Source organism: Candidatus Dormiibacterota bacterium, from assembly GCA_035544955.1.
In the GTDB taxonomy this organism is placed as follows: Bacteria; Chloroflexota; Dormibacteria; order CF-121; family CF-121; genus CF-13.
On the sequence record DASZZN010000005.1, the window covers coordinates 1 to 57,671 of the forward strand.

Sequence of the window (57,671 nt, forward strand, 5' to 3'; positions counted from 1 at the left end):
CAGGACCAGCTGCCGAGCCCAGGGCAGTAGCCCGGTGGCGATTTCGAAACCCGAATTCTGCTTTCCCACGATGAAGACCCGTCGGTCCTTGTAGGTTTCGACCGGACGGAAGTCGCCGTAGTGCGGCACCTGCTCCAGACCCGGGGTCGGCGGCCGGTAGGGTTGGGCGACGCCAACGGCGAACACGACGACCGGCGCGCGGTACTCGCCCTCGGAGGTGGTGAGTACGAATTCCGCGCCGTCCTGGCGAGTCGATTCCCAGCGGGTTCCATGGCGCACCCGGATGCCGGTGCGCTCCGCGAACGCCTCCAGGCCTTTCTGCATCTCCGGCCGGGAGGGAAAGTACGATGTCCCGTCCATCAGGGCCGGCATCACCGCGCGATGCCGCTCGTCGTCGGCCAGCAGACTGTTCCAGTCGTAGCGTTCGTAGGCGCGCGACGTGTGCTCGACGCCGGTGAAGGGCTTGGTCCAGCTCAGCATGCGCTGGAACACCGGCCAGCGCCGGAACATGCCGCCCGGCGCCGGGTCGTCCGAGAGGACCGCGTGTTCGATGCCCACGCGGCTCAACGAATAGCTCAGCTGCAAGCCACCGGGCCCGCTGCCCACCACGACCAGTCGATAGCGGCCCGGAGGAAAAGGCTTCTGCGCTAGCTCAGCCACTTGGTTGTGTTCTTGAGCTTGCGTGCCTCCCCCTGTAGCAGGCGATACATGATGCGTGGATGCCGCGTCAGAAACCCCTCGAGCTGGGCGGCCGGCAGGACAAGACACCGCAAGGGCGTTTCCGCCACGATGTCGGCAACCGGTACCTCGCCGAGTAAGCACGAGATTTCGCCGAAGTAATCGCCGGCTTTGAGCGTGCTGCGGTCGACGTTGTCGACGCGGATCCCGGCGGTTCCCTCGAGGATGACGTAGAACCCCGATCCGCTGACGCCCTGGCGGAGGATTCGCTCGCCCTGCCCGAAAAAGGACTCATCAAAAAGGTGCGCGACTTCCTCGAGCTGCGGCCCGGTCAGGTCGGCGAAGAGCGAGAAGGCCGCGATGGTGTTGACCACGTCGTCTCGGACGGCCACTAAACCCCCTCCTTCGCCGGCTGTGTCGTGCCCGGGGTGGGCTCACGCTGGGGCGCCCTGGCCGGGTCCTGAATGCCGACCGCGTTTACGATCGCTCCAAGGATAAGGAGGGCCGCACCCACCATCATCGCCAGGTGGAAGGCGGTGGTCGATGCGTCGCGGACGAGATCCGCCATCAGCGGCACGCCGGATGGGTTGAGGGGGCTCACGGCTTTGCGGAAGTTCGGAACGTTGACATTGAAGTCAGGCCGCCGCGCGGCAATGTAACTGTAGAAGCTGGCGGTGATGAACACGAAGACCAAGGCGCCGGCCAGTTGCGGTCCGACCCGCGAGATCGCGTTGTTGATCGCGGACCCGAGCCCCGCGTTGTGCGCCGGCACCGATCGCATCAGCGCGGTCGTGAGGGGAGCCACTAGCATGCAGAGCCCCAACCCGAAGATGATCCCACCGGGCAGCAGATCGACGACGTACGACAGCGGCGGCAGGAAGGTCGAGGGGTTCTGCGGTTCGAGATGCCAGGGGGTGCTGGTCGCCGGCATGCGCGCGTACCACAGGACCCCGAGGGCCATGATTGCCGGCCCGACCGCCATGAAAAGGCGCGACCCGACTCGGCCCGCAATAGCGCCGAACCGGGGGGAGAGGAAGGTCAGAAAGAGCGCGCCCGGGATGCCGGCCAGCCCGGCCGCGGCGGCGGTGTAGCCGATCGTGCCCTGCATGAAGAGCGTCAGGTAATAGAAGGTGACATAGAGCGAGCCGTAGATCACGAGCGTCGAGATGTTCGTCACTGTGAAGTTACGCGAGCGAAACAGCGAGAGGGGAATCAAGGGATGCGGAACACGCGCCATGTAGAAGGGGAGGACTATCGTCGAGAGCACGCCGAGGGCAAGCGCAACGTAACCCAGCGGATCCTGCCAGTCGCGTTGCTGGCTGTAGATCGTACCGAAGGCGAGCCCACCTACGGCCAGCGCCACGATCGCGGCCCCCAGCCAGTCGAAATGCGCCGTGGCGGTTTCGTCACGGCTTTCCGGCACGTGGGCGTAGGTCGCCCAGAGCGCAATCAGGATCAGGGGCACGTTGATCAGGAACGCCGCACGCCAGGAGATCGTGTCTACCAACAGGCCGCCGACGAACGGACCGAGGATGGTGGTTGCGCCAGAGGCGCCGGCCCAGAGGCCGAAGGCTCGGCCCTGCGCCTCCCCCTCGAAGTTGGCGGTGAGGAGCGCGAGCGACCCGGGGACCAGGACGGCTCCGGCCACACCCTGGAGAACCCGAAACAGAACGAGAAGTTCCATGTTTGGGGCAAGACCGCACAGCACCGACGTCACGCCGAAGCCGACCAGGCCATAAAGGAACATCCGCTTGCGGCCGTAGTAGTCGCTGAGCGCGCCAGCCAGGATCAGCAGGGCGCTGAGCGTCAGCAGGTAGGCGTTGTACACGTAGGACTGGCCTTCCAGGATGCCGAACCAGAGTCGCGGCAGGTCCCGGCCGATGCGGGGGAGGGCGACGTTGACCACGGTGGAGTCGAGGAACACGATGCCGGACCCGAGCACGGCGGCAACCAGGATCCAGCGGCGCCGGTCGGTCATCTGCTCCCTCCTTCGGTCATCGCAGATTCTAAAACCCCGCCACGGACCAGCGCGAATTCCGCCTGCAATCAGCTCCGGACGGTGGCCGTTGCTCTCCCTCCGGCGGCGATGTTGTCCAGCCGGACCCGTCCCCAGCCCTCGCTGAGATGCGCGTCGATCCGCAAGGTTCCGTTGAACACGTCGAGGCCAAGCGCGGTGCGAAGCGCCAGAAGTGGCGCGCCGGCGGCCCATGCCTGTGGACGAGACGCGGTTGGATACTCGACAGGCGCTCCTGTCTCCTCACGGGCAAAGCCGGCAAAGACCTCGGGCAGTCGGTATTCGAACGCCTCCGCGGCCTGGACCAGCATGAGGGCCAGGTGCGAGGCCTCTTCGCGATAGCCATAGCGGCGCAGCCCCTCGGCTACTAACGCCGTGTCGTGCGGCCAAACCGTGCCATCGTGGTACTCGATCGGGTTGTAGCCGGCGTCGTTCGCCGACATCGTCCGAATCCCCCAGCCCGTGAACATCTCGGGCGACATCAGGCGCTTCGCCATCACGGCCGCGCGCTCTTCCGGCACGATGCCCGACCAGAGCAGGTGCCCGACGTTGGAGCTCATGGAGTCGACCTGCTTCTTTTCGCCGTCGAGCGCCAGCGCATAGTGGCCGCGAGCCTCGATCCAGTAATCGCGGTTGAAGCGCTCCCGTAGCGTCACCGCGTCACGTTCGAGGCGCTCGGCAAGTTGGGCGTCGTCCCAGACATCACGCGCGAGCCGAGCCATCCGCACGCGCGCATCGTACGCATAGCCCTGGATCTCACAAGTCGCGATCGGCCCCTTCGCCACCGAGCCGTCTTTGAAGAGGATCGAATTCCACGAGTCCTTCCAGCATTGGTTGGCGAGGCCTTCTTTCGAGCGGGTCTGATATTCGAGGTAGCCGTCACCGTCGCGATCGCCAAAGCGCTCCATCCATTCAAGCGCTTTCATCGCGGCCGGCTGCAAGCTTCGAACAAAGTCGCGGTCGCCAGCCCAGCGCTGGTACTCGTCAAGCAGGATCAGGAAGAGCGGTGTCGCGTCGTGCGTGCCGTAGTAGGGACTGTGCGGCCGCTCGCCTAGCATTGTGAGCTCGCCAAGTCGCAGCTCGTGCAGGATCTTTCCCGGTTCGGCATCACGAAAGTCATCCCGCTCTTTCGCCTGCCACGCGGTCAGCGCCTCGAGGGTCGTCCGTGCCAGGTGAGGCTGGAAGGGGAGTGCCTGGTAGGCGGTGATCAGGCTGTCGCGGCCGAACAGGGCCATGAACCACGGCAGGCCCGCAGCCGGTAGCGAATAGGAGAGCGTCTTGAGCGGGCGAAAACGCAGGGCGGCCAGGTCGATCAGGCTCTGACGGTAGGTGTGGCGCAGAACATCGTTGTCGGTCTCGAGCGTTGGCGCTTGCGCCATCCATTGTTCGAAGGTGGTTGGCATGTCCGGCTTTGGGTTGCCGAACGTGCGGTCACCGTGGTCAAGCCGGTTGGGCTCTCCGTCCCTCACCGGAAAAACATCGACACAGGTTTGCCATGACCCCCGCGGCTCCAGGTGCAGCTCAAACTGTGCCCGTTGGAGTCCCACCGAAAAATTCTCGCTGAATTCGATCACGGTGTCGCGCCGATAGGTATCTCGCGTGTAAGTCAAAGTGACCCGGCTGGGGCCGAGGTCCGTGTGCAACTGCCCCCGCTTCGGGGTGCGGTCTTTGACCTCGAAGAGGTCCGCGAAATCGCTGCCGTACTCGACCTCGATCATCACGGCCTGCGGACGATCACTGTGGTTGTGGACGGTCAAGTCTTCGTGGACCCCACGCGCCACGAAGCGGTCGCGCCGGATCGAGATGGGCGGGTTCTCGCCGACGCTGACGCTCGCCAGGGTCGCAAAGATGGACGCTGAGTAGTAGTCGACCGTTCGGCTGGTCAGGACATGGACCGGTTGGCCGTTGAGCAGCAGCCGCCAGGTGGAGAGCTGTCGCATGTCGGCATGGAAGAAGCCGTTGGCATCCTCGCTCGGTTCGACGTCGCCGGCCGCGTCGGAGACAAAGAACGTGTTCCCATCGAGCACGGTCAGGGTGCCGGCCATCGACCTAGAGTACTCACCTGGCAGCATCAACGTCGTATGGGTCGAGTCAAGCCTACTCAGTCAGGCAGGCTCGCCAGGTGTGACCAACCGCGACTCGTAGGCGGCTACCACCGCCTGGACGCGGTTCTCGACATTAAGCTTGTCGAGGATGTGGGCGACATGCGTCTTGACCGTCGCCTCGCTGACGAAAAGCGTTTGACCGATCGCCTCGTTGTTGAGGCCGCGGGCCATCAGGCGCAGCACCTCAACCTCGCGTTCGGTCAGCGACGACAGGTCGGGCGTCAACGAACTTCGCGCGCCACGTGAGGCGTAGCGCTCGATCAACCGTCGGGTGATCGATGGAGCGAGGAGGGCGTCACCGGCAACCACCAGGCGGACAGCCGCGATCAGCTGCTCGGGCGTGACGTCCTTGAGGAGAAAACCGCAGGCCCCGGCACGCAAGGCCCCGTAGACATATTCATCGAGATCGAAGGTCGTCAGGATCACGATCCGGCAGCTGCTCAGCCCGTTCTCGAGGATCTGCCGCGTGGCTTCGAGGCCATCCATCCGCGGCATGCGAACATCCATCAGCACCACGTCGGGTCGGTGGCGCTGGGCCAGCCCGACCGCCTGCTCACCATCCTGAGCCTCGCCGACGACCTCGAAATCGGGCTGCGACTCCAGGATCAGCCGGAAACCGGCCCGGACGAGCGACTGGTCGTCGACGATCAGGACGCGGGTGGTCACGGCGGATCGAGGGGCAGGCGGGCAAGAACGGCGTAGCCGCCCTCGGGACGCTTGCCCGCTTCCACCGTGCCGCCGAACAGTGCTACCCGCTCCTGCATGCCCACAAGGCCGCGCCCAATCCCGTCGGCCGGTGTGGCAATCGCTCCCTCGTCGATGATCTCGATCTCGAGTCCGTCCGGCGTGTAGCGCACGACGACCGCAGTTCGTGCGCCGCCCGCGTACTTCAGCGCGTTCGTCAGAGCCTCCTGCACGATTCGGTAGGCTGCCACGTCGAGGCCGGGCGGCAATGATTCGGGGGGACCTTCCACCTGCAGTTCGACCGGCAGGCCCGCCTCACGCACGCGTGCCACCAGTGCGTCGAGGCCGGCCATCCCCGGCTGCGGGGCGAGCGGTGGCGCCTCGCTGCCGTTTTCACTCAGCACGCCGAGGAGTCGGCGCAACTCGGCCATCGCCTCATGCCCGCTTGCTTCGACGGCGAGCAAGGACTCGCGGGCCGCCTCGGGCTTGTCGTCCATCACCTTTCGCGCGGCACCGGCCTGCACGACCATGACGCTGACACTGTGAGCGACGACGTCGTGCAGTTCACGGGCGATGTGGCGACGCTCCGTCTCAGCCGCAGCGGCCACGGCTTCGGCGCGTTCCTGCTCGAGCTGATGAGCCCGCTCTCGTTGCTGGTCGGCTTGCCCCTGCCTGCTCGCGATTTCGCTGCCGAACAGGTATGAGGCTCCGAGCAGAGCTAAAGGCAGCACCTCATTCGGGATGGGCAGCGCCGAGGATCCATTGCGTCCGCTGGTGTACTCGATCGCGATCCCGCCCGCACTAAGAAAGACGAGGAAAACGGCCACGATCCGATGCCGCGTGTAGATCCCGAGTGACACGGCGGCGCTGAGTACCGCGATGAGCGCAGCGAAACCGATGTTGTTCGCGCCGAAGGCAATCCCCGCAATGCCGACCGCAAACACCGCGATTGGCCAGCGCCGGCGGACGAGCAAGGGAACGGTGCAAAGAAAGACGGCCGGCGTGAAATGGCCGGTGTTGAGACCCTCCCCGATGGCCCATGCGGTCAGGCCCAGCGCCAGGACAACGTCCCGTTGACGGATGTCGAACCGGCGGGGGAGCGTGCGTAGGTCCCGCACAAGAGGACTGTAGCGAGCGGTGGCGTCGCGTGCATCCACCGGCGGGATGATTCCCGGTAGGTCCCGGGGATGACTGGCCTTCGGAATCACTCCTGCGGGCGAGCCGAATTCGTCTTGGGAGCGGACGACGCCAGCGGCGATCCGCCATAGGCTGCGGCCATCACACGGGGGCCATCAAGCCCAAAGGAGCGTGCTCCATGAGCCAGCTCATCGAGCTAAACGGTGTTAGCAAGATTTACAACGGCGAACGCGGGCATGCGGCGCTCGATTCGGTTTCTCTCGACATCCACGCCGGCGAGGTAACCGCCGTGATGGGACCGTCGGGCAGCGGGAAGTCGACGCTCCTCAACGTCATCGGCGGGCTGGATCGGCCGACGAAGGGAACGGTGCTGGTCGACGGCGCCGACCTCGGCCGGCTCAGCGAGGCGGGCCTGGCGCGTTTCCGTCGGACGACGGTCGGGATCATCTTCCAGTTCTTCAACTTGCTCAACAACCTGACGGCGTTGGACAACGTCACGATCCCGGCCCAGCTCGCGGGAATCAAGCCATCCCAGACGAGGCGGCGTGCCCTGGAGCTCCTTGAACGCCTGGGAATCGCGTCGTTGCGCGACCAGTACCCTGCCCGCCTGAGCGGCGGCGAGCGTCAGCGAGTGGCGATCGCCCGCGCGCTGATCAACAATCCGGTGCTGCTGCTGGCGGACGAACCAACCGGCGCGCTCGATTCACAGTCTGGCGACCAGGTGATGGCCATCCTTTCTGACCTGAACCGGAGCGGCCAGACCCTCGTGCTTGTTACCCACGACGAGCGACTGGCGCGGTCGGCTGCCACCCGCGTGGTCCGCCTGATCGATGGGGCCATCCTCGACGACCGCCGCGATGCGGCTCACGGCCTGGTGCAGGTCCAATGAGCGCCGTCTTGCGAAAGACCCTCGCCGACATGCGCCGGCGCAAGGTCCAGACTGCCGTCATTGCGCTCGTTCTGTTGTTATCCAGCCTTTCAGCGACACTTGCGCTGACCCTGCTCGTTGAGTCGGACGCTCCCTTTGACCACGCGTTTCAGCAGGTGCAGGGCGCGCATCTGACCATGACTTTTGCCGCGTCGGCGGTCACCGAGGCCGAGTTGAGGACGACCGGGCGGGCGTCGGGTGTGAGCGCCTTCGCCGGACCATGGCGCGTTATCCCCTGGTCGATCGAGCAACCCGATGGGCAAACGTTCACCCTGCCCCTCGCCGGACGCGACGGCCCCGGCGGTGCGGTCGACCGTCTGACACTGGTCAGAGGGCGCTGGGCGCAACTCGCCAACGAAGTGGTCCTCTCCCAGCAGTATGCGGACAAAGGTGGGACGCAGCTTGGAGACACAGTGACGGCCGGTAGCGGCGACCAGCCCGGCGCGATGACCGTCGTCGGCATCGCCGTTGGCGTCGGCAATGAACCGGGTGCCTGGACACTTCCGGCAGGGGTGCCACTGCTCACCAGCGGGAAATTCCGGACGACCTACCTGATGGAGTACCGGTTGGTACATGCCGGCACGCAGCACGACATCAACGTCGTGGCCGATGCGATCAGCGCCTCTTTCCGGCAGGGTGCTGTGCTCGATAGCAGTAGCTACCTGACCGCCAAGCTTGACGCTGATCGGACGACCGCCGTGATGATCCCGTTTCTCCTCGCCTTCAGCGCCTTTGCACTGCTGGCATCGGCCTTCATCATCGTCAACCTCGTGAGCGGGGCCGTGATTGCCGGCACGCGCGATATCGGGATCATGAAATCCGTCGGGTTCACGCCGACCCAGGTGGTCGCGGTGCTGGCTGGCCAGATGCTCATCCCGGCGCTCGTCGGCTGCCTCGCCGGGGTGCCGCTCGGCATCCTCCTCAGCCAGCCGTTCCTGGCGGACACCGCACACGCCTTCAACCTGCCGCAGACATTCGGGTTCGCGCCCGGACACGATGCGCTTGGAGTCCTGGCGATCCTTCTGGTCGTCATCGCGACCACGGTCCTGGTCTCCTTGCGCGCCGGCCGCATGACGGCCGCGACGGCGATCGCCACCGGCAGCGCTCCAGCGGCAGGCCACGGTTACCAGCTTGCCCGGATCGCGGCGCGCCTTCCCCTGCCACGCGCCCTGACGTTTGGCGCCGGCGAGTCCCTCGCCAGGGCAGGGCGGTCGGCCATGACCGTAGGCGCCATCCTGATCGGGGTTGCGACAGTTGCGTTTAGCCTGGGGCTCAGTCGATCCCTTGCCGATGTCAAGGCTGGACTAGCGCGCGACCAGCAAGTGCAAGTCAGTGTCTTTCGCCAGGGTGGGGGAGGCGAGGGCAAAGGCCCGGTCAGCGGTCCGACCGACCAGCAGATGACAGCCCTGATCGGCGCGCAGCCGGGAACGGCGCGGTTCGTTCCTGAAACCCAGGTGGACGTCGCCGTGGCGGGCGCCGGCGAGCCGGTTCCACTGACGGCATATCGCGGCGACGCTTCATGGCTCGGCTACCCCATCATCGCGGGTCGCTGGTTCAGTTCGGCCGGCGAGGCGGTGGCGCCGACGGCGTTCTTTACCAGGACTGGACAACACGTGGGCGATACGATCACCGTAACCCTTAGTGGCCAAGACCTGCACCTGAGGCTCGTGGGTGAGATCTTCGACATCCAGGGGGACAACGTCCTCCTGCGGACGGCCTGGGGAAGCCTCTCCGGCAACCCAGAGGCGCACCAATACGAAATCCAGCTGCGGCCCGGCACCAATGCCAACGTCTATGCCGGCGCCATGGCGTCGGGCAACCCGGGGATCGGCATCGACGTCCGCGGCCGGGGCGGCGTTGACACGGCGTTCATCCTGATCAACAGCACTCTTGCCGGACTCGCGCTGATCCTGACGCTGATCGCGCTCGCCGGCGTCTTTAACACCGTGGTCCTCAACACCCGCGAGAAGGCTCGTGACATCGCCATCCTGAAGGGGATCGGGATGACGCCGTGGCAGGTGACCGCGATGGTCCTGGCATCGGTCTCGCTGCTCGGCATCGTGGGTACCCTCGTCGGCCTGCCGGCCGGCATGGTCCTCCACCGGAACATCCTGGTTTTGATGGGCCAGATCGCATCCGGGACCAACATCCCAAGCCAGTACTTCAACGTTTTCGACCTGGGCCTGTTGATTGGCCTGGCCGCCAGCGGACTCTTGATCGCCATGATCGGCGCGCTCATTCCCGCGCAATGGGCGGCCCGCTCCCGGGTGACGGAGGTGCTCCAGACCGAGTAGCGGTTAGAAGTGCACTCGAAGCTCGCCGAACGCGTGCAAGATGAGGAGGCGCCCGTCGGCATGGGTGACCTCCTCCTTTTCCAGCCGCCAGGTGTGCTCGTGTGGAATGAACACGGCGTTGAGCCCGGCCCGCAAGGCCGGGTTGATGTCGGAGCGTGGAGAATTCCCGATCATCCAGGTGCGAGTGGGGTCGAGGTCCCGCTCCCTGGCGATCGCCCGGTAGGTATCAACGGCTTTCTCATGGACGACGGCGCTCGCGGTAAAGCGTGACTCCAGTCCGGATCGCTCGATCTTGAGACGCTGCTCCTCGGGATGACCCTTGGTCACCAGCATCAGGTCATGCCGACCCGCGAGGTAGTCGATCGTTTCCGCCACTTCTGGGATGAGCGTCAGTGGCTGGCTTGCGATCCGCTGGCCCAGTTGCACCACATGCTCGATGTCTTCCGGCCGCACGTCTCGTTCGGCGAGCCGCTCGTACGTCTGCTGCAGGTTTTTCGTGAAAGCAGCTGACCCGTACCCGTGCACGGCGATATTCAGACGCTCGACCTCATCGAGCGCCGCGCGAACCTGCTCCCGGCCCATCGACGAGTGCCCGAGAAAGTCGATAAACGCCTCGATCGCCTGCTCGAAGTAGACGTTGTTCTCCCAGAGCGTGTCGTCGCCGTCGATCAGAAGGAACTGGCGGCTGATCGCAGGTGCCATCGCTTCAAGGCTACCGTTCGTCGCTTGTCCGGCTTCAGCGGCGAGCGTTTGTTAGGGTTCCCCGGTTCAGAGCGTATATACACTGTGGCCGGCTATGAGCAGCGTGCGCCTGGACAACCTGTGGAAGCCGGCGACGATCGGCCGTTAACTGCCGAGGTGCTCTGCGCCCGGTATGCGCAACGCGTCTATCGCTTTGCCGCCATGGTGGCGGCGGGCGACGTCGAGGCCGAGGACCTTGCCCAAGATGCCCTGGTGCGCGCCATCCGGAATTTGGGACGGTTCGACGCCAGTCGCGGGACGGTGGAGACCTGGCTGTGGCGGATCGTGGTCAACAGCGCGATCGATGCCGGTCGTGTTTCTGCCAGGCGTCGCCTCCTCTGGGAGCGATTTCGATCGCAGCCCACGTTGGGCGAGAACGTCGAAGACCTTGCGCTGATGCGGATCACGGCGGCCGAGCTGCTGGCGGCCGTCCGGCGGCTCCGGCCTCGGGAGCGGGGCATGATCGCATTGCGGTTTGGCGCGGGTCTCGGTTTCGCGGAGGTCGGGGCAGCATACGGTATCAGCCCAGCAGCAGCGACCATGGCGATCCGGCGAGCGCTCGACACCCTGCGCATCCTTCTGAAGGAGACGAGATGAGTACCAGCCTTGAAGATCGTTTGGCCGACCTCGATTTGCCGATGCCGGACACGCTGGTGCCGCGGGTCCTCGCCCGGGTGGCCGAGCCCGCTGCCCGGCGCACCAGTTCGGTGCAACGCCGTCCCCGGTGGGCAACCGTCGCGCTGGCGGTGGTAGTGCTCATCGTCGCGGTGAGTGGGGCCACGTTCTATGCGCCGCGATTCGCGCAGGCCTTGGCCGATGCCCCGATCGTCGGAACCGCCGTGGGTCCGGCACTGCGGTCGGCAGGGCTTGCCGGCTTGCAGGGGCGCTTCACCGCCCTGGACAGCCGCGCAACGTCGTCCGGTTACACGGTGCGGCTGGTCGCCGGTTACGCCGACAAGAACCAGACCGTCCTCGTGCTCAGCGTGGATCCGCCCGACCACATGCTTTTCGGGCGGACCGAGCTGACCGATCAGTTTGGTCGTGCGATTGCGATCAGTGGCGGGGTCTCGGACGCGCGAACCGGCGACAACGTCCTGATCTTCGATGGCCTCCCGTGGCCTGATTCGTTCCTCGGTGCGCGTCTCCGCCTGCATGCCAGCACACTCGGAGCTGCTGCGGGCGGCCAAGCGGTGGCCGGCGACTGGACGCTGCAGGGCACGATTCCGGTTGAGTCGAGTCGCCGATTGCCGCAGCCCGCCGCAGGAAGCCTGGGTGACTCGACGGTCCGCTTCACCAAGGTCGAGGCAACCAGCGCCACGGTTTCCGTCTACATGGAGATTAGCGGGCCATTGGCGGGGCAACTCGACCGGATGGTTGGGCCGACGATTCCCTACGTAGCCAAGCCGCATCTGGCCTTCTCTTATGAACTCGTCGACGCCGGCGATCGCGTCGCAACCCATATGAACGGGACGGGCTCGACTGGGATTGGACCTGCCGCCCAGGTCTGGGCTGGTTGGGTGATCACGCACCCGGGCGACTATCGGCTCCGGATCGCCTACGAGGGTGTGGGCAGTTTCGAGAGGATGATCACCGTCCCGTAATTCGGCCCGCACCCAGTGGAACCACCGGACCGGCTGGGTGGTATGAAGGGTTAGCAATCGATCCGTGGAGGGCCGGCCACTGGACGACATAGCGCTTGTCGAGCGCGCACGACACGGCGATGTCAACGCTTATGAAGCACTTGTCCAGCAGTACCAGCAGCTGGCGTTTCGGGTCGCCTACCAGGTCACCGGTGACGCCGCCGAGGCGGAGGATGCCGCGCAGGAGGCATTCGTGAACGCCTTCTACGCGCTCGGCCGTTTCCACGCCGGCGCGCCGTTCAAGCCCTGGCTGTGCCGGATCGTCGCCAACGAAGCGCGTAATCGCCGGACGTCGGCCCGTCGGCGGACCGTCATGGCCGAGCGCGCCTTGGTCGCCCAATCCTCGGGGGACTCGGCCCAGTCCCCCGAGGCCGCGGCCGAGGCGAACGAGTTTCGCTCCACCCTGGTGGCGACCTTGAAGACGCTGCGCGAAGATGATCGCCTCATCCTTGCCTACCGGCTCTTCTTCGATCTGTCCGAGGCCGAGATGGCGGAGGCGCTCGACTGCCCACGGGGTACCGTGAAGTCGCGCCTCTCCCGGGCGCTCGCGCGCCTTCGTGCCGCTCTGCCGGCCGACATCCGCATGCCCGTCGCGGGGGGAGAGACCGATGGCTGATCCGATGGGCATGACCGACGTCGAGCTGGAGCGAGCGCTCCGGGACCTCGGGCCGCGCTATCCGTACCCAGCGACCCCCAACCTGGCGAGCCGCGTGCGCCTGCGAATCACCGCCCTACCGGTTGCTCAGCCGCGCCGGCTCGAGCTCTGGCGCGATCCGCGCCGGCTCGCCCTGGTGGCCGCGGTGCTGCTCGTCCTGCTGGGCGCCGCGGCCCTGGCCAACCCCGTGACACGCGATGCCATCGCGCACTTCTTCCACGTTCGGGGGGTCATCGTGAACCGCGAGACGTCGCCGCTTCCATCGCTGTCTCCAGTAACGCCGCTGGACCTCGGGCGTCGCACCACCATCGCCGACGCCCAATCGAGGGTGAGCTTTACCATCGCCGTACCCGCCGAGGTCGGCCAACCGGAGGCGGTCTATGTCGTGAGCGGGATTCCTGGAGGCGAGGTCGCGCTAGCCTACACACCGCGCCCGGGCATCCCGTTGGTCAACCAAACCGGCTTGGGCTTGCTCATCAGCGAGTTTCGCGGCGACCTCATCCCGGGCTTCATCACCAAAAGCGTCGGGCCGGGCACGACGCTGGAGGAAGTCTCGGTCCACGGCGACACCGGCTGGTGGATCGCGGGCCAGCCTCACATGATTTACGTTCAGGTCGCGGGCCAGAGTCAGCCGGTGACGTTGCGCATGGCTGCCAACACGCTGATCTGGGAGCATGTCGGCGTCACCTACCGGATCGAATCCGGCCTCTCGAAGGCCGACGTCTTCAAGATCGCGGCCGGTCTTCCCTAGGCGCGCCCCGTTGCCGGCGGTGAATGGTCTCCGGGTCCCACCGCCGCCGGCTCCGGGCGCGTTGATGCATTGTTCCTGCCCCCCGTGACAGCTGTCTGTCGAAGCCTCCTCCGCACGCCACTCCAGATGGCTTCACAGGTGATTCACAACTCTCGCGCAGGATGGAACGCAGCGGGGAATCACAAAACCGCCGCCCTTTCCACACCGGGGGCGGCTGAAGGAGAACGACATGAACGATTACAGAACTCGAGGTAGGAGCCGGACGCTTAAGTGGCTCGGGCTTGGCCTGGGGCTGGCGCTCTTCGGTCGGCGCCGCTTGGTGCGTCGACTGTTGATGGCCCGGATGCTTACGCGCGGATTCGGCCGCTACGGCGGCGGCGGACCATGGGGCCGCTTCGGCGGCTACGGCTCCGGCGGTCCTGGTGGATATCAGCAGACCTTCACGCTCCCGCCCTTCATCGAGGCGACGCTGCGTGCCTGGCACGACCGGGCGCACGGAACGCCCCAGCCACCGACAGGTCCGTCAGGAACCGTCCAGCTCTGATTTCCCCTCCCTCCCGATTGAGGCGGAGTCCCCACTCCGCCTCAACTTTCTCAACCTTCGGCATAGGATGGCGCTGGTGAAGACGATCCTGGTGGTGGACGACGAGCCGCACATCGTCACGCTGGTACGCGACTATCTCGAGCGTGGGGGCTTCTCGGTGTTCACGGCAGCCGACGGGCCGACGGCGTTGCGGACAGCGTCCACGCAGCACCCCGACCTCGTTGTCCTCGACCTCGGCCTGCCCGGCATCGATGGCCTCGACGTGACCCGCTCCCTGCGCCGCAACGGGACGGTTCCCATCATCATGCTGACCGCGCGCACCGATGAATCCGACAAGCTGATCGGTCTCGAACTCGGTGCCGACGACTATCTCACCAAGCCCTTCAGCCCCAAGGAGCTGGTCGCGCGCGTGCGCTCGGTGCTCCGTCGCAGCGAAGCCGCCAAGGCGCCGGGCGACCTGATTCGCTCGGGGGACGTCGAGCTGATCGCGCCGAGCATGGAGCTGAGCATCGCCGGCAAGCGAATCGAGTTGACACCGACGGAATTTCAACTGCTCGCGACCATGGCACGGCAGCCGGGCCGCGTGTTCAGCCGGGCCCAACTCCTCAATGCTGTCCATGGTGATGCGGGCGAACCGTTCGAGCGCGCGATCGACGCCCACATCAAGAACCTGCGCCGCAAGATCGAGCCGGACCCACACAATCCCCGGTACCTGTTGACCGTCTTCGGCGTCGGTTATCGCTTCGCGGACGGACGGCGATGAGCCCGTCGGGTTGGCGCGGCCGAGGTTGGGGTCCCCCGGGTTCGCGTGGCCGCGGACAGCCACCCTGGTGGCCCGAGGGTCAGCCGTGGCCGCCGGCGGGACGGCCGCCGTGGCGCCGAATGGGACGCCGATTCCTCTGGCGGATTGCCGGCTTCATCGCGGCTGCCTTTCTGGTCATCGCGGTGGTCCTCACGATTGGCGTCGTGCTCGCCGGCACCGCCCTCGGTCTGATCGAGGCGCCACACGCCGTTCGCTTCGTCGCGATTGCGGCACTGGTCCTGTTGGTGCTCCTCATCGTTCGCGGCAGCCGGCGGTTTCAACGGATGGCCGTCAACCTTGGCGAGTTCGTCGATGCCGCCGGGCGGATCGAAGCCGGCGACTACGGGGTGCAGGTCGCGGAGCGCGGACCGCGCGAGCTTCGCACGCTGGCGCGCGCCTTCAACGCGATGAGTGCGCGTCTCGCTGCCGCCGACCGCAACCGGCGCGCCTTTGTCGCCGACCTGACCCATGAGCTGCGGACGCCGCTGGCCATCATCCGCGGGCAAGCCGAGGGCATCGGTGACGGTGTCTACCCCGGCGACCAGGCGCACGTGACGCCGATCCTCGACGCCGCGGCGTCGCTTGACACGCTCGTCGACGCGCTGGCCACCATGACGCTTGCCGACGTGGGCAGCCTGAGGCTCAAGCGTGAGGCCGTCGACGTGCCGGTCCTGGTCACCAGCAGCCTGGCGGCGTTTCAAAGCGCCGCGGATGCCGCCTCGGTACGGTTGGTCGCGGACCTCGAACCGGACCTGCCGGCGGTCGACGCGGATCCGGCGCGGATTCGGGGTGTCCTCGGCAACCTGCTCTCCAATGCAATTCGCTACACGCCGGCGGGCGGGACCGTCACCGCCAGTGCTCGACGAACGGGCGACAGCATCACGTTCGCGGTCCGCGACACCGGCCAGGGAATCCCGAGCGAGCTGCGACCGCGCATCTTCGAGCGCTTCGTCAAAGGTCCCGGCTCGCCGGGTTCGGGCCTCGGGCTGGCGATCGCGAAAGATGTCGTGACCGCCCACGGGGGCACCATCGAAGCAATCAGCGAACCCGGAAAAGGGACGGAGATCCGCTTCACGCTCGCGGTCGCACGATAACCTTTTACCGTGACGATCGCCGCGCGCATCGTGGTACTGCCTGGAGACGGTATTGGTCCGGAGGTGACCGCCGCCGCGCGGCGAGTCCTGGACGCCGCCGCGGGCAAGGTTGGCATCGCCCTCGACTATGTCGACGATGTCGTGGGCGGTGCGGCGGTCGATGCCTACGGCGTGGCGCTGCGACCGCAGACACTTCGTCTCTGCAAGACGGCGGACGCCATCCTTTTCGGCGCGGTTGGGGGTCCCAAATGGGACGATGCGGCACCGGACAGCAAGTTGCGGCCCGGCTCGGCGCTGCTCGGGCTTCGCAAAGGCCTGGGCCTCTTCGCCAACCTGCGTCCGGTCCGGGTCGATGCCGCCATGGTCGCCACCTCGGTCCTGCGACCGGAGCGAGTCCACGGCGTCGATCTGCTGGTGGTTCGCGAGCTGACGGGTGGCCTCTATTTCAGCCGGCCCAAGCGGCGCTACATGACCGCGCGCGGTGAAGCCGCCGTCGATACCATGCGATACAGCACTCCGGAAATCGAGCGGGTTGCGGTGCGGGCGTTCGAGCTGGCCCGCTTGCGGCGCCGCAAGCTCTTGTCGGTCGACAAGGCCAACGTGCTCGAGACCTCGCGGCTGTGGCGAGCGGTCGTCAGCCGGGTCGCGCAACACTACCCCGACGTCGCCTGCAGCCACATGCTGGTGGACGCCTTCGCGATGGAACTGCTCCGCCGGCCGCAGGCTTACGACGTCGTGCTCACGGAGAACCTCTTCGGCGACATCCTTACCGACGAGGCGTCGATGCTGGCCGGCGCGCTGGGGATGCTGCCGTCCGCGAGCCTCGGCGCCGGAACGCTGGGATTCTATGAGCCGATCCACGGGTCGGCACCGGACATCGCGGGAAAAGACATCGCAAATCCGATCGGCGCGATCCTGAGCGCCGCGCTCCTGCTGCGCTGGTCGCTCAACCGGGAGGACGCGGCGCAGGCGATCGAGCGCGCCGTCTCACACGTGCTCGCGACAGGCCTTCGCACCGCCGATACCGCCCCAGATGCTGAGACCGCGGTGGGAACCACCGCGATGGCCGACGCGATCGTGGACGCGCTGGGTTAGCCGATCGCGCGCCGCAGCGCCTTCAGCGTCGGCTCGACGGGGCGAGGCACTCGTAAGCCGCGAGTCAGGGCCTGCGGATCCTTGAGCCCGTGACCGGTGAGCACGCAAACAACCGGCTTGCCGCCCAGGGTTCGAGCGGCCGCCCTTTTCAGCAAGAGGGCGACGGCGGCTGCTGATGCCGGCTCGACCAGCAGGCCTTCCTCGCGCGCCAGCCGTCGATGCGCCGCCATGATCTCGTCGTCGCTGACGGCTTCGATCGTGCCGCCCGACTCGTCACGCGCCGCAATGGCGGCGCTCCACGAGGCGGGGTTGCCGATCCGAATCGCGGACGCGACCGTCTGCGGCCGTGCGACCGGCCGCCCGCTGACCAGCGGCGCCGCTCCCCGCGCCTGCGCGCCGTGCAGCGTCGGGAGTGACGCGCCGCTGCGGCTGGCGAGCTCGCGGAACCCTCGCCAGTAGGCGGTGATGTTGCCGGCGTTGCCGACCGGAATAAAGAGCTGTGCCGGAGGGCGACCCAGCTGTTCGACGATCTCGAAAGCCGCTGTCTTCTGGCCTTCGATGCGATAGGGGTTGACCGAGTTCACCAGGGCGACGGCCGGCTCGTCGGCCAGCTTGCGCACAAGGGTCAGCGCACGGTCGAACGATCCCTTGACCGTCACGATGATCGCGCCATAGGCGAGCGCCTGCGCCAGCTTTCCGGCGGCGACGCCTCCCGCGGGCACGACGACGACAGCGCGCAGGCGAAAGCGCGCGGCATAGGCGGACGCCGAGGCGCTCGTGTTCCCAGTCGAGGCGCACATCAGCGTTCGGGCCCCGGCCTCAATCGCCCTCGCCGTGGCGAGTGCCATCCCGCGGTCCTTGAACGATCCGCTTGGATTCAGGCCCTCGCACTTGAAATAGAGCTGGTCGAGCCCGATCGCCGGCCCGATCCTCGACGACCGCACCAGTGGCGTCGACCCCTCACCAAGCGTGATCCGGGGTGTAGACGGCGTCACTGGCAGATACGCCGCATAACGCTCGATGATGCCGGCGGTCATGGCGGTGATGGTAGCGGTCCATCACGGCCGAATTCAGGAATGTGGCCCGCGGGAGGCCCGCCCATCACGGCCGCCCCGTCGGTCTCGCGGCTTGTGTAATCGCCCGATCGTAAGATAACCCTTGTGCGCGCACTCGCCGGGGTAATCCGCTAGCTCGCCCAGTTGGAGAGAGGCGGAACTGCCCCAGCTGGAGCACGAGGGTTATCCCTTTCTCAGCTCGTTGCCACGAGGTTGACCACCCCTTGGCCGACGTCAAGCGCCATCTACTACGCCGCCGGCCTGCGCGGGCCCGAGCTGTGGTACACGTGCCGCGCGTCGACGGTCGCGCCGCCGCCGAGCTCCAAGGCGACGGGTGTGTTTAGCACGGTGAGGCCGTCGATCAGGCCGTGGGTCGGGCCCTCCATGTGGATGCCGACGCGGCAGTTGTCGATCACGCAGTCGATGATGCTGAAGTTGGGGACCCGGCGCTGCGGCATCCCCTGCCGGGGCGCCCCCGACTGGACGGCCCGCCTGCGGAACGCTTCGAAGGTGGAGAGCAGCGGTCTGAACGACGCGCCGCAGCGGCAGGCCGCGGGGACGACCTTCGGCCCGCCCGTGCGGACCAGGTCACGGGGCGTCCCGCAGTAGCAGCAGCGCATATCCATGGCTGGCACGAGCTACTTGTCCTTCGAGCGGCCCGGGCGCCGCGGCGCGCGGTGGGTGACTCGGCGAAAGATCGCGCCGATCGCGTTGCCCTCGATGAATGAGTCCGACCCGTCGGAGACGACATCGTCGAAGGTCGAGCCCGACGCGTCCCCTCGCACAAACGCGGATCGCTCGGCCCCCGGCTCGTCGCGGCCGGGCCAGGTCATCCAGATCGCAACCGCCGCGACGGCAGCGAGGCCGACGAGCAACCAGTGCGAGAAGCCGGCCCAGACAGAGAAGATCGCCAGCACGAGGCCGACGGCGAGGACAACGGATGACCCGATCCACCGGCGTATGGGGGCTGACGTCTCAAGCATCACGCGGCGCCGTGGCATCGCTTGTACTTCTTGCCGCCGCCGCAGGGACACGGCCCGCTGGGGCTCGGATCGTTGGTGGGCGGCCGCGGCGTCGCACGGCCCAGGCCACCGCCAGAGGAACTGCCGGAGGAGTACACGCCGCCCCTTACCAGCCCCATCCCGCCGCACTTTGGGCAGGTGCCGGCGGTGCTGCCGGACATTGACACGCCGCTGAGGCTGTCGCCGAGGACGATGCCGGACGAGAAGACGGCGCCGCAATTGGTGCATACGGCCGGGACGGCAGGCATGATTAGGCCTCCAGGTTGGGCCGCCGAGGGGCGGCGTGGGCTGGCGGTCGTCCCGCCAGCGGTTCCGATGGGGTCGCTTGCCAACGCGAAACACTCCTCGCTGGCTCCGGCGGGGGCGTCACAACCACCGACCTGCCAGCCGTTGCACGACATCCTAGCCCACATTTAGTGCCGGGTCAAGCGGTTGCCCACAACCTGTGGATAAGTGCGAACGGACGTGCCCTTGTGGGGGACCTAGCAGGTCGGCAGGTTGTCCAGGTTGTTCGCGGTCGTGTAGTCCGGGCGCGTCGTGATGTACGGCGACTATGCAGACGCCCGCGACGTGCTCGTGCGTCCCGTCCGAGGACCGCTCCTTCCGCACCTTCGTCACGATCGGCATGTCCGTCACCTCGCTGAGCCATCGACCCGACCACCGGCCCCTTCCCCGGGCGTGCCAGGATCAGCTTCGCACCCGTCTGCGACAGCTGCTTGTCGGACTCACACGGGCATGAGCCGCGTCGCGCGGACCTTGGTTACTTCTTCGGCTTCGGCTTGGTCGTGGTCTTCGGCTTCGCGTAGCCTTTCTTACCGCCCTTCTTAGCCATTGTCGGACCTCCTTTGTCCCTCCTGCTGCGGGGCGGGCCGCTCGCGCGGCTCTCTCGCGGGCTGCGGCTTCTCCTGCGTGAGCGGCTTGTCATAGCCCTTGCGGAGTATCTCCGCGTCCTCGTCGCCGCGGTGTCGGGCGATGGTCTCGATCACTTTGCTGCCTCCTTTGCGTCCGACGCTGCCGCCAGGACCTTCACGCTTGCGATGTTCGAGGTGACCGGCACCAGCACGCCCTTTGACTCCGTTATCTCCTTGTCGATCTGCCCGTCCTTCACCGTGTACTCCTGGGCGAGGAAGATGCCTTGGGTCTGGGGCGACATCGCGACCCACGCGGGACCATAGTAGCTGCCCGCGACCTTGGAACCGTCGTTGAAAGTGATGACGAGGAACTGCCCGTCGGCCGTGTCTTCGAGGAAGAACTTATCCCACGGCGACGGCGGAACCGGCGGGAACAGGTCCTCGAGCAGCACGCGCCTCCATCCCTCCCGTGTTCGGAGGCTCGGCGGGCTCTTGCCCCAGAACAGCGTCCCCCATGAGAGCGAGGTGAGCCGGCCGGCGTAGAGCCCGCCGATCGCCGGGACGAGCAGGAGAGCGAACAGGCCCCAGAACGCGACGCGTATGGGATGGTCGATGAGGCGGTCGTGAACGGGCCACACCCACCAAGAGGTCAGGGGTAGGAACTCCAGGAGCTGGATCACGGCGCTGACGACGATCGCGAGCAGCACGTACTTAAGGTCGGTGGGCGGCTCCTGCCACGTCTTGTTCCGCGCCCACAGGGCCAGGGCGATGTAGCCGGGGACGACGGCGACGAGGATCACGAACAGGCCTTCGAAGGTGCCGGGCCCCACCGTGCTCGAACTATAGCGAGCCGCCGCGCGACTGGCAATGTGGAGGTGTTTAGCGAAGCGAGCTAGCAGGATCGGGGACCGTGTAGTCGTCGTCCTTCCGGCCACCGCGGCGCTCGTGCGGCAACATGGATGTATCGTCCGCTGGCGCCACGGCTTGCAGGCTGTTGGTAGTCGAGCGCACCGCACTAACGCCGTTCCGCTTCGGACATCGAGGCGCTGTCAACTGGCCCGCGGCTGGCCATGCCATCGGCTGAACTCGCTGGCGTGGGAGGCCGCTGTGGCGGTGATGGTAGCGTTCCCGAATGCGTGCCCCGTATCGCGTTGGACTGCTCGGCCTTGGCCACGTCGGCGGAGCGCTGGCGCGACGGTTGGTGGAGGATGCCGATCGGATCACCCAAGCCGCCGGCCGGCCGATCCACCTGGAAGCCGTCGCCGTGGCGCACCCTGAGGGCCGGCGCGCACCGGCGCCGTTGCTCCCCGCCGCGCAATTGCTGGCACAGCCACACCTCGATGCCGTCGTCGAGGTGATGGGCGGCCTCGAACCGGCGCATACCTATATACATACGGCGCTCCAGGCGGGCCGCCAGGTGATCACGGCCAACAAGCAACTGATCGCCGCGGAGGGGCCGCAACTGGCCCGGCTCGGGACGATTCGGTTCGAGGCCTCCGTCGCCAGCGCGATCCCGATCGTCGAAACCCTGGCCGACACGCTTGGCGCGGACCGGATCCGCTCGATCATGGGCATCCTCAATGGCACGACCAACTCGATCCTCGCCGCGATGGACGGCGGGGCGACCTATACGGAAGCCCTCGCCGACGCCCAGCGCCGCGGTCTCGCCGAGGCGGATCCGAGCGCGGATGTCGACGCGCATGACCCGGCCGCCAAGCTAGCCATCCTCATGATGCTGGCCTTTCGGCGCCCCATCGACCCTTCCCAGATCGAGCGGGTCGGGATTCGCGGCGTCGATCCGGCGCAGGTCGAGGCGGCACGCGGGCGTGGCTTCGTCATCAAACTGGTAGCGGCCGCGACGAGCCGCGACGATGGCTCCATCGAGGCCGACGTCCGTCCACGACTGTTGCCCATGGATGCGCCGATGGCACGCGTCCATGGCGCGATGAATGCCATCAGCCTCGACGCCGACTACGCCGGGTCGCTCGTCTTTGAAGGACCGGGGGCGGGCCCGGACGCCGCCGCGAGCGCGGTGCTCGCCGATCTATTACGGGCAGCAAGGGACGTGCCCACCTCAGCGGGCTCTCTGCTCGCGAGCCTGGCGGACATGCCGCTGACGACGGTCGCGCCTCTCGGACCAAAGAACCCGTATCCTGCAGCCTCGTGATGACGGGGGCCACGTGTCTGTTTCGCTGACGCTCGACCAGGTCAAGGAACGCGCCCGGCAGGCGCCGATGGTGCCGATTTTTCGCGATATGCTCTCCGACGCGCTGACGCCGGTGACGGCCTACGCGGCGCTGGCGAGCGATGGTCCGGCCTACCTGCTGGAGAGCGTCGAGCGCGGCGAGCAGCTCGGCCGCTACTCGTTTGTAGCGGCCGACCCGATGGCGATCGTGACGATCGCGGGCGGTCGCGCCACGGTACAGGATGCCAGTGGCCGGCGCGAGCTCGACGGAGCGGACCCGCTTCGTGCCCTGGAAGCCTATCTGCAGACATTTGCCGCGGAACCGGCGGAGGGTCTGCCCGAAGGGTTTTGCGGCGGCGCGGTCGGATACCTGGGCTACGAAGCCGCGGGTTATCTGGAGCACCTTCCGGTGCCGGCGGCCGATCCACTGCAGGTGGCCGACGGCGTGTTCATCATCACCGACACGCTCGCCTGCTTCGACCATGTCCGACACCGGTTGAAGCTCGTCACCCACGTCCGCACGCAGCGGCCGCCGATCGAGTCGCGCTATACCGAAGCCGTGGCGCGGCTCGACGACCTGGCCCGCCGTCTGAACCGGACGGTTCGCCTGCGGGCGCTCGAGCCCGCCGACCGGCCGGCCGGTGTCAGTCTCGAAGGTCGGTTGTCGCAGCCGGAGTTCTTCAACGCCGTCGAGCAGGCGAAGTCGCACATCCTTGCGGGTGATATCTACCAGGTGCAGATTGCCCAGCGGTTCACCATGCCGCTCCTGGCCGATGCCTTTGACGTCTACCGCCTTCTACGGGCACTCAATCCCTCGCCCTACATGTATTTCCTCAAGCTGCCCGCGACCACCATCCTTGGCACATCCCCGGAAATCCTTGTGACGGTGCAGGGTCGCAATGTGCGCTACCGGCCGATCGCGGGCACCCGACGGCGAGGTCGCGATGCGGCGGCCGATCAGCGCATGGAGGACGAACTGCGTTCCAGCGAAAAAGAGCGGGCCGAGCACGTGATGCTCGTCGACCTCGGGCGCAATGACCTCGGACGGGTCTGCGAGACGGGGAGCGTGAAGGTGACGGAGTTGATGAATGTCGAACGCTACTCGCACGTGATGCACCTGGTCTCGAACATCACCGGACGGTTGCGCGCCGACTGCAGCCCGATGGATGCCTTGCGCGCCTGTTTCCCGGCTGGCACGGTGACCGGGGCGCCGAAGATCCGTGCCATGGAGATCATCGCCGAGCTCGAACGGGAGCGGCGGGGCGTTTACGCCGGGGCCATCGGTTACCTGAGCTTCACCGGCGATCTCGACACCTGCATCGCGATTCGAACCATGGTGGTGAAAGATGGCCATGCGACGGTTCAGGCCGCCGCCGGCATCGTCGCCGACTCGGTCCCCGAGGAAGAGTTCCTCGAGACGCGCAATAAGGCATCCGCGCTGCTGCAGGCGCTCGCCGCCGCGGGCTGACATGAATCTCAGGGACGTCGTGCTGGTGATCGACAACTACGACTCCTTCACTTACAACCTGGTTCAGTACCTCGGTGAGCTGGGCGAGCAGGTTGTGGTCCACCGCAACAACGAGATCACGCTCGAGCAAATCACGGATCTGCGCCCCGTTGCCGCGGTGCTCTCGCCAGGGCCCGGAACACCTGCCGATGCTGGTATCTGTAAGGATCTCCTCCTCGAGCTAGGCCCGACCCTCCCGATGCTCGGCGTTTGCCTCGGCCACCAGTGTCTCGGCGAAGCCTACGGCGGGCAGGTGCGGCGTGCCGCGCAGGTGATGCATGGAAAGGTCTCGCGCATCATGCACCGGGAGCAATCTGTCTTTCGAGGTCTTCCGAGCCCTTTCGTGGCCACGCGCTATCACTCACTGGTGGTCGAGCGCGACAACCTGCCGGACGACCTGGAGGTCACGGCATGGACGGAGGACGGCACGGTGATGGGACTGCGGCACCGGCAGCATCCGCTCGCCGGCGTGCAGTTCCATCCGGAGGCGATCCTGACCGAGCATGGCCATCAGTTGCTCACGAATTTCCTGCAGGATGCCCGTGCCTGGCGTAGTACGAGCGTCACTCAGGGTGACCGATAGGGGAATACCCGCGGCGATCGGGGTGTTCAGTAGGGGTGTGCGATCAATTCAAAGATACCGTCACACTCTTGTAGCCAGCGTCCGATGCTTTCGAAATACCGGGGACGTATGCTTTCGCACGTGAAGTTAGCTTCGAATCGTGAGCGGCCGCGTCTGGCGATCATTGCGCATGACGGCAAGAAGGCAGACCTGGTCGCCTTTGCGACATTCAACCGCAGCCGCCTGCAGGAGTACGACATCGTCGCCACGGGGGCGACCGGTGACCTGTTGCGCGACAAGGTCGGGCTCGACGTCGAGCGGGTGACGGCTGGGCCGCATGGCGGCGACGTCCAGATTGCCAGCCGCGTGGTCGAGGGCGACATCGACGCGGTCCTCTTCATGGTGGACCCACTGGACAAGCATCCTCATGATCCCGATATCCAGACGCTGCTCCGAATCTGCAACGTCTGCAACATTCCGCTGGCCACGAATATCGCTACCGCGGATGTGCTGATCAGCTCGCCGCTCCTCCTGGAGTTCCGAGCCGCCGCGAGCTGACCGCCCGACTCCGGACCCTCTCACGCAAACGGGTCGAGGGAGAGCAGATCCTGAAAGGTTCAGGTTCAGCTTGCTGAGGTTGATTGGATCGGCGCATCATGTGGCCGCTGTCGCCAAGCGCCGTTGAAGGAGGGCCTGAGCATGGCAGACCTAAAGGAAAAGACACGAAATGCGATCGAGCTATTCAATCAGCATCGCATCGACGAGTGGCTGAAGGACTTCACGGAAGACGCAGAGCTGGTCTCGCCCCTGTCCGGTCGGATCAAAGGACGTGACGCACTCAGGGCTTACTTTGCGCAGATGTATGAAACCTATCCTGACATCAAGGTGACCGCCCAGCGCATCTTCAACGAAGGAAATGTGATCGTCGTCGAGTACACAGTCACCGGAACCAACACTGGCCCGCTCCGCCTGCCGACCGGAGACGTTCTTCCGGCTACTAACAAGAAGGTCGAGATAGCGGCCGTCGACGTCGCGACCAACGACGCCAACGCCAGGGTCACATCGATTCACCAGTACTTTGATGCGGCGGGTGCTCTCCAGCAGCTGGGCTTAATGCCCGCTCCGGCCGCCGCGCGCGCCTGATCCAAGAGAGGCTGGACCCCGTCGGTGGCCCAGCCTCTTCAAATCTCGGTCGATCGATCAGGTTGTGGTTTTAGGGAACGGTCGGGCGCTGGCCCGCGTTCTCCTGCGCCTCACGTGCGGCGCTCTCGGTCGTCTCATGGGTGGCGTTTTCGTTGGGCGTGAACTTCCCGGTGCCACCACCTGGTCGCTGGCCCGAGTTCTCCTGGGCCTCGACGGTGGCGCTTTCACCGGCCTCGTGGGCCGTGGCCTCATTGGACTTGAAGGTCCCCGCGGCCGCGCTCGGACTCGCCGTTGCCGCGATCTGCTGAGTCGAATTGCCCGTGTTCGCCGCCGCGGCGGCTAGCGGACCGGCCAGTGTGGCCCCGATCGCGCCGCCCGCGATGAGCGATCCGGCGACGCCGACGATCGTAATAACGCGTTGCGTTGGAGTGATGCTTCTCACCTCCTTCTCATCTGGAATGGCAGGCATGGGACGACGCACGTCTCCACGCTGAGATCAGTGTGCCCGTGCGAACCTTTCAGAAGGGTTACAAGGTCTGGTCATTTCATGGTGGCGCCAGCCGCCGCGGCCCTCAGCGTGGCCAGGCTCCCCTTGATCCCGTGCGAGCCGGCGGCCCTGATCATCGCTTTGCCGACGGCCGCAAGGTTCCGATCCGCGATGGCGATCACACTGCCGCCCGCGCCGCTGAGCGCCGCGCCCAGCGCACCGGCCTGCTCGGCCGCCGCGATGGTGTCGTCGAGATAGGGATAGGCCAACGCCCGCCCGGGCTGATGCAGCCGGTCGTCCATCGCGCTGGCGACCAGCGAGCGATCCTTTTGTGAACAGGCGAGCACCCACTCCGCGACCCGGCCAAGATTGAATACCGCATCCTCGCGCGTCGGACGGCGCGGCACCAGGCGGCGGGCCTCGTGAGTGGGGGAGACGTCGTTCGGAACGAAGAGGACGGCGCGCCAGCGAGTTGGCCAGTCGAGGCGATGCACGCGCACCCCGCCGTTTTCGATCACGGCGATGCAGAAGCCACCGTAGAGCGCGGCCGCCAGGTTGTCACCATGGCCCTCGAGCGGGATGGCGAGCTCGAGGAGCCGCTGCGCCGGCATTCGCAGGCCGCGCAGTTTCGCCCCCAGCGTGATCCCGGCGACGATACCGGCGGCACTGCTGCCGAGGCCGCGGCCGATTGGAATGTCGTTCTTCACGCGAAGCTCGAGGCCAGTCAGCGGGCGGCTCCATCCCGCGAACGGCTCCCCGGCTGCGCGAACGATCAGGTTCTTGCGGTTGAGCGGCACTTCCCCGGCGCCCTCGCCCTTCCAGATGATCGTCGTGGTCGGCGATTCGCGCGCCTCGACCGTGAGGTGCAGATCGAGCGCCAGCGCGAGCACATCGAAGCCCGGTCCGAGGTTGGCCGACGATGCCGGGACCCGCACCGCGGCGCTTTTGGACACTACAGCTTGAACGCCTCGTGCAGAGCCGCGACGGCGTCCTTGACCTTTTTCGCGTCGATGATGCAGGTGATGCGCACCTCCGACGTGGAAATCATCTCGATGTTGATGCCGTTGACCGACAGCGTGCGGAACATAGTCGCCGCCACGCCGGGTTGCCCACGGATGCCGCTGCCGATGACCGAGACCTTGGCGAGGCCGTTTTGCGCGAGCACCGTGCGCGCGCCGATTTCTTTGGCGACGCCCTGGACGATACGCTCCGCCTGCTTGCCGTCGGCCGATGACACGGTGAACGACATGTCCGTGACACCTTCGTGGCTCGCGGTCTGCACGATCACATCGGCGGCGATGTCGGCTTCCGCCAGCGGCGCGAAGATGGCGGCGGCGATGCCGGGGCGATCTGGGACGCCGACGACGGAGAGCCGGGCGACGTGCTCTTCGTGCGCGATGCCCCGGACCCGATTCCGCTCTTCCATGATCGTTGCCTCCGAACTGATGATGGTACCCGGCCCGGCGTGAAAGCTCGAGCGGACGTGCAGCTCCATCGAGTAAGCCTCGGCGATCTCGACGGCTCGCGGGTGCATCACCCGGGCGCCAGAGCTGGCCAGCTCGAGCATCTCTGGGTAGGCGATGTGGGGCAACAATCGCGCGTTCGGAACGAATCGCGGATCGGCGGTGTAGATGCCGCGCACGTCGGTGAAGATCTCGCAGGCTTGCGCCTTGAGGGCCGCGGCGAGCGCCACGGCCGTCGTGTCCGAGCCACCTCGTCCGAGCGTGGTGACTTCCATCTCGTCGCCCATGCCCTGGAAGCCGGCAACCACGACGACCCGCCCCGCCGCCAGCTCGCGCTCGATCCGACCCGGGGTGAGGCCGACGATGCGAGCCTTCGCGTGTCGTTGGTCGGTCTGGATGCCCGCCTGGAAGCCGAGGAGAGAGACGGCGGCCACGCCCAGCTCGTTGAGGGCCATCGACATCAGCGGGGCGGAGACGCCCTCTCCGGTCGAGAGCAACAGATCGAGTTCGCGCGCGGTCGGGTCTTTGGCAACCTGTGACGCCAGGCCAAGCAGATGGTCGGTCGAGTCGCCCATGGCGCTCACGACGACGACGACGTCATAGCCCGCCCGCTGGCTGGCGGCCACGCGTTTGGCCGCCCGCTTGATGCGGGCCGGCGTGCTGAGCGACGTGCCGCCGAACTTCTGAACGAGGATCGGTCGCGTAAGGGACTCAGGAATTCGGGGCGTCGCCCCACGCGAGCGGCGCTCTAGTGCCATGCGAGCGTTTGAGACGTGATAAAGCCCTCCCGCGTCAGCCATTCAGCCGCGAGGACCGCCCCCTTGCCCGCGCCGAGCTTGGTGTTGTGCGAGACCACGACGTACTTGACGCCCTTGAGCGCCGGCTCATCGCGCACGCGGCCGACCGTGACCGTCATGCCGTCGCCCGCGTTTCGGTCGCGGCGTGGTTGCGGGCGGAAGGGGTCGCGGTTGACCTGCAGTAGCCGTTCGGGCGCCGAGGGCAGACCCTTGAGCCCGTCGACGCCGAACCGCTCCATCGCCGCGGTGGCCGTCGCCGCATCGGACGGCCGCTCGGTCCCCACGTAGACGGCTTCCAGGTGTCCGTCCTGGACATTGACCCTCGTGCAAGTGCAGGAAACCGTAAATTGCGCGGGCTCGCCCCAGTGCCCGAGGATCTTCTTCGTCTCGCGCTCGACCTTCTCCTCCTCGCCCGGGATGAAGGGTATGACGTTGTCGATCACGTCAAGCGCCAGCACCCCGCCCTGCCGGCCTGCGCCCGAAACGGCCTGGAGCGAGGTCATCATCACGGTGCGGACGCCGAAGGCATCCTGGAGCGGCTTCAGCGAGACGGCCAGCCCGGCGGTCGTACAGTTGGGGATCGGCGCGATGAAGCCGCGCCAGCCGCGTTTGCGGCGCTGATCGTGCAGCGCTTCCGCATGCGCGTCGTTGATCCCTGGGATCAAGATCGGGACATCGGGGTCATAGCGAAACGCCGACGCGGTGCTGATGACCGGCACCCGTTCCGCAAAGCGAGGCTCCCAGACTTCCGCGACCTCTTTGGAGACCGCGCTGAAGACCAGGTCGAGCGGCTGCGCGAGGAGTTGCTCATCGTTGAGGCAGCGGAGCGCCAGCAGCGACCCGTCAGGGTGGCCCTCGGCAAACCAGCGGCTCGCACCGGACGGGTCGCGGAGCGCGTCGCCCAGCGATTTTCCGGCCGAGCTCTCGGAGGCGCCCACCGCCGCAACCGTGAACCACGGGTGCTGGACCAGTGCGGCGAGCACCTGCTGGCCGGCGAGCCCGGTCGCGCCAAGGATGCCGACCCGAAGCGTTTGGGTCATGCGACGCTGGCGGGCGCTTTTTCCGCAGCGGCCAGCGCCGTCTCGAACTCCGACGCGCGGGGCTTCGCCAGGTGCAGCCGATGCCCATCGCGGACATCGAAGAGCTCAGTCGTCTTCAGGCCGTTGCCGGTGACGCAGATCACGACGGTTTCCTTCCGCTGGATGCGGCCGGTGCCGATGAGCTCCTTGAGCCCGGCGACCACGACGCCACCGGCGGGCTCGCTCAGGACGCCCTCGGTCTCGGCCAGCAGTGCCATCGCTTCCTGGACCGCGTCCTCGCGGCAGGCGGTGCCCCACCCTCCCGATGCGCGCACCGCCCGTGTAGCGTAGCGGCCGTCGGCGGGGTTGCCGATCGCCAGTGACTTCGCGATGCTATTCGGCCGCACCGGCGTGACCTGGTCGCGGCCATCCTGGATCGCGGTGCTGACCGGGGCGCAGCCTTCCGCCTGCGCGGCGTGGATCCGCGTGGCGACCCGGTCGACGAGGCCGACGCCGACGAGTTCCTGGAACGCTTTGGCGGTCTTGGCGAGCAGGGACCCCGCGGCGACGGGGACGACGATGTGATCGGGCGCCCTCCAGCCGAGCTGTTCCACCACCTCGAACGCTAGCGTCTTGCTCCCTTCGGAGTAGAAGGGCCGGAGGTTGACGTTGACGATCGCCCAGCCGTACAGATCGGCGAGCTCGACGCACAGCCGGTTGACGTCGTCGTAGGTGCCGTTGACCTCCACGACCATGGCGCCGTAGGCGCTCGCGGCGCCGACTTTGCCCGGCTCCAGATCGGCGGGGATGAAGACGAGCGCGCGCATTCCCGCGCGCGCCGCGTAGGCGGCGACCGAGCCGGCGAGGTTACCGGTGGAGGAGCAGGAGAGCGTGTCGAAGCCGTAGGAGAGCGCGAAGTTGGTGGCGACCGCCACGTTGCGATCCTTGAACGAGCCCGTCGGGTTCACCGTGTCGTTCTTCAGATAGAGATGGTCGAGGCCGAGGACCTTCCCGAGGTTGGGGGCTTTCACCAGCGGCGTGAAGCCAGTCCCCAGGTCGATGGGCTCGCCGTTCGGGGCGGGCAGCAGCTCGCGATAGCGCCAGATGGTGTTCGGTCCCTTCGCGATCGAGTCGCGGCTGACCCGCTCCCTGACGGCGTCGAGGTCGTAGGCGACCTCGAGCGGTCCGAAACAGTGCTCGCAGACGTAGGCGGGCTCGAACTCCCGCAATCGTCCGCACTCCCGACAGCGCAACTGCTTCACCGAATTCCTCCTCGACGCTTGATCACAAACAAATAAAAAGCCCCTGGGGGGAGGGGCCGTCTCGTCCGTGACTGCATCATCTTTCAGACTCTCGTCTGACGGACTTTCCACCTTGCCGGTCACCCGGTAGGTTGGCAGGCATCTCTGGGCCGGTCCCTCCGCCACTCTTGATAACCGTCGGTATTCAGTTGTCCGAAAAGCCTAACAGTCCCTGCCTCCGCCTTGCAACTTGACTACGTAATTCGGGGCATCCCCCCATAAACCGGGGTACACCATTGCCGGTAGCGCGGGTCCTGGCCCCGCACCGCGCGGAAATAGGCCTCCTGGAGTCCCATTGTGATGGTGCCGGGCCGGCCGGTGCCAACCCGGCGCCCATCCACCTCGACGATCGGCGCCACCTGGACGCCGGTGCCGCAGAGGAAGGCCTCATCGGCCTGGTAAACCTCGGTGCGGTCGATGCTTCGCTCGACGACGTCGAGCTCGAAGTCGAGGGCCAGCCGCATGACGGCGGCGCGGGTGATGCCAACCAGGATGTCATCCGTGACGGGGGGTGTGACCAGGGTTCGGCCCTGGACCATGAAGAAGTTGGCCGCGGCCCCCTCGGCGATGTGACCGTCCTCCGTGAGCATCAGGCAATCGTCGTAACCGGCGGCGTTGGCATCTTCCGTGGCCAGCGCGGTGTTGACATAGGCGCCGGTGATCTTCGCCCGGGCCGGGATGCTGTTGTCGCTGACCCGCCGCCAGGAGGAGATCGTGACTCGCAGCCCGTCGATGCGCGCGTAGGCCCCCATCGGCATGGCGAAAATCGCAACCGCATCCTCGGACGAGTGCAGATCGACCTTGATCATGGCGGAGGCCTTGTAGGCGATCGGCCGGACGTAGACGTCGGTCCGGTAGCCGTCACGGCGGACGATCTCGCGGGTCAGCTCGCACAGCTGGTCGACGTTCTCCTCGACCTTGATCTTGAGCAGCGCCGCCGACTTGAGAAACCGCTGGTAGTGCTCGGCCAATTTCAGGAGGTAGATCTCATGCTGCTCGGCGTTCCAGTACCCGCGGATCCCCTCGAAGCACGCCGTGCCATAGTTCAACGCGTGGGTGCCGATGCTGACGTTCGCCTCTCCGAAGGGCACGATCGCGCCCTTGAAGTAGGCAAAGCCACCATAGACCGCCTTCGTTGGCGGGGGTGGCGCCGTTTCCGGGTGCAGGGGCTCGATTGCCATCAGGCGATAGCCCCCACCCTGCCCTCCCCCTGAGGGGGAGGGGCCGTTGTTGCGAGCGATTGCGTGAGGCGCACGATATCCTCCAGGTCCCGATCGAGGATGTCTTTCTTGCGGTCGGCGAGCTCCAGGAAGAGCTCCCAGGCCCGGCCGAAGTCCGCCTCCGAGAGGTGGTACCCGAGCTCGCGGAGCCGGAACTGAAACGCGTGGCGCCCCGACCTGGGGGAGAGCACGATCCGGCTCTCTCCCATCCCTACCTCTTCGGGCCGCATGATCTCGTAATTCAGCTTGTCTTTGAGAATGCCGTCTTGGTGAATCCCGGAAGCGTGTGCAAAGGCATTTGCGCCGATCACCGCCTTGTTCGGCTGCACCGGGATGCCGGTGTGCTTCGAGACCAGCGCGCTGACCTCCGCCAGGCGAGTGGTGTCGATACCGGTTCGCAGCCCGAGCGACTTCTCGCGGGTCCGCAGGATCATCACGACTTCCTCAAGCGAGGCGTTGCCGGCCCGCTCGCCGATGCCATTGATCGTGCATTCGACCCGGCGGGCGCCATTCAGGACCGCGGCGACGCTGTTCGCGGTCGACAGGCCGAGGTCGTTGTGACAATGCACGCTGATCAAGGCGCGGTCGATGTTGCGGACGTTGTCGCGGATCGACGCGATCAGCGCCCCGAACTCGTTGGGGAGCGTGTAGCCCGTCGTGTCGGGGATGTTGACGACCGTGGCGCCGGCGTCGATCACGGCCTCGAGCGTTTCGAAGAGGTACGCGAGATCGGCGCGGCCGGCATCCTCGGGCGAGTACTCGACGTCATCGCAGAGCGAGCGGGCATAGGTAACGGCTTCGACGCCGCGGCGGAGCACATCGCGCCGGTTGGAGCGCAGCTTCCGCTCGATATGGATGTCGGACACCGAGAGCACCATGTGGATCTGCTTTCGCTCGGCATCCTGGACAGCCTGCCATACAGCATCGATGTCGGGACGAGCCGCCCGCGCCAGCGCGGTGATCATCGGGCCCCGAACCTGCCGGGCGATTCGCTGCACCGCCTCGAAATCGCCGGGAGAGGAGAGGGGGAAGCCGGCCTCGATTACATCAACGCCGAGGCGAGCGAGCTGCCAGGCGATCGCCAGTTTCTGATCCGGGGTCAGCGAGGCGCCGGGCGATTGCTCGCCGTCGCGCAGGGTGGTATCGAAGATGAACACGCGGTCGCCGGTCGGTGTCGGTACTCGGGCCTCCATCAGTTGCTGGCCTTCTTGTCGGCTTTCAGCCAGGGCATCATGGCGCGCAGCTCCGCCCCGACCTTCTCGATCAGCTCGCCTTTGGCGCGCTGCCGGGAGGCGTTGAAGGCGGGCCGGCCGGCCTGGTTTTCCAGGATCCAGGTGCGGGCGAAGGTGCCGTCCTGGATCTCACGGAGGATCTGGCGCATCTCCTCGCGGACGGCGGGACTGATGATCCGTGGGCCGCTGACGTAGTCGCCGAACTCGGCGGTGTCGCTGATGCTGTACCGCATGTAGCTCATGCCGCCCTGGTACATCAGGTCGACGATCAGCTTCATCTCGTGGAGGCACTCGAAGTAGGCGAGCTCCGGCTGGTAGCCGGCTTCCACCAGGGTGTCGAAGCCGGTCTTGACCAGCGAGGTCAGTCCACCACAGAGCACGGCCTGCTCGCCGAAAAGGTCCGTCTCGGTCTCCTCTTTGAACGTCGTCTCCAGCACGCCCGCCATCGTCGAGCCGATCCCGCGGGCGTAGGCGAGCGTGCGGGCGCGCGCCTTGCCGGTCGTGTCCTGGTGGACGGCGAACAGCGCGGGGACGCCGACCCGCTCTTTGAAGAGCCGGCGCACGATATGGCCCGGCCCTTTGGGCGCGACCATCGCGACGTCGATATCCGCCGGCGGGAGGATCTGGCTGAAGTGGATGTTGAAGCCGTGCGCGAACATCAGCGCGCTGCCCGGCTTGAGGTTCGGCTTGACCACCTCGTCGTAGAGCCGCTTCTGCGTCTGGTCCGGCACGAGCATCATCACCAGGTTGCCGAGTTCGACGGCCTTCTCGACCGTCTCGACGCGTAGGTCTTCCTTTTCTGCCGCCTCCCAGGACTTACTGCCCTTGTAGAGGCCGACCACGACATCGACGCCGCTGTCCTGCAGGTTCAGGGCGTGCGCGTGGCCCTGACTGCCGTAGCCGATGACCGCGACTCGCTGGCCCGCCAGCGCCGCCATGTCGGCGTCGTCGTCGTAGTAGACCTTGGCCATTAGAGGTACGTCTTGGTCGTCAGGTTGTTCAGCCGGGGGTTGAGGCCGATCACCTGGTCGGCGTCGACCGGCACGTCGATCAGGATCGACTGGCCCGAGGTCTCATAGCAGGCGTCCATGATCTCCTTGAGATTGCTCAAGTCCGGCTTCACCCGGTAGCCGTCCCAGCCATGCGCCTTCGCCGCACCGACGAAGTCGATCGTCGGCAGCGTCGAATGGTAGCGCCGCTTCTCGACGTCGGGGATGACGACTTCGAGGCCCTTGTCGACGATCCCGTAGACGCCGTTGTTGATGATGAAGAGCCGCAGGTCGAGGTTGGCGGCGTCGGCCAGCGCGCCGCCGAAGAGGCGCCAGCAGCCGTCGCCGGAGAAGACGAAGGTATGGAGGCCGGGATCGGCCATCTTTGCGCCGACGCCCAGCCCGAAACCGCCGCCCATCGCCGACCCGTCATGGGTGCTGTGGAACGGAATCCAGGGATGGGGTCGCTGTGTGACGTACTGCCGATCCTTGTAGGCGATGCAGACGTCGTCGAACCCGATGCTGTTCGGCCGCCACGATTGGTGCAGCTGCTCGTAAAAGCGGATGAAGTCGACGCTACCCTCGCGCACGTCGCGAGAGATCTGGCGGGTATTGAGGCGTTCGGGCACATCCATCGGTGGCCGCCGGCCGACGCCGCGCTTCGACAGCTGCGGAATGACCTCTCGTAGAACCGCGTCCAGGTCCCCATGCACCACGTCGTAGTTGCCGCGAACGCGATGGCGGAACTCGCCGGCGATGTGGCCGTACTGCTCCGTCCACCCCGTGAAGTTCCAAACCTGTCCGGCGGGAATCGTCGCCAGGTTGAGCGAATATTCGCCCGGATCGAAGCCGAGCGTAATGACGCAGTCGTCGGGACCGACGCTTCGCCAGAGCTTCATCGCCTCGTCGTTGCCGCCGAAGGAGATGTAGCCGAAGCCGTAGCGGTTGTCGGGCGAAACGGCATTCGCCCCGTTGACCGACCAGACGGTCGGCGCCTGCAGCAGCTCCGCCAGCTGGGTGGTCAGGGCCGGCATGCCCGGCCAGCGCGCGGCCTCGCTGCCGACATAGATCACGACCCGGCGCCCGTCGGCGATCTGCGGAAAGTCCTGCACGAAGCGCTCGACGTCCTGCGGACGAAAGCCGCGGGGGCGGAGACGTGACGGCACGTCGACCTCGATGTCCTTGGAGAGGATGTCCGGATAAAAGGCGATGGCGATCGGCTTGGATTCCATCAGGATCGCCTGGGCCCGCTCGAGCTGCTCCTCCATGGTGTCGATGTCGTCGATCACGATGCAGCCATCACCCAGCTCGGCCTGGAGTTGCGGCACGATGTTCATGCCGTGGACCGACACGTCCTGAAGTGGCGCCTGGCCGATCGACAGCGTGGAGTTAAGGGCAACCAGGTAGACCGCCGGGATGTTGTGCAGCTTAGCGTCGGTCAGGCCGCTCCCTCCCAGCTTGGTGGCGGCGCCGGTCGTGGTGATACAGCCGGCGACGCGGCCGGAGGCGAGGTAGTACCCGAGCGGAACGAAGCCGGCGACGTACTCGCCCATCGTCAGCATGCGGGGCGCGCCGTCTGTCGCTTCCGACGGGTCGGACAAGGGCTCGAGGTGCTTGGTCACGTGGATCAAGCCACCACCGTTGACGCCGGCGTAGGAGGTGATGCCCCAGCGGCGGAGCGTCTCGATCAGCCAGAAGTTGCCGCTGGTGCGCTCCAGCGGCGCCGGCCCAAACGGTGTCAGCTCCTGCTCGACGCGGTCGATCATTTCAGTACTCATCAGATCCGACGCCTCTCAACCGCTGAACATGCGATTGATCGCTTCGGTGACCTCGTGTCCGCGCCCGAACGGATGGGCCTGCGTTTGGCGCCCGGCGACGGCGGCGCTCAGCGCCTGCGTGCAGATGTCCGCCACGTCGATCTGGTGCCGTCGCTCCTGGATCTCGTGGTGCAACCCGTCAGGGATCTCGATGGTGTAGCTGGCCATTGGTACCTTCCTCCTCGTTGCAGCTGGCTTGGTCGAACGACACGTTCCTGCTGCAAGGACGAGAGGATCGCCTCCCGCGGTACCACCCTGCTTGCGGCCACGGCCGCCGCTCTTGTCGAGCCGCCCGGCTCCGGGGGTGAGTAAATCCCCATCAACGCCGGTTGACTCAACCCGAAACGCTACCAGCCTCGGCCGTGCGAGTCCATTGTGCAAACCATCCAAAAGTCATTGGTTCCTTTGGTCCTTCACGCCAGCCCCAGCTTGGGGCATACTAGTCACTCCCATGGCGCTCACAGTCCGGGAAGCGATGGCGCTGGGGGGGTTGAGGAGGGGCGAGGTGCTGGCCGGGGCCAGCGGCCTCGACCGCACGATCACCTGGGTGAAGGTGCTCGAATCCCCAGAGACGATCAGCTGGCTCGCCGAGGGCGAGCTGCTGCTGACCGTGGCGTTCGCGATCAAGGATGACCAGGCGGCCCAGAAGGACTTGATGCGCAACCTGGCAGCGGTCGGCTCCGCCGGCCTGGTCATCAAGCCGGAGCGCTACCTCCCCCAGATCCCCGAGGACATGCTGGGCCAGGCGGACGAATTCAAGATCCCCCTGATCCGGATCCCCCCGGACGTCTCCTACCTCGAGATCATGAACCCGATCCTCGAGCGCATCATCAACGCCCAGAACAGCCAGCTGCGGCGCTCGATCGAGATCCACACGCAGTTCACCCACCTCGCCCTCGACGGCCAGGGCCTGGATGCGATCGTCAAGACGCTGGGCGAGCTGGTCGAGAGCTCGGTCACGCTCGAGGACGTGAGCTTCCACCTGCTGGCCAGCCACGTGGTCCCGGGTGTCACCGACAAGCACCGGCAGCAAACGCTGGCTCACCACGGCACCCCGCTCAAGGTTCGCCAGGCGGCGGCCATCAAGAGCATGCTGCAGGAGGTCGTGCGCGGCCGCGCGCCACACAAGGTTCCACCCTTTCCGGAGCTGGGGTTGACCGCGCCCCGCATCATCACGCCCGTCCTCGCCGGTCGCGAGAACCTGGGTTACTTGTCGATCATCGATCACCCGCAGCACCTCGAGGAGCTGGCGATGGTGGCGGTTGAGCACGCGGCCACCGTGATCGCGCTCGAGATGATCAAGCAGCGCGAGGTCGCGGAAGCCGAGGATCGGGTGCGCGGCGAGCTGGTCGATGACCTGCTCAACGGCACCTTCGGCGACCAGGCGAACGTCCAGCGCCGGGCGCGACATCTTCACTACGACCTCTCGGTGCCGCACCGGCTGCTGGTGGTCGATGTGGACCACTTCGGACGGTTCATCAGAGAGCGACGCTACGAGGAGGGGCGCGTCATCGCGCTCAAGCATCAACTCTTCCAGGTCGTGACCGGCGCCGTTCGCCGTCAGCATCCGCGCCACCTGGTCAGCGCCCACAGCGATAGCGTCATCGTGCTCGTGCCACAATCCGCCGACGGCACCGACCCCGAGGCCGAGGGCCTCGCCACGCGGATCCGCGAGGCCGTCGCTGAGTCGGAGCTCGGCATCACAGTGTCGGTCTCGATAGGCCGGCTCTGCGTCAAGCCTGAAGACTTCAAGCCCGCCTTCGTCGAAGCCCAGCGCGCACTCGACCTGATGGTGCGCTTCGGCAAACGCGAGCAGGTCATCAACTACGAACGCCTCGGTGTCTACCGGCTGCTGGCGCAGGTCGAAGATCGGGCTGGCCTGGACGCCTTTGCCGGCCGCATGCTGGCGCCGCTGGTCGACTACGACCGGGCCCGCGGCACGCCACTACTGAAGACGCTCGAGGTTTACCTGCAGCGGCATGGCAACCTGCGGCAGTCGTCGCGCGATTTGCATATTCACCTCAACACACTGCATTACCGGCTACGCCGGATCAGCGAGGTCACCGGGGTCGACCTCAAGGACGCCGACGCCCGGCTGGATCTCCTGCTCGCTTTGCGCGTGCGGGCCCTCGCCGAAACGAGGTAGATTCGCGTCGTGGGTCCAACGAATCGCGCGATGGGAAAGACGATGCTGGCGAAGATCTGGGACGAGCACATCGTCGCCGCCGGCGAGGGCGAGCCCGACCTGCTCTACGTCGATCTCCACCTCGTCCACGAGGTGACGTCGCCGCAAGCCTTCGAGAGCTTGCGCCTGGCCAACCGGCGGGTCCGCCGGCCCGACCTCACCGTCGCGACCATGGACCACGATGTGCCGACCCGCGGCGGGCGGGCGGCAGCCGACGAGATCGCGGAACGCCAGATGTCGGCCCTGGAAGCCAACTGCCGGCGGGAGGGAATCGCGCTGTACGGCATGGGCCACGCCCGCCAGGGGATCGTCCATGTCATCGGGCCCGAGCTCGGCCTTACCCAGCCAGGCCTGTTGATCGTGTGCGGCGACTCGCACACCTCGACCCACGGCGCGTTCGGCGCGCTCGCCTTCGGCATCGGGACGTCCGAGGTCGAGCACGTCCTTGCCACGCAGTGCTTGCGGCAACGCCGGCCGAAGACGATGGCCGTCACCGTCGATGGCGACCTGCCCATGGGCGTCACGGCCAAGGATGTGGCGCTCGGCATCATCGCCCGGATTGGCGTCGACGGTGGCCGCGGGCATGTCATCGAATACCGCGGGTCGACGATCCGCGCGTTGTCGATGGAGGGGCGGATGACGGTCTGCAACATGACGATCGAAGGTGGCGCGCGCGCGGGGATGGTGGCGCCTGATGAGACGACCTTTACCTATTTGAAAGGGCGACCGCATGCGCCCCGCGGCCAGCAATGGGAGGAGGCGGTCGCGCGCTGGAAGGCCCTGCCGACCGAAGCGGGCGCGGAATTCGACCAGGATGTGTCGATCGACGCTGGGCGGCTCGAGCCATATGTGACCTGGGGCACCAATCCCGGGCAGTCTGTGCCGGTGACCGGCAGTGTGCCCAACCCGGCAACCGAGACCGATGAGCGGGCGCTGGCCTACATGGCGCTCGAGCCCGGAACGAAGATCGAGGCCATCGCGATCGATCGCGTCTTCATCGGCTCCTGCACGAACGCCCGCCTCGAGGACCTCCGCCTGGCGGCAACGGTCATACGCGGCCAGACGGTGCATCCCACGGTACGGGCGATGGTCGTGCCGGGCTCCGTCAGCGTAAAGCAGCAGGCGGAGGCCGAAGGACTGGATGCCGTGTTTCGCGAGGCAGGCTTCGAGTGGCGCGATGCGGGCTGCTCCATGTGTCTCGGCATGAATCCCGACATCCTCGGGCCGGGCGAGCGCTGCGCATCGACGAGCAACCGCAATTTCGAAGGCCGGCAGGGGAGCGGAGGCCGCACCCACCTGGTCAGCCCGCCGATGGCGGCCGCGGCGGCGATCGCCGGCCACCTGGTCGACGTGAGGGAATTCTCGAGGAACTGATGGAACCCTTCACCCGCGTCACCGGCGTTCTCGCCCCGCTCGACCGGGCAAACGTCGACACCGATCAGATCATCCCCAAGCAATTTCTCAAGCGGATCGAACGCTCCGGTTACGGCCCCTTCCTTTTTTACGACTGGCGCCGCGTTGGCGACTTCATCCTGGACAAACCGGAGTACCGGGGCGCGCAGGTGATGGTGACCGGCGCGAACTTCGGTTGCGGATCGTCGCGCGAGCACGCGGCCTGGTCGTTGCTCGACGCCGGGTTTCGCGTCGTGATCGCGCCGTCCTTTGGCGACATCTTTAAGAGCAACAGTTTTCGCAGCGGCCTGCTCCCGGTCGAGCTCCCGGAGCCTCAGGTTGCGGAACTCATGCGTCTCGCCACCGAGGAGCCCGGGATGGAGGTCACCGTCGACCTCGCGGCCCAGCGGATTGGCGCGGGCGGATTCGAGACGTCGTTTAAGATCGACCCGTTCTACCGCGAGTGCCTGCTCAACGGTTGGGATGAGGTTGCGCTGACGCTGCGGCGGGAGACCGATATCGCGCGCTACGAGACCGCCCGCCCGGCCTGGCTTCCGGCAGCAACCCCTTAGTCGCTCACACGAGCAGTGACTCGAGCCGGGCCGCCGCCTGTGCCGGTGGATCTGTTGCGCGCAGTCGAGCGGAATGCTTCGCGGCCTTACGGCCCATCTCCTGATCGGCGAGCGACCGTTTCACGGCGGCGCCAATAGTTTCGGCGGTTGCCTGCGCGCACGGCACGACCTCGGCGACACCGAGCGCCTCGGCCCTGGCGGCGACGCCGGGCTGATCACGGCCCCATGGAACCAGCACCATCGGCTTCCCGTGCCACAGCGCCTTCATCACGCTTCCGTGCCCTGCGTGGCTGACGAGCAGTGCCGCTTGCCCCAACACGGCCGAATGCGAAACGGTCTTCTCGACCCGCGCATTCGATGGATGCGCCGTGAGCTCTGAGGGCTCGTGTTCCGGTCCGAGCGTGACGAGAACTCGGACGCGCTCATCGGCGAGCGCGCGACCGGCCGCGTCGGCGAGCACGACGTCATCCTGACGCTGCGAGCTGATCGAAACAAGAACCCACGGATCGCCGGGTTCTTGAAGGTAGCGTGGACGTTCTCGAGGTGGCTCCCAGATGCCAAGCGGTCCGACGTAGTGGTGCCGAGACGGCAGGCGATCAAACGAGTAGTCGAAGACCTGGTCCGTGGCGTGCAACACGAGGTCCGCTGACTCGAGCAGTTCCGCGTAGCGCGTGATCAGGGGGATCGCCCGCGGGCCAAAGTCCTCCTCAACCGGGCGCGGCGGGTTGGGGCCGATGTAAAAGGTGCTGTTGACGACCGCCCATGGACACGGCGGGCAGGTGGCGTCAACCGCCTCGACGCCAAAGAGGGAGGTGACGATGGCGGTCGGTTTATGGCGCTCGATCGACAGCGCGATCGGCTCCGCCACGTCATGAGCCCAGACGGTCATAGCGCGCTGAAGCATCGGACCGGCCTTTGCCAGATCGCTCCCCGACGCCTGCATCGCCTCCTGGACCACGCTCGCCAGGCGAGGACCGAGATCGACCTCTGTCGGTAGGACCTCGACGTCCACCTGGAGTGGAAGGAGCGTGCGCTGCACCGACGCATCACCGATAAAGGTGATCTCGTGGCCCCGCTCACGCAACGCCAGGCTGGCGGCCACGAGCGGCGGCAAGTCGCCGCCGGCGCCACCCGTCGCGACGACGAGGATCTCGCCCACCGGTCAATGATGCGCCGATTCGCCCGTAGGCTTCAGTAACGCTTGGCTTTTTTACGGCGTTCACGATGTAAACGCCCTGGGTGCGCCATTCGTAGTACAGGTGAACAAGGAGAACACGCTGACCAGTGCTGATCGTCCGTGGTTCGAAGCGCACGTTCGGTTACTGGCGCGTCCCGCCTACCAGTTCAGCCTGATGCTTACCCAGAATCCCGCCATCGCCGAGGAGGTCCTGCAAGAGGCCTTGACCCAACTCTGGGCGTCGCCCGCCACGCCCTCAGAGCTGGCCGACTTCCGGCGCTACCTCTATCGAATCGTGTCGAGCCGTGCCACCGATTACCACCGGCGCCAGGCGCTCGCCCGGCGGATCCGTTTCTGGGCGCCCGAGGCGCCCGACCCAATGGCGGTGATCGAGCGGCGGGTCGGTGACCAGGAAATGGGCCGGCTGCTCCGCTCCCTGTCTCCGCGCGAACGTCAGGTCGCCTACCTCTATTACTTCGAAGACCAGCCGGCCGATGAGATCAGCCGCGCGCTCGGCATCAAGCCTGCGACGGTGCGTGTCCTGTTGCATCGCACGGTGCAGAAGCTTCGCCGCCTGGGTCCCGAACTCAACATCCAGGAGCAGTCAAACTGATGGAAAAGGATTCCGCGGGCGAAGGCCGCCTCCGCCGCTATGCGCAGGCGTTTCGGCGCGAGGCCAACCCGCCGGCCGATCTGGCGACCAGCCTCGTGACCCGCCTCACAACCCGGGGGTCGTCGAGCCGTTTTGGCGCGTTGCCGGCCTTCGCCGCGGCTGCCGGCGTCCTGGTCCTTGGATTGGTGATCGCCTTCGGCGCGATGCAGCTGCGAGCCATGGGCCGTCCATCGCACGGGCCACCCATCACCCTGACCACGGCGACACCGAGCGCAAGCCCCGACATGACGCCGACGCCCTCACCGTCGCCAACAGCAACGCCAACCCCGCCGGCGGCGCCGCCGTCCGGTGCCGTGCCTCAGGGAGTCCCCGCGCTGGCGTCGATTCAAATGGTCGGTCCGAGCCTGGGCTGGGCGGTTGGCTCGCACGCCATCTACACGACCAGCGACGGAACCCACTGGACGAAGCAGTATTCCTCAACCGAGACCTTTGTCGGCGTGGACTTCATCAGCACGACGACCGGCTGGGTTGTAGGTGGCCAGTCGTTACTCGGAACCACCGATGGTGGACGCAGCTGGCACCAGCTCGGCGAGGGCCGGCAGTGGATCCGTTCGGTGCACTTCGTCAGCCCCAGCCAGGGCTGGGGAATTGCCGGCGGCAACGAGCCGCTGATCATGCATGGCGTCCTGATGCCCAGCAGCGCCGGCAGCGTGGTCGTCTCGACTGACGGCGGCCGGTCGTGGACCGACCTCCACACCCCGCGCGACCCACAGTCGGTGTGCTTCAGTGACAGCGGCCATGGATGGCTGGCGACCCTGTCCGGGACGGTGTACCGCAGTCAGAACGGCGGCCAGACCTGGAGCCAGGCGCTGCAGATGGCGCGCAGCGATCCCGGTCTTTCGGGATGGGCGCGCGTCGAGTGCGCCGCGCCGTCGGCGCTATGGGTGCAGTGGGTTCCGGGTGGTGCGGCGGCCGGCCATGCGCCATACGTGGTCTATGCCACGACGAATGGCCAGACCTGGCGCACGGTGATGGCTGAGGCCGGTACGATCGGCAACGCAATGCCTGGTGTTCCGGCCGGTCCCGGTTCCTACCCCGGAAGCTTCAGCGTCGTCGATCCGTCCGACGCCGTCTTCGTGGGTGACACGCCGCCGGCCAACGCCGCCTCGTGCATGATCGCTACCGGCGGTGGCGCCACGCTAAAGAGCACGGGGCAAGTCAACGGTGCGTGGCAGACCTTCGATGCGGCCTTCGTGAACACCTCTACGGGCTGGGTGCTCGCCGTCGACGGCAACGGTCACGACGTCATCGTACGGACGAACGATGGTGGCTACCACTGGTCGCAGCAGCTGGCCGTCGCCGGCTAGACTTCCGGCTGGAAACGGTCGCTCGCGGACGTAGGAAGATCGGCCTCCAGCCGTTGTTCTGGCTTGGTCGCTCTGCTCGTCGGGCTTTCGGCACTTCCTTGGGTCGCCGGCGGATTGTTCTTCTATAACGCGGTGCGGGCAGCGCCTGCGGCCCACGCCTACCAGCAGGCGTCGCCGTGCGCGGCTGACCCGTCGGCTGGTAACTGCGTCCAGCTGGTCCACGGGACGATCACTGCGGTCGACACCCAGGCAGGACGGGGAACGCTGACGACCAATTTCTCCGTTGGGCTTCCGACCCGTATACAGCCTGGCCGGATGACGACCTTCCTGGTTAGGCCGCCTTCTTGGCTGGAGCGCGGCGAGGCCGTTGACGTCACGCTCTACGAGGGGAAAATCACCCAGGTCAGCGATAACGGCTCGCAAGCGGACACCGACGTCAACCCGGTGGTGCACCTGCATGACTTGCTCATCAGTGGGTCAATGTGTCTCGTCTTTTGGGCTCGTCCTCGAGGGCGGCATCCTCATCAGTGTGCTACGAGGACGGAAAGGCTCAGGCGAGCCGCCGGGCTAACGCGGGGCCGCCGACGCTACCAGTTCGTGGCGATGTACTTCGTCTCGAGAAACTCCATCAGTCCCTCGTGCGCGCCTTCCCGGCCGATGCCGCTTTGTTTGACCCCGCCGAACGGGGCGGCCGGGTCGGAGATGAAGCCGCGATTGAGCCCGACCATCCCGGACTCGATCGCCTCGGCGATCGCGAGGCCTTTGGCCAGGTCGCGCGTATAGACGTAAGAGGCGAGGCCACGGTCGGTCCGATTCGCAAACTCGATGGCTTCGTTGACATCGCGGAAGGTCACGACCGGAGCAATCGGCCCGAAGATTTCCTCCTTGAGGATGTGCTCATCGGGTGGAACCTCGCTTAGGACGGTAGGCGGGACGAAATACCCCGGGCGGCTCGGCGCCTTGCCTCCTGTGAGCACCCGGGCCCCATGCCCCGCCGCTTCCGCAACCAGTCCCAGCATCTTCTCGCGCGCCGGCTCGTTGATCACCGGTCCGACTTTGACGTCGGGATCCATGCCTGATCCGACCGCTAACGCGCCCATGGTCCGGGCCAGCATTGTCGAGAACTTCTCGGCGACCGGCGCCTCGACGTAGAACCGGTTCGCGGCGATGCACGACTGCCCCGAGTTTCGCATCTTGGCGACCATCGCACCCTCGAGCGCGGCATCCAGGTCAGCGTCCGCCAGCACGATGAACGGCGCGTTGCCGCCCAGCTCCATCGAGCAGCTGATCACGTTCTCCGCCGCCTGCGCCAGCAGGAGGCGCCCCACCTCGGTCGAGCCCGTGAAGGAGAGCTTGCGCACCCGCGGATCCTCGAGCATGGCCTTGACCACTTCCGACGACCGCTTCGACGAGATTACGTTGACGACGCCCTTTGGCACGCCGGCCTGCTCGAGGAGGTCCGCGATCGCCAGCGCCGTCAGCGGCGTTTCCGATGCCGGCTTCAACACGACGGTGCAACCGGCGGCCAGGGCGGGCCCGATCTTCCGGGTCGCCATCGCCGCCGGAAAATTCCACGGCGTGACCAGCACGGACACACCGATGGGCTGGTGCTCGACGAGGATGCGGTTGGCGCCGCTGGGCGAGATGGACACCGAGCCGATATTCCGCACGGCTTCTTCGGAGAACCAGCGGAAGAACTCGGCTGCGTAGGCAACCTCGCCGCGTGCCTCGCCCATCGGCTTGCCGTTCTCGCGGACCATCAACTCCGCGAGCCTTTCCTGGTCGCGGATCATCAGCTCGAAGCCTTTGCGCAGGATCTCGGCGCGCTGCCGTGGCGGCCTGGCGGCCCAGGACCGGAACGCGTCAGCGGCCGCCTGCACGGCGGCGAGCGCATCCTGCACCGAGGCGCTGGCGACGGTCGCGATCACCTCGCCCGTCGCCGGGTCCTGGACGTCGATCCGCTGGCCGTCGGAGGCCGGTCTCCAGGACCCATTGATATAGAGGTCGGTGTGGCGAACGGAGATCAGCTCGCTGACCGGGGTCATTTCATTGATTTTCGCACGGTCTCGACGATCCGCTCGACCGATGGCATGGCCACGGCTCAAGGTTAACGAATGTCAGGAGGCGGACCGGTCGATTGGCGCACTACCAGCTCGGGGGCGAGCCGTCGAGACGCCGGCGGCGGGCCGGGCGAGGTGAGCATTTGGACGAGAAACTGGGCGGCGGTCCGGCCGATTTCCTCGCGCTGTTGACGGATGGAGGTGAGGGGGGGCACGATGCGGTCATCGTGTGGCAAATCGTGATAGCCGATCATCGACAGGTCCCTCGGAGCCAGCAAGCCTCGTTCCTCCGCCGCGGTCAGCGCGCCGAAGGCCATCAGGTCGTGATGGGCGAAGATGCCGGTTGGCCGCGGTCCCTTGCGATCGAGGAGCTTTCCCATCAGGAAACGACCTTCTTCGGGCGATCCCGTGGGAGCCGTGGAGCGAACGACGACTTCCACCGCGCCCGCCGCCGCAACCGTCTTGCTGAAGCCGCGGGCACGCAAGATGCAGGAGTTGAGGTCCGGCGGTCCGCGCAGTTGGGCGACGCGCCGGTGCCCGAGCGAGAGGAGATGTTTAGCCGCCAGCACGCCGCCAAGGAAGTCGTCATTAGTGGCGGCCGGCAGGCGAATCCCGGGAACCTCCTGAACGACCAGCACAAGCGGGATGCCCTGACGCCGGATCCGGCGCAGCCTGGGTGCGTCGCGGATTCGCGCGCCGGTCAGGATGATGGCGTCGACCCGCCGGCTCAGGAGGTGATTGAGGATCCGATCCAGGCGTGCCGAATCGCCCTGCGTCTCCGAGATCAATGACATCAGACCGGCCCGCTCCAGCTCGTTGGCGATGCCACGGAGGACCGGGCCAATGTTGGGATTCCCCAGGTTGGCGGTGACCACCGCGACGGTATTCGTGCGACCGCGCTTCAAGCCACTGGCCACCATGTCCGGCTGGTATCCCATCCTCTTCGCGACGGCCTGGACATGCTTCCGGGTGTCGATGCTGACCCGCCGCACAGTCGCGGGATCGAGCGCGCGGGACACGGTCGAATAGTGCACCCCCGCGGCACGAGCAACCTCCTCCAGGGTCACGATCGTCCGTCCCCGGCGCGCGTTGCGCTCGCCCACCCCGTCGCCCCTCCCTGACATGCCCCAGGCGCTCGGCGCCTGGCCCAACGTTAACCCCTTGTGAAGCGATCTGCATCGGGAGCAACGCTCGGCAACCCGTTAAGGGCACGGTTAACGAATGACAAACGTTTGGCGCAAGAGAGAACTTGTCAAGCCAAACGTTTGACAGATCAAATGACATGTGGCTAGCATGACGCTCAGCGAGGGGTTCGCGACGTGCTATCCCCGAGTGCCAGGGCGGCGAAGGGGGCGGCGATATGGATACCGGCGCAGAGCGGTTGTCTGTAGCGCCGCTCCGCCTTGGTGCGATGTCGGGGATGCCGTCCGCCAGCGCCGGGTCTGCGCGAGCTTCAGGCCGCAGGCCCTGGTGGTCAGCTGCTTCAATGTGACCGGCATGCTCGCTTCCTCCAAGTGTGTGTCGATGGTTGTGTCAGGGCTGGCCCTGGTTCTGTCAGCGTGCAGCAGCTCATCGGCGAATACCACCGCATCACCCCAGGCGCCGATCTCGATCGGCGTGTCCGTATCGCTGAGTGGCGACTTTTCGGCCGACGGAAAGGCGCTGGAGCAGGGATACGACCTCTGGATGCAGGACGTCAACAGGAAGGGCGGACTGCTCGGTCACCCGGTGACGATGAAATACGTCGACGACGCCAGCAGCCAGCAGCAGGTGGTGACGAACTATACAAACCTGATCACCCAGGACAAGGTGGCGCTGGTCTTCGGACCGTTCAGCTCGCTTCTGACGATCCCGGGCTCCGCCGTCACCGATCGCTTTGGCTACGCGTTCCCAGAGCCGGCGGGCGGCGGTCCCAAGGTCTTCGACCGCGGCCTGAAATCCATCTTCTTCGTGCAGCCGGCGGCCATCGAAGACAACCTCGTGAGCTACACCAAATGGCTGCTGGCGCTCCCCAGCGACCAGCGCCCGAAGACGGCGGCCTATGCGACGCAGGATGATCCCTTCACCGAGCCGCAAGTTGACAAGGCCAAGGCCCTGCTCGAGGCCGGCGGGATCACCACGCCATCCGGCGGGTACAAGGTGTATCCGGCGGAGGCGACTGACGTCACGGCGATCGCCATGCAGATGATCCACGCGAATGCCGACGTCGTCATCCTCGGGACACAGCTGTCAGACGCTGTCGCCTTCATCAAGGTCTTCCAACAGCAGCACTACAACCCCAGGTCGCTGGTCGAAACGACCGGCCCAGACCAGGGGAAGGACTTCTCCGACAAGGTCGGCGCCGCGGCGGAGGGCGTGATGGTGCCCGCGGGCTGGACCCCCAATGCCAAGGCCTACGGCACCAGCCAGTTTGTCCGCGAGTTCGTCGCCAAATACGGCGGTCAGGCGGGAGACCTCAGCGCCGACGCCGCCGAGGCCTACAGCGTCGGCCAGGTAGTCGAGCAGGCGGCCAAAAAGGCGAACAGCATCGAAAATTCGAAGCTGATCACCGCATTGCATTCGGGAACCTACCAGACGATCCAGGGCCCTATGTCTTTCGACAGCACGGGGAAGCCGCAGGGTGGCGTGGGGGTGAACATCGAACAGTGGCAGTCGCGACTGGCGATCCTTGTTTATCCGCCCGCAGTAGCGGGTGCCAGGCCCGAGTATCCGAAGCCGAACTGGCCTTAGTTACGCTGTGGGCGGCTGACAGCTCATGCCCACTGAGCCACTTGTGCGGATGCCACGAGGCTACGGCATCCTTTTGTAGCAATCGTCCGTGGCGTGAAGCGGCTGCAACCGATAGCGTGGGTATCTCACATTGGGGTACGCGGGCTTGTACGACTCGCGCTTCGAGCACGACGCCTGCGGGATCGGTTTCGTCGCTGACGCTGGAGGGCGAGCCAGCCGAGGAATCGTCGAGTCCGCCCTCGCGGCGCTGCATCGTGTCCGCCATCGCGGAGCGGTGGCCGCGGATCACCGGTCAGGCGACGGCGCGGGCCTCCTGCTGGCCATTCCCGATGCCTTCTTTCGCGACTGGATGCAGCAGGCCGCGATCAATGTCGAGCCGGGCGTCCGGCTTGGGGTGGCCGTCGTCTTCCTCTCGAATGCCCCCGGCGCCGACGGTCACAATCAACGACGTCTGACGCGGCGGCTGTTCGACGAGGCCTGTCGCGCCGAGCAGCTCGACCTGATCGATTGGCGTCCGGTGCCGGTCGAACCGGCGGCGCTCGGCGATCTGGCCCGCTCGACCGCCCCGCAAATCGAGCAGGCCGTCGTCGCTGTCGGCGACTCAGTGTCGAGTTCCGATGCCGAGGCGCGCTGTTACCGGACGCGCAAGCGCGTCGAGCGCTCCGTTCGGGCGGCGAGCCTGGGTGTCTATGTGGCGTCGATGTCGTTTCGGACCCTGACGTATAAGGCGATGTGCGCCGCCGACCAGCTGGCCGCCTTCTACCCCGACCTTCGCGACCAGCGATTCATCGCCCCCTTCGCGATCTTCCACCAGCGCTACAGTACGAACACCGCGCCCTCGTGGGAGCGGGCTCAGCCGTTCCGGATGCTGTGCCACAACGGCGAGATCAACACCATCCAGGGCAACGTCAACCGGATGCGTGCCCGCGAGGGTCGTCTTGGTGCCAAGGTGTGGGCCGACGAGGGCTTGCTGGTGCCGGTCATCGATGAGCGCGGATCCGACTCGGCGATGCTCGACAATGCGCTCGAGCTGCTGGTCCGCGGTGGCCGCGACGTGCGCCAGGGTCTGGCCATGCTCGTGCCGGAAGCCTGGGAGGGCTTCGACGTCGATCCGGCGGTCCGCGATTTCTATCGCTACCACGCGTGCTTGATTGAACCCTGGGACGGGCCTGCTGGCCTGGTCTTCACCGACGGAATGCGGGTGGGTGCCGTCCTGGACCGCAACGGCCTGCGGCCGCTGCGTTACGCCGTCTGCGAGGACGGACTGATCGCCTGCGCCTCGGAAGCCGGCGCCGTTGATGTTGACGGACATGGCCGCGTCCGGCGCGGGAAACTGGGGCCGGGTGAGATGCTCTGCGTCGATCCCGAGCGCGGCGGGCTGGAGGAAAACGACGTCATCAAGAGCCGGCTCGCCGCCCAAGAGCCGTACGGTCGCTGGTTGGACGACAACCTGCAGTCGCTCGAGCCCGGGGAACCCGACGAAGCGATCCCGCCAGACCTGGTGGCCCGCCAGGCCGCCTTCGGCTACACGAAGGAGGAGTTCACCTACGTGCTGCGACCGATGGCGACCCAGGGCAAGGAGCCGATCTTCTCCATGGGCGACGACACGGCGCTCTCGGTGCTGGCCGGGCCGTCGCGTCTTCTCTACAGCTATTTCAAGCAGCGCTTCGCGCAAGTGACGAACCCGCCGATCGACCATCTCCGGGAGCGCCTTGTGATGTCGCTGCGCAGCTATCTGGGACCGCCGGCCCCGCTGCTCTCGACCGGACCCGCTGCCGCACGACTGGTGCAGCTCGATTCGTTCGTCCTCTATCCCTCAGGACTCGAGGCGGTGCGCGCGCTCGGCACTCCTTTTGCGTCGAGCGACCTAGATGCGACCTTCGCGGTTGCCGACGGACCGTCCGGATTGCGGGCGGCCTGCGAGCGGCTCGCGCAGGATGCCGTGCGCGCCGCGCGCTTTGGGGCGTCCATCCTGATCGTTTCGGATCGCGATGCCGGGCCCGAGCGGGCGCCGATCCCGGCGCTGCTCGCCGTCGGAACCGTGCACCACCATCTCATGCGCCAGGGTCTGCGCGGGCGGACCAGCCTGGTCATCGAGACGGATGAGGCTCGCGAGGTTCATCATGTCGTCTGCCTGCTGGGCTATGGCGCACAGGCGATCTGCCCGCGTCTCGGCATGGCATCGATCAGGGCGCTGGCCGCGGCCGGCCATCTGAAAGGGGAGGCTGCCGACGGCCGGGGCGCGCAGGAGCATTACGTCAAAGCGCTCGAGGATGGCACCCTCAAGGTGCTCGCCAAGATGGGCATCTCGACGCTCGATGGCTACCAGGGGGCGCAGATCTTCGAAATCATCGGCCTGGATGCCGACGTGGTCGACCTCGGCTTTGCCGGGACACCGTCTCCGGTGGGCGGCGCGACATTCACCGATATCGCCGAGCAGGTGCTGGCGAATCATGCCGTCGGGTTTGGGACCGCGTCGCCGGCCCTGGTGAGTCCTGGCTTCTTCAAGCATCACAAGCAGGGGACCGAATATCACGCGACGAACCCCGATGTCGTCGATGCACTCCATGACGCCGTGCCGGCAAAGGACGTGGCCGCGGCTCCGGCAGAAGAGCCGGCGCCGTTAGCGCTGGCATCGGTCAAGGCCTCCCCCAATGGCGCAGGGGAGATGCCGACGAAAGAGATGGCCGCCGCACACGCGCTGCAGCGCGCGGTGGCGACCGGACCCGACGGCAGCGGCTTCGCCTCGTACGAGAAGTTTGCCCGGCTGGTCAACGACCGACCGCCGACCTATCCAAGAGACCTGCTGGCGATGCGACCGGCCGGCCCGGCATTACCGCTCAATGAGGTCGAGCCCGCCACCGCGATCCTGCGGCGGTTCTCGACCGGCGCCATGTCGCACGGCTCCATCGCCGCGGAGGCGCACGAGACGATCGCGATCGCGATGAACCGGCTCGGCGGAAAGAGCAACACCGGCGAGGGGGGCGAGGACCCAGCGCGATATCGCACGAAGGGTCTGCCGATCGACCGCAACTCGCGGATCAAGCAGGTGGCGTCGGGGCGATTCGGGGTCACGCCCGAGTACTGCGTCTTCGCCGATGAGTTGCAGATCAAGATGGCGCAGGGATCGAAGCCCGGCGAGGGCGGCCAGCTGCCGGGCCACAAGGCGACTGCCGAGATCGCACGCCTACGCCATACCCAGCAAGGAATTGCCCTGATCTCGCCGCCGCCGCACCACGACATCTATTCCATCGAAGACCTGGCCCAGCTGATCTACGACCTCAAGCAGGTCAATCCCCTGGCGGCCGTGTCCGTCAAGCTCGTCGCCGAGGCCGGCGTTGGGACGATCGCCGCCGGCGTGGTCAAGGGCCTGGCCGACGTGGTGCATATCGCCGGCATGGACGGCGGGACGGGCGCCAGCCCGCTGTCGTCGATCAAGAACGCCGGGATGCCCTGGGAGATTGGCCTGGCAGAAACGCAACAGACGCTCCGGATCAACGACCTGCGCCATCGGGTTCGCCTGCGCGTCGATGGCGGAATCAAGTCCGGTCGGGACGTGGTCATTTCCGCACTGCTGGGCGCCGACGAGTACAGCTTTGGCACGGCGGCGCTGCTGGCCGAGGGTTGCATCATGGTGCGCACCTGCCACCTGGACACCTGCCCGGTGGGGATTGCGACCCAGCGTCCGGAACTGCGGGCCAAGTTCGCCGGGACGCCGGAGATGCTCGAGGCCTATCTGACGCACGTCGCCGAGGAGATCCGCCACATCCTGGCAGGACTCGGCCTGCGCAGACTTGACGACGCGATTGGCCGGACGGACTTGCTGTCGCAGCGCATCACGGGGGACGCGCATGCTGACCGCCTGGACCTTTCACCGCTGCTGAGCGACGAGGGCTCGGAACCACGCCGGTTCGTTGGCTCGATTCCGCTGCAGCGACCGTCGTCCGCGCTGGGCGATCGCGTTTGCCTGGACGCACTGACCGCAGTCCTTACCGGCGCCGATGTGCGCGCCAGCTACCCGATCGAAAATTCCGACCGGTCGGTCGGGGCGCGGTTGGGGGGTGCGCTGGCGCGGGAGTGCGGGGCGTCGCCGCCGGCCGGGTCGGCATCCTTCACGTTTACGGGGTCGGCCGGCCAGAGCTTCGGGGCATTCCTCACCGACGGCATCGAGTTCGTCTTGATCGGTGAGGCGAACGATTACGTGGGAAAGGGAATGGGAGGTGGGCGAATCATCCTGCGCCCGCCTGCCAACGATGCGGGCGATCCCCACCTGCTCGGCAACACCGTTCTCTACGGCGCGACCGGAGGCGAGCTCTTCTGCGCCGGGAAAGCGGGTGAGCGCTTCGCGGTTCGCAACAGCGGCGCCTCGGCGGTGGTCGAGGGCGTAGGGGAGCATGGAGCCGAATACATGACCGGCGGCACCCTGGTGGTGCTCGGCCCGGTGGGCCACAACCTCGGCGCAGGAATGACGGGCGGCGAAGTCTTCGTCTACGACGACGGGATTGGCGTGCCCGCGATGGTGAATCCCGAGCTGGTCGACGTCCATCGGCTCAGCGGGGAGCACCAGCTCCTCGCGGAGCAGGGTCTGCGGTTACGCGCGCTGATCGAGGAGCACGCGAGGTACACAGGGTCGTCGGTGGCCCGCGCCATCCTCGATGACTGGCACGCGGCGCTGCATCGGTTCTGGAGAGTCGCACCGAAGGCCGACGTCGCCCTCATCGAAAACGCCCACGAGGGCACGGTCGCCTCGCGAGCGTAGACCCTCGCCAGCGGCTGACGTCGGCGACGCCGACCCTCGCAGGCGGCTGACGTCGGCGACGCCGACTGTCGCAAGCGGCTGACGGCGGCGCACCCTCCGGACTGCTCGAGGGGCCGGCCTACTCAGTCTGAATCGGCTACAGATTAGCCGGCGTAAACGCCTCCGCCGTTCGTGCCGAGATCCCATTCCCCAAAGTGGGTCGATCATAGGTTCAGCGGCCCGACCCCTCTGCGGCGGTCCGGAGGGCGACCCGCGCCGCCTCGCCGCCTGCGGCGCCGGTCGTCGCGCCGAGGGGACCGCGTGGACCGGGCCGTAACGCTCACTGTGCAATCGCCAACAAGAGGTACCTGCGCCTTCCCGCCGTTTGCGCATCTCGCCGATGCCCAGGCGATCAATCCTGGTTCCGCTCAGGACCGAGGGATTCGTTAGGCGGCGGGGTCCGGAAGGTTGGGATCGAGGTCCGACCGCTGATTCGCCTGATGACTCGCGGCATCGTGCGCCTCCATGACCCGGGCCCACGCGGCGTCGTCGGCGGGTGCGCGTTCTCCTGGCGGCCAATCGGTTCGTAAGCGTCGAGCGACGCGCAGCTGTTCCGCGAATCGGCGAGCAGCCTCAACAGGATCGTCAACATCTGCCACGCGCGCCAGCCCGGGCGGGCGAGGGGGCACCGCCAGCACCTCACCTTCCGCGGTCCGCACCAGTTGCCAGCCACCCTCATGCGCCATCCAGTGATGTCGATGGCACAAGAGGATCATGTTCGTGAGGTCGGTCTCGCCGCCATTCGTCCAGTGGACGACGTGGTGAGCATCGCTCCAGGACGCCGGCCGATCGCAGCGCGGCCATTTGCAATGACCGTCGCGGGCGTTGAGCGCGCGACGCATGGCCCCGGCGACCACGCGACGCGCGCGTCCGACGTCGATCACAACAGACTCGGGTGCCAGCACAACGCGGGTGATCGTGCCATCGCATGCCAGGCGCTGCACGGTCGCCGACGACACGGGTAGCGAGTACTCCATGTCACCCGCCGGAGATCCGGCCAGTCCCCGCAGCGTGTCGAGCGAAGCCGTTACCTGAAGATGCGGACGCTGCGGAAGCACGCCGGTGTCTTGTGCGTGACTGCAGACTTCGACGAAGGCGTCCGCGTTGCGGTGTTCCCGGCCGCGCTCATCGTGGTCGCCATGCGGCTGGGCCAGCGGCTCGAGCGCGCTGCGAACCACGGCGCCACCAACCGCGTCGAACCAGCCCTCCAGGGCCAGTGAGCCGTCTTCGTAGGTGCTCATCTTCAACGTGCGCGCCTCGGTTGCGCGCTTTTGCTCGTCGGTAAACGCCTCGGGGTCGGTGGCGTGGCGCAGGTGATGACAGAAATACCAGAGACGGCCGACACTGGACTCGCGGGCCTTCTCGAGTAACTCGCGCTCCTCGAACGGCGCGGCGGTGGATGATCCCTGGACGGCCTGCGCCGTCCGGGCCATCAGCGCCAGATGGGCGTAACCGATCTCGGCGCTCTCGACCGCTTCGACGCTTCGCGGAAGTTCATCGAGGTGCTCACCGACCGCCAGGCTGTTCCAGACCGCACCGCTCGACATCCGGCAGTGATGGCGGATCCAATCGATCGGGCTCACCGATCCCTGCTCGTCGTACTCCTCCGTCTTGGCGAACTGGGCGGTGGTTTCCGAGAACTCCAACTCGAGAAGGTCCTGGCCATGCCGGATCCCTTTCAGCTCGGCGGCGAGCTCCGCCGGCTGGCGATTCGCTTTCGGACGCTGGCGGAAGCGGTCGATCGCACTCAGCAGCTCCGCCACGTAGGCGCCCGTCGCCAGGGTTGGCTCGGCATCTACCACAATTCTGTGTAAGTTTAGCGAACATGCGTTCGTTTGTCAACTCAGCAAAGACCCTCGCGCAGCCTCCCCAAGCTGGGGAGAGAAATCTCGGCGTTTAGCTGAATAGCGTGATGACGCCGGCGACCAGCAGCGTCACCGTCCACAGCAGGTCGACGTTGAGCCAGGCCCGGTGCAGGAAACCGACACCAAGACGTTCATAGACGACGATCGCGACCAGTCCCATCACCACGAGCAACGCCACCGTGTGCAGGGTCGCCGCCGCCAGTCCCTTCCACGGTGAGAAGGACGCGGTGTAGGCGATCAGCGTCATGTCCTGGCTGCCGCTCGCGTGGGGGGACAGCTTCAAGAGGATCGGAACCAGCATTAGGCCGGCTCCGTGGGCGGACGACATCAAAAACGACCAGCCGAAGAGTCCGCGCGGGCCGATGCGCATCCCGAATCCGCGCGGGTGCGCGTGCTTGCGCCAGAGCCGGTAGAGCGCGAACCCCAGGAGTAAAGCCGCGCCGGCGATGCGCAACGCCTGTGGGGCGATCAAGAACTGGGCTCCCGCGACCAGCACCACGATCACCGCGATGGCCGCCTCGTGGCCGATGGCGATCGGAAGAAACGATTCCCAGACGGCCGACCGTCGCCGCTCCTGCAACCCGCGGGCGACGGCGAACAGCCAGCCCATCCCCGGATTCAGGCCGTGGTAGGCCCCGAGAATGATCAAGACATCCCAGGGCCACCACCCCGTCATGCGCCTACCTCAGGAGAAGCAGTACGAATCCGATGATGCGTCGCCGCCCTCGAGATGCACCTGGTGGAAGCGTTGCTCCGACTGCACGAAAAAATTGCGGTCGAGCTCGATGCCACCGTTGTCACCCACGTCGAGCTTCGCGACCCAACCCTTCATCCCGTCCGGATAGAACTGGTCGTCCCAGGCCTTGTAGAGCCCGTTCGATACATACACCCGCTTGCCATCACGGCTTACTTCGACCATCTGCGGACCGCCGTTGAGTGCGCCGGAGTTCGGATGCGCGGCGCGCCGGACGATCCCGCCCAGGTGCGCGGAGCCGGTCTTCTTGGGGTTGAACGGATCCGAGACGTCGTACTGGAGGAATTCGCCGGTCCCCCAGCACGAGACATAGAGGAAGCGATCGTCCAGGGAGAGGTTGATGTCGCTCACCAGCGGCGCCACCGCCTTGAACCCCTTGAGGATGGGCGGGAGCTGTTCGGGATCGGCCGGCTCCGCCGGGATCTCGATCACCTTGCGGGCCTTCCAGGTGTTGCCGTCCTGGTACCAGGCCCAAACGGAAGAGCTCAGGTCCTTCAGGCTGGTGACCACACCGACGAACCCGTACGCTTTGCTGGGATCGTGCGCGGGGCGCAGCTCGAGCACCATCTGCTGCTCGGCACCGAGGTCGATCACCTGGCGATGGCGACGCTTCGGCAGGTCCCAGATGTGCAGCTGGTGGCCGTAGCCGCCTTTAAACAGGATCTCGGGAATGACGCCGTTCTCGATCATTTTCGGCGTGCCCCACTCGCTGGTGACCATTGTGTCGTAGCCGAGGTGCCACCAGAAGTCATAGGCGAGATACTGCGGCCCGCGGTCGAGCTCCCAGCGACCGCGGACATCGAAGGTGTCGTGGTCGACGATGAAGATGCCGCCCGGCCCGTCGCCGCTGGGGGAGCCAAGCGCGCTGACGTAGATCCCATCGGGTCCGCAGTGGCTCGTGTGGGGACGGCTGTAGCCGGCGCGGTTCGCGATTTCCTCCGGCTCGATGGTCTTGACGATGCGCGGCGCGCGCGGATCCGGCTTGGTGTCGATGACATAGATCCGCGACGAGCGGATACCGGGCGCCAGCAAGTAGCGGCGCTCGACATGCGGATGCGCGGCATACGGGCAAAGGGAAGAGCTGCACGCGTTCCAGCCGAAGTGGTGGAGCTCGTCACCCGCGTGCGTCGTCGTCAGGGTGTTGAGCACCGTGCCGTACGTCTTGGAGCTGCGATCGGCGTCCAGCGTGGCCAGCCCGTCGGGGCCGTCGCCGGGGTTGACGACGACGACGTAAGCCAGCGTTTCGGGCGGCGCCTGGGCGGCCAGGCGAGGCGAGGCATAGAAGGTCGGATCGGCCCGCAACAAGGTTGCCATCGAGTTGCTCCCTCCCAGATTGTTGACTAGTTAGATCGAAATAGTCAGGAACTTAGGCGCCTACTCTATCGAATTGTCCGAGGGAGGTCAAATACGGAGTGGATTTCAGGGCGTCTTCGGCCTACTGTCACCCGGTAGATCGAGCTTTCACGGGTCGCGTCCCTCGTGGACGACAGGAGGGTAAGGATGAACCAACTCGCCGACAAACGTGCAAGGGGGCGCCGGCGGCGGAGCGGCATTCACCGGCACCCGCACTCAAGCAGGAACGCTGAGTCGGTCAGCCCGATTTGACGGGATGACCGAGCTTCGTACAATCCGACGATGAGTCCTCTCCGAGGATCGACGCTCAGCGTCGTCGGAGCCGGCGTGATGGCCGAGGCGATCATCGCCGGCGTCCTCGAGCGCAAGCTGGTCGCCGCCGGGTCCATCGTTGCCAGCCATCCTCGCGCCGACCGCCGGCACGCGCTTAGCGAAAAGTATGGAATCCACGTGACGGCCGAGAATGCCGAGGCGGCGAAGCGGGGTGACGTCGTAGTGCTGGGGATCAAGCCGCAGGTGATGCCGGGTGTTCTGGCCGAGATTCGTGGCAGCCTCGCGCCCGAGAAGCTGGTGATCTCGATCATCGCCGGGGCAACGACCGAGACGCTGCGCAAGGGTCTCAACCACAATGCGCTCGTCCGGGTCATGCCCAACACGCCGGCCCAGATCGGCGAGGGCGTGAACATCTGGTACGCCACGCCGGAGGCGACCGAGGCGCATCGCGAGCAAGCCCGCGCGTTGCTCGGCGCGCTCGGACACGAGCTGCAGGTGGGCGACGAGCGCTTCGTGGCGATGGCGACGGCGGTCAGCGGCACCGGTCCGACCTATGTCTTCCTGGTCATGGAGGCGCTGATCGACAGTGCGGTGCACCTCGGATTTCCCCGCCACCTGGCGCATGACCTCGTCCTCGAAACGATCAAGGGATCGGTCGCGTTCGCCGAGCGGACGCAAAAACATCCCGCGCAGCTTCGCGACATGGTGACCTCCCCGGGC

The 57,671-nt window shown here is 66.6% G+C and carries 52 protein-coding genes and 1 riboswitch (1 of these 53 running past the window's edge); of the genes, 23 read left to right on the forward strand and 29 right to left on the reverse strand.

What is annotated here, in order from left to right:
• From VHK65_00525 to VHK65_00550, 6 genes are all read right to left on the reverse strand, one after another.
• A partial coding sequence (locus tag VHK65_00525) for an NAD(P)-binding domain-containing protein (GenBank protein ID HVS04636.1) occupies positions 1 to 660 on the reverse strand: 660 nt, incomplete at its 3' end.
• Entirely contained in the window at positions 648 to 1,070 is a 423-nt protein-coding gene (locus VHK65_00530) for a cyclic nucleotide-binding domain-containing protein (GenBank protein HVS04637.1), read from the reverse strand. The genes VHK65_00525 and VHK65_00530, both read right to left, overlap by 13 nt.
• Positions 1,070 to 2,656 carry an MFS transporter gene (locus VHK65_00535; GenBank protein HVS04638.1) on the reverse strand — a complete coding sequence of 529 codons (1,587 nt, stop codon included), beginning with the start codon at positions 2,654 to 2,656 and terminating at the stop codon, positions 1,070 to 1,072. The genes VHK65_00530 and VHK65_00535 overlap by 1 nt, the downstream gene beginning before the upstream one ends.
• Before the next feature lie 68 nt (positions 2,657 to 2,724).
• A complete protein-coding gene (locus VHK65_00540; protein HVS04639.1) occupies positions 2,725 to 4,737 on the reverse strand; it encodes a glycogen debranching N-terminal domain-containing protein in 2,013 nt (670 codons plus the stop codon).
• A 60-nt stretch (positions 4,738 to 4,797) separates the two neighbouring features.
• Positions 4,798 to 5,463: a response regulator transcription factor gene (locus VHK65_00545; GenBank protein HVS04640.1), complete on the reverse strand. Its 666-nt coding sequence runs from the start codon at positions 5,461 to 5,463 to the stop codon at positions 4,798 to 4,800.
• Positions 5,460 to 6,599: a histidine kinase gene (locus VHK65_00550; GenBank protein ID HVS04641.1), complete on the reverse strand. Its 1,140-nt coding sequence runs from the start codon at positions 6,597 to 6,599 to the stop codon at positions 5,460 to 5,462. The genes VHK65_00545 and VHK65_00550 overlap by 4 nt, the downstream gene beginning before the upstream one ends.
• 197 nt (positions 6,600 to 6,796) lie before the next feature.
• Here VHK65_00550 and VHK65_00555 point away from each other — a divergent pair, with 197 nt between their 5' ends.
• Complete coding sequence (locus VHK65_00555) at positions 6,797 to 7,507, forward strand: ABC transporter ATP-binding protein (GenBank protein ID HVS04642.1); 711 nt, start codon at positions 6,797 to 6,799, stop codon at positions 7,505 to 7,507.
• The gene (locus tag VHK65_00560; protein ID HVS04643.1) at positions 7,504 to 9,840 is read left to right on the forward strand and encodes an FtsX-like permease family protein; all 2,337 of its coding nucleotides are present in this window, start codon (positions 7,504 to 7,506) and stop codon (positions 9,838 to 9,840) included. The genes VHK65_00555 and VHK65_00560 overlap by 4 nt, the downstream gene beginning before the upstream one ends.
• Positions 9,841 to 9,843: 3 nt before the next feature.
• Here VHK65_00560 and VHK65_00565 read toward each other — a convergent pair whose 3' ends face one another.
• On the reverse strand, positions 9,844 to 10,542 hold the full coding sequence (locus VHK65_00565; protein HVS04644.1) for an HAD family hydrolase: 699 nt from the start codon (positions 10,540 to 10,542) through the stop codon (positions 9,844 to 9,846).
• A gap of 120 nt (positions 10,543 to 10,662) precedes the next feature.
• On the opposite strand from VHK65_00565, the gene VHK65_00570 reads away from it, so the two are divergent.
• The 8 genes from VHK65_00570 (at position 10,663) to leuB (ending at position 17,162) form a co-directional block, all read left to right on the forward strand.
• Positions 10,663 to 11,178: a sigma-70 family RNA polymerase sigma factor gene (locus tag VHK65_00570; protein ID HVS04645.1), complete on the forward strand. Its 516-nt coding sequence runs from the start codon at positions 10,663 to 10,665 to the stop codon at positions 11,176 to 11,178.
• Entirely contained in the window at positions 11,175 to 12,182 is a 1,008-nt protein-coding gene (locus VHK65_00575) for a DUF4179 domain-containing protein (GenBank protein ID HVS04646.1), read from the forward strand. The genes VHK65_00570 and VHK65_00575 overlap by 4 nt, the downstream gene beginning before the upstream one ends.
• Before the next feature lie 64 nt (positions 12,183 to 12,246).
• Positions 12,247 to 12,837, forward strand: coding sequence for a sigma-70 family RNA polymerase sigma factor (locus tag VHK65_00580; protein HVS04647.1), 591 nt, complete (start codon positions 12,247 to 12,249; stop codon positions 12,835 to 12,837).
• Positions 12,830 to 13,627: a hypothetical protein gene (locus VHK65_00585; protein HVS04648.1), complete on the forward strand. Its 798-nt coding sequence runs from the start codon at positions 12,830 to 12,832 to the stop codon at positions 13,625 to 13,627. Before VHK65_00580 ends, VHK65_00585 begins: the two co-directional genes overlap by 8 nt.
• Before the next feature lie 229 nt (positions 13,628 to 13,856).
• Positions 13,857 to 14,171, forward strand: a complete 315-nt coding sequence (locus VHK65_00590) for a hypothetical protein (GenBank protein ID HVS04649.1) — start codon at positions 13,857 to 13,859, stop codon at positions 14,169 to 14,171.
• A 67-nt stretch (positions 14,172 to 14,238) separates the two neighbouring features.
• On the forward strand, positions 14,239 to 14,934 hold the full coding sequence (locus VHK65_00595) for a response regulator transcription factor (GenBank protein HVS04650.1): 696 nt from the start codon (positions 14,239 to 14,241) through the stop codon (positions 14,932 to 14,934).
• Positions 14,935 to 15,053: 119 nt separating this feature from the next.
• A complete protein-coding gene (locus tag VHK65_00600) occupies positions 15,054 to 16,067 on the forward strand; it encodes an ATP-binding protein (protein HVS04651.1) in 1,014 nt (337 codons plus the stop codon).
• Positions 16,068 to 16,082: 15 nt separating this feature from the next.
• On the forward strand, positions 16,083 to 17,162 hold the full coding sequence (gene leuB, locus VHK65_00605; GenBank protein ID HVS04652.1) for a 3-isopropylmalate dehydrogenase: 1,080 nt from the start codon (positions 16,083 to 16,085) through the stop codon (positions 17,160 to 17,162).
• Here leuB and thrC (VHK65_00610) read toward each other — a convergent pair.
• The 6 genes from thrC (VHK65_00610) to VHK65_00635 form a co-directional block, all read right to left on the reverse strand.
• A complete protein-coding gene (gene thrC, locus VHK65_00610; GenBank protein ID HVS04653.1) occupies positions 17,159 to 18,199 on the reverse strand; it encodes a threonine synthase in 1,041 nt (346 codons plus the stop codon). The two genes, leuB and thrC (VHK65_00610), sit on opposite strands and share 4 nt — an antisense overlap.
• Positions 18,200 to 18,465: 266 nt before the next feature.
• Complete coding sequence (locus tag VHK65_00615; GenBank protein ID HVS04654.1) at positions 18,466 to 18,852, reverse strand: hypothetical protein; 387 nt, start codon at positions 18,850 to 18,852, stop codon at positions 18,466 to 18,468.
• A 3-nt stretch (positions 18,853 to 18,855) separates the two neighbouring features.
• Positions 18,856 to 19,218 carry a hypothetical protein gene (locus tag VHK65_00620; protein ID HVS04655.1) on the reverse strand — a complete coding sequence of 121 codons (363 nt, stop codon included), beginning with the start codon at positions 19,216 to 19,218 and terminating at the stop codon, positions 18,856 to 18,858.
• Positions 19,200 to 19,487 carry an SEC-C metal-binding domain-containing protein gene (locus VHK65_00625; protein HVS04656.1) on the reverse strand — a complete coding sequence of 96 codons (288 nt, stop codon included), beginning with the start codon at positions 19,485 to 19,487 and terminating at the stop codon, positions 19,200 to 19,202. The genes VHK65_00620 and VHK65_00625 overlap by 19 nt, the downstream gene beginning before the upstream one ends.
• Positions 19,488 to 20,063: 576 nt before the next feature.
• The gene (locus VHK65_00630) at positions 20,064 to 20,225 is read right to left on the reverse strand and encodes a hypothetical protein (protein HVS04657.1); all 162 of its coding nucleotides are present in this window, start codon (positions 20,223 to 20,225) and stop codon (positions 20,064 to 20,066) included.
• Complete coding sequence (locus tag VHK65_00635; GenBank protein ID HVS04658.1) at positions 20,222 to 20,920, reverse strand: DUF6338 family protein; 699 nt, start codon at positions 20,918 to 20,920, stop codon at positions 20,222 to 20,224. The genes VHK65_00630 and VHK65_00635 overlap by 4 nt, the downstream gene beginning before the upstream one ends.
• Before the next feature lie 302 nt (positions 20,921 to 21,222).
• Here VHK65_00635 and VHK65_00640 point away from each other — a divergent pair, with 302 nt between their 5' ends.
• The 5 genes from VHK65_00640 (at position 21,223) to VHK65_00660 (ending at position 25,487) form a co-directional block, all read left to right on the forward strand.
• A complete protein-coding gene (locus tag VHK65_00640) occupies positions 21,223 to 22,257 on the forward strand; it encodes a homoserine dehydrogenase (protein HVS04659.1) in 1,035 nt (344 codons plus the stop codon).
• 13 nt (positions 22,258 to 22,270) lie between these two features.
• On the forward strand, positions 22,271 to 23,743 hold the full coding sequence (trpE, locus tag VHK65_00645; GenBank protein ID HVS04660.1) for an anthranilate synthase component I: 1,473 nt from the start codon (positions 22,271 to 22,273) through the stop codon (positions 23,741 to 23,743).
• Between the two features lies 1 nt (position 23,744).
• Positions 23,745 to 24,365 (forward strand): aminodeoxychorismate/anthranilate synthase component II, encoded by a 621-nt coding sequence (locus tag VHK65_00650; GenBank protein ID HVS04661.1) that lies wholly within the window; start codon positions 23,745 to 23,747, stop codon positions 24,363 to 24,365.
• Between the two features lie 120 nt (positions 24,366 to 24,485).
• A complete protein-coding gene (locus tag VHK65_00655; protein HVS04662.1) occupies positions 24,486 to 24,902 on the forward strand; it encodes a methylglyoxal synthase in 417 nt (138 codons plus the stop codon).
• A 123-nt stretch (positions 24,903 to 25,025) separates the two neighbouring features.
• Positions 25,026 to 25,487, forward strand: a complete 462-nt coding sequence (locus VHK65_00660) for a nuclear transport factor 2 family protein (GenBank protein HVS04663.1) — start codon at positions 25,026 to 25,028, stop codon at positions 25,485 to 25,487.
• A gap of 70 nt (positions 25,488 to 25,557) precedes the next feature.
• Here VHK65_00660 and VHK65_00665 read toward each other — a convergent pair whose 3' ends face one another.
• The 10 genes from VHK65_00665 to VHK65_00710 all read right to left on the reverse strand — a co-directional run bounded on the left by VHK65_00665 (position 25,558) and on the right by VHK65_00710 (position 35,980).
• Positions 25,558 to 25,929 carry a hypothetical protein gene (locus VHK65_00665; GenBank protein HVS04664.1) on the reverse strand — a complete coding sequence of 124 codons (372 nt, stop codon included), beginning with the start codon at positions 25,927 to 25,929 and terminating at the stop codon, positions 25,558 to 25,560.
• A 98-nt stretch (positions 25,930 to 26,027) separates the two neighbouring features.
• Positions 26,028 to 26,927 (reverse strand): homoserine kinase, encoded by a 900-nt coding sequence (thrB, locus tag VHK65_00670; protein HVS04665.1) that lies wholly within the window; start codon positions 26,925 to 26,927, stop codon positions 26,028 to 26,030.
• A complete protein-coding gene (locus tag VHK65_00675; GenBank protein HVS04666.1) occupies positions 26,927 to 28,195 on the reverse strand; it encodes an aspartate kinase in 1,269 nt (422 codons plus the stop codon). Before VHK65_00675 ends, thrB begins: the two co-directional genes overlap by 1 nt.
• Positions 28,186 to 29,274, reverse strand: a complete 1,089-nt coding sequence (gene asd, locus VHK65_00680; GenBank protein ID HVS04667.1) for an aspartate-semialdehyde dehydrogenase — start codon at positions 29,272 to 29,274, stop codon at positions 28,186 to 28,188. The genes VHK65_00675 and asd overlap by 10 nt, the downstream gene beginning before the upstream one ends.
• A complete protein-coding gene (gene thrC, locus VHK65_00685; protein ID HVS04668.1) occupies positions 29,271 to 30,515 on the reverse strand; it encodes a threonine synthase in 1,245 nt (414 codons plus the stop codon). Before thrC (VHK65_00685) ends, asd begins: the two co-directional genes overlap by 4 nt.
• 73 nt (positions 30,516 to 30,588) lie before the next feature.
• A riboswitch (SAM riboswitch) is annotated at positions 30,589 to 30,692 on the reverse strand.
• Between the two features lie 56 nt (positions 30,693 to 30,748).
• Positions 30,749 to 31,735, reverse strand: a complete 987-nt coding sequence (locus VHK65_00690) for a branched-chain amino acid transaminase (protein ID HVS04669.1) — start codon at positions 31,733 to 31,735, stop codon at positions 30,749 to 30,751.
• Positions 31,735 to 32,967 carry a 2-isopropylmalate synthase gene (locus VHK65_00695; protein ID HVS04670.1) on the reverse strand — a complete coding sequence of 411 codons (1,233 nt, stop codon included), beginning with the start codon at positions 32,965 to 32,967 and terminating at the stop codon, positions 31,735 to 31,737. Before VHK65_00695 ends, VHK65_00690 begins: the two co-directional genes overlap by 1 nt.
• Positions 32,967 to 33,977, reverse strand: a complete 1,011-nt coding sequence (gene ilvC / locus VHK65_00700) for a ketol-acid reductoisomerase (protein HVS04671.1) — start codon at positions 33,975 to 33,977, stop codon at positions 32,967 to 32,969. The genes VHK65_00695 and ilvC overlap by 1 nt, the downstream gene beginning before the upstream one ends.
• Positions 33,977 to 35,773, reverse strand: a complete 1,797-nt coding sequence (locus tag VHK65_00705) for a thiamine pyrophosphate-dependent enzyme (GenBank protein HVS04672.1) — start codon at positions 35,771 to 35,773, stop codon at positions 33,977 to 33,979. The genes ilvC and VHK65_00705 overlap by 1 nt, the downstream gene beginning before the upstream one ends.
• A 15-nt stretch (positions 35,774 to 35,788) precedes the next feature.
• Positions 35,789 to 35,980, reverse strand: coding sequence for a hypothetical protein (locus tag VHK65_00710; GenBank protein HVS04673.1), 192 nt, complete (start codon positions 35,978 to 35,980; stop codon positions 35,789 to 35,791).
• A 283-nt stretch (positions 35,981 to 36,263) separates the two neighbouring features.
• Here VHK65_00710 and VHK65_00715 point away from each other — a divergent pair, with 283 nt between their 5' ends.
• From VHK65_00715 to leuD, 3 genes are read left to right on the forward strand one after another with little or no spacing between them, the layout of a single operon-like run.
• Entirely contained in the window at positions 36,264 to 37,958 is a 1,695-nt protein-coding gene (locus VHK65_00715) for a PucR family transcriptional regulator ligand-binding domain-containing protein (protein HVS04674.1), read from the forward strand.
• A gap of 30 nt (positions 37,959 to 37,988) precedes the next feature.
• Entirely contained in the window at positions 37,989 to 39,371 is a 1,383-nt protein-coding gene (gene leuC, locus VHK65_00720) for a 3-isopropylmalate dehydratase large subunit (GenBank protein ID HVS04675.1), read from the forward strand.
• Complete coding sequence (gene leuD, locus VHK65_00725; protein HVS04676.1) at positions 39,371 to 39,961, forward strand: 3-isopropylmalate dehydratase small subunit; 591 nt, start codon at positions 39,371 to 39,373, stop codon at positions 39,959 to 39,961. The genes leuC and leuD overlap by 1 nt, the downstream gene beginning before the upstream one ends.
• 4 nt (positions 39,962 to 39,965) lie before the next feature.
• Here the strand turns inward: leuD and VHK65_00730 are convergent, their stop codons facing one another.
• Positions 39,966 to 41,120 carry a nucleotide disphospho-sugar-binding domain-containing protein gene (locus VHK65_00730; protein HVS04677.1) on the reverse strand — a complete coding sequence of 385 codons (1,155 nt, stop codon included), beginning with the start codon at positions 41,118 to 41,120 and terminating at the stop codon, positions 39,966 to 39,968.
• Positions 41,121 to 41,220: 100 nt separating this feature from the next.
• Here VHK65_00730 and VHK65_00735 point away from each other — a divergent pair, with 100 nt between their 5' ends.
• Positions 41,221 to 41,751, forward strand: a complete 531-nt coding sequence (locus tag VHK65_00735) for a sigma-70 family RNA polymerase sigma factor (GenBank protein HVS04678.1) — start codon at positions 41,221 to 41,223, stop codon at positions 41,749 to 41,751.
• Positions 41,751 to 43,118: a YCF48-related protein gene (locus tag VHK65_00740; GenBank protein HVS04679.1), complete on the forward strand. Its 1,368-nt coding sequence runs from the start codon at positions 41,751 to 41,753 to the stop codon at positions 43,116 to 43,118. The genes VHK65_00735 and VHK65_00740 overlap by 1 nt, the downstream gene beginning before the upstream one ends.
• Positions 43,119 to 43,705: 587 nt before the next feature.
• Here VHK65_00740 and VHK65_00745 read toward each other — a convergent pair.
• Both VHK65_00745 and VHK65_00750 read right to left on the reverse strand, forming a co-directional pair.
• A complete protein-coding gene (locus tag VHK65_00745) occupies positions 43,706 to 45,163 on the reverse strand; it encodes an NAD-dependent succinate-semialdehyde dehydrogenase (GenBank protein HVS04680.1) in 1,458 nt (485 codons plus the stop codon).
• A 62-nt stretch (positions 45,164 to 45,225) separates the two neighbouring features.
• Positions 45,226 to 46,329 (reverse strand): LacI family DNA-binding transcriptional regulator, encoded by a 1,104-nt coding sequence (locus VHK65_00750; protein ID HVS04681.1) that lies wholly within the window; start codon positions 46,327 to 46,329, stop codon positions 45,226 to 45,228.
• Positions 46,330 to 46,702: 373 nt separating this feature from the next.
• Between VHK65_00750 and VHK65_00755 the strand changes: the two genes are divergently transcribed.
• Together VHK65_00755 and VHK65_00760 are read left to right on the forward strand one after the other, a co-directional pair.
• Complete coding sequence (locus VHK65_00755) at positions 46,703 to 47,908, forward strand: amino acid ABC transporter substrate-binding protein (protein HVS04682.1); 1,206 nt, start codon at positions 46,703 to 46,705, stop codon at positions 47,906 to 47,908.
• Positions 47,909 to 48,053: 145 nt separating this feature from the next.
• Positions 48,054 to 52,667: a glutamate synthase-related protein gene (locus tag VHK65_00760; protein ID HVS04683.1), complete on the forward strand. Its 4,614-nt coding sequence runs from the start codon at positions 48,054 to 48,056 to the stop codon at positions 52,665 to 52,667.
• Between the two features lie 425 nt (positions 52,668 to 53,092).
• Here the strand turns inward: VHK65_00760 and VHK65_00765 are convergent, their stop codons facing one another.
• The 3 genes from VHK65_00765 to VHK65_00775 form a co-directional block, all read right to left on the reverse strand.
• Entirely contained in the window at positions 53,093 to 54,508 is a 1,416-nt protein-coding gene (locus VHK65_00765) for a DUF222 domain-containing protein (GenBank protein HVS04684.1), read from the reverse strand.
• A 94-nt stretch (positions 54,509 to 54,602) separates the two neighbouring features.
• Positions 54,603 to 55,247 carry a hypothetical protein gene (locus VHK65_00770; protein ID HVS04685.1) on the reverse strand — a complete coding sequence of 215 codons (645 nt, stop codon included), beginning with the start codon at positions 55,245 to 55,247 and terminating at the stop codon, positions 54,603 to 54,605.
• 9 nt (positions 55,248 to 55,256) lie between these two features.
• On the reverse strand, positions 55,257 to 56,639 hold the full coding sequence (locus tag VHK65_00775) for a selenium-binding protein SBP56-related protein (GenBank protein HVS04686.1): 1,383 nt from the start codon (positions 56,637 to 56,639) through the stop codon (positions 55,257 to 55,259).
• Positions 56,640 to 56,960: 321 nt separating this feature from the next.
• Between VHK65_00775 and proC the strand changes: the two genes are divergently transcribed.
• Positions 56,961 to 57,671, forward strand: the 5' portion of a protein-coding gene (gene proC / locus VHK65_00780) for a pyrroline-5-carboxylate reductase (protein HVS04687.1). 159 nt of this gene lie beyond the right edge of the window; 711 of the gene's 870 nt are visible here — the first part of the coding sequence; the start codon lies at positions 56,961 to 56,963; its stop codon lies off the right edge, out of view.

Coding starts and splice junctions, on each gene's coding strand:
- VHK65_00695 (HVS04670.1), bottom strand. CDS start 32,967: ATGGAGGCCCGAGTACCGACACCGACCGGCGACCGCGTGTTCATCTTC.
- thrC (HVS04653.1), bottom strand. CDS start 18,199: ATGACCGCCGGCATCATCGAGCGTTATGCGGCGTATCTGCCAGTGACG.
- VHK65_00535 (HVS04638.1), bottom strand. CDS start 2,656: ATGACCGACCGGCGCCGCTGGATCCTGGTTGCCGCCGTGCTCGGGTCC.
- VHK65_00745 (HVS04680.1), bottom strand. CDS start 45,163: ATGACCCCGGTCAGCGAGCTGATCTCCGTTCGCCACACCGACCTCTAT.
- VHK65_00775 (HVS04686.1), bottom strand. CDS start 56,639: ATGGCAACCTTGTTGCGGGCCGATCCGACCTTCTATGCCTCGCCTCGC.
- VHK65_00560 (HVS04643.1), top strand. CDS start 7,504: ATGAGCGCCGTCTTGCGAAAGACCCTCGCCGACATGCGCCGGCGCAAG.
- VHK65_00600 (HVS04651.1), top strand. CDS start 15,054: ATGGGACGCCGATTCCTCTGGCGGATTGCCGGCTTCATCGCGGCTGCC.
- VHK65_00590 (HVS04649.1), top strand. CDS start 13,857: ATGAACGATTACAGAACTCGAGGTAGGAGCCGGACGCTTAAGTGGCTC.
- VHK65_00770 (HVS04685.1), bottom strand. CDS start 55,247: ATGACGGGGTGGTGGCCCTGGGATGTCTTGATCATTCTCGGGGCCTAC.
- VHK65_00625 (HVS04656.1), bottom strand. CDS start 19,487: ATGCCTGCCGTCCCGGCCGTATGCACCAATTGCGGCGCCGTCTTCTCG.
- VHK65_00585 (HVS04648.1), top strand. CDS start 12,830: ATGGCTGATCCGATGGGCATGACCGACGTCGAGCTGGAGCGAGCGCTC.
- VHK65_00710 (HVS04673.1), bottom strand. CDS start 35,980: ATGGCCAGCTACACCATCGAGATCCCTGACGGGTTGCACCACGAGATC.
- VHK65_00740 (HVS04679.1), top strand. CDS start 41,751: ATGGAAAAGGATTCCGCGGGCGAAGGCCGCCTCCGCCGCTATGCGCAG.
- VHK65_00555 (HVS04642.1), top strand. CDS start 6,797: ATGAGCCAGCTCATCGAGCTAAACGGTGTTAGCAAGATTTACAACGGC.
- leuC (HVS04675.1), top strand. CDS start 37,989: ATGGGAAAGACGATGCTGGCGAAGATCTGGGACGAGCACATCGTCGCC.
- ilvC (HVS04671.1), bottom strand. CDS start 33,977: ATGGCCAAGGTCTACTACGACGACGACGCCGACATGGCGGCGCTGGCG.
- VHK65_00705 (HVS04672.1), bottom strand. CDS start 35,773: ATGAGTACTGAAATGATCGACCGCGTCGAGCAGGAGCTGACACCGTTT.
- VHK65_00650 (HVS04661.1), top strand. CDS start 23,745: ATGAATCTCAGGGACGTCGTGCTGGTGATCGACAACTACGACTCCTTC.
- leuD (HVS04676.1), top strand. CDS start 39,371: ATGGAACCCTTCACCCGCGTCACCGGCGTTCTCGCCCCGCTCGACCGG.
- VHK65_00575 (HVS04646.1), top strand. CDS start 11,175: ATGAGTACCAGCCTTGAAGATCGTTTGGCCGACCTCGATTTGCCGATG.
- VHK65_00640 (HVS04659.1), top strand. CDS start 21,223: ATGCGTGCCCCGTATCGCGTTGGACTGCTCGGCCTTGGCCACGTCGGC.
- VHK65_00690 (HVS04669.1), bottom strand. CDS start 31,735: ATGGCAATCGAGCCCCTGCACCCGGAAACGGCGCCACCCCCGCCAACG.
- VHK65_00595 (HVS04650.1), top strand. CDS start 14,239: ATGGCGCTGGTGAAGACGATCCTGGTGGTGGACGACGAGCCGCACATC.
- VHK65_00620 (HVS04655.1), bottom strand. CDS start 19,218: ATGCCACGGCGCCGCGTGATGCTTGAGACGTCAGCCCCCATACGCCGG.
- VHK65_00540 (HVS04639.1), bottom strand. CDS start 4,737: ATGGCCGGCACCCTGACCGTGCTCGATGGGAACACGTTCTTTGTCTCC.
- VHK65_00565 (HVS04644.1), bottom strand. CDS start 10,542: ATGGCACCTGCGATCAGCCGCCAGTTCCTTCTGATCGACGGCGACGAC.
- VHK65_00675 (HVS04666.1), bottom strand. CDS start 28,195: ATGGCACTAGAGCGCCGCTCGCGTGGGGCGACGCCCCGAATTCCTGAG.
- asd (HVS04667.1), bottom strand. CDS start 29,274: ATGACCCAAACGCTTCGGGTCGGCATCCTTGGCGCGACCGGGCTCGCC.
- VHK65_00715 (HVS04674.1), top strand. CDS start 36,264: ATGGCGCTCACAGTCCGGGAAGCGATGGCGCTGGGGGGGTTGAGGAGG.
- VHK65_00755 (HVS04682.1), top strand. CDS start 46,703: ATGGTTGTGTCAGGGCTGGCCCTGGTTCTGTCAGCGTGCAGCAGCTCA.